Below are 57,671 nucleotides of genomic sequence, written 5' to 3'. Positions count from 1 at the left end.
AATAGATGAAGTGTTAAATGCCATCTCCAAGCAAGTTAGCATCAGGTACCAGATCAATGGTAATACCATTATGATCCAGTCGTTTACCCCGCCAATTGTTGTGGTTGAATTTACGCTAACAGGTAAAGTTACAGATGAAAAGAAGGCGGGGATTCCAGGAGTAACTGTAATTAATGTCACTAAAAATAAGACAGTCGCCACAAATGCACAGGGCAATTTCTCGATACCAGCAGATAAAGGGGATGTGATCAGGTTTAGAATGATGGGATTTCAGCAAGCAGGTATCGTGGTGAGTGATCAGCAAAAAAATGTAACCATAGTTTTGAAAGAAGAGTCGCTTGATCTTGAGGGAACTGTAGTTACCGCATTGGGTATTAAAAGGGAGCAAAGATCTTTAGGTTATTCTGTATCTGAAGTAGATGGAGAGGGACTAAAAAAAGCAAGAGAAACAAATGTCATAAACTCTTTGGCAGGTAAGGTAGCGGGGCTTATTATCAATAGTACCGCAGGTGGACCGGCGGGTTCTTCAAGAGTAATCATTAGGGGAAATACCACTGTAACAGGAAATAATCAACCTTTATATGTGGTGGATGGTGTTCCGATAGATAACTCTAATTATGGTGGCACTGGGTCTGAAATGTATGCGCAAGGGTATGATTTTGGAGATGCAATTTCTGCCATAAACCCGGATGACATAGATAAGATCAGTGTATTGAAAGGCCCGTCAGCATCAGCTTTGTATGGGGCAAGAGCCGCTAACGGAGTTATACTCATCACTACTAAAAGAGGTAAAGCCAATTCAGATCTGGGAATAGAAGTAAATAGCACTGCATCTTTTGAGAATCAGTTAACCTCTTTTGATGGGTATCAGTATTTATATGGTCAGGGACGTAAGCAGACCATTAATGCTACAGCAGCAGAGGCGAGAACATCAATGTTTAATAACTTTGGTGCCAGGTTAGATCCTGATTTAATGGTGATATCTTATGATGATGTTTATCGACCGTATCAAAAGATTGCGGATAACATTGGTGGTTTTTTTAGAACAGGAACAACATTTACAAATAATGTTTCTTTTAGCAATGCAAATGAAAAATCCTCTATTCGGTTTTCTGCAACGGATCTAAGAAACAATGACATCATTCCTGAAAGTGGCATAAGAAGAAATAGTTTTACTTTTAATGGCACTTCAAAATTTGGGTCTAAGGTAACACTTGAAGCGAGAGCCTTTTATATGGATGAACATGTAGATAATCGCCCGGCACTTGCGGATGATCCTGGAAATATTGGAAATGCATTTATAGGATTAGCAAATAATGTAGATCAGGCATGGTTCGCCAATAAATATAAAAATACTGATGGCTCATATATAGATTGGGGAGGCGGCCAATACCGTTTAAATCCTTATTGGGTTATCAATGAGATGAAGAATACAACGGGTAAAAATCGTTTTTTGGGCGCTGTGCAACTCAATTATAACATTACAAACTGGTTAAGTCTACAGGGTAGAGGATCAACGGATCTTACCTATATAAATTTTGAGAAATTTACGCCTAGAACAACCCCAGGCTTTGTAACTGGAGCATTAGATCAGATCAACAGAAAACACGTTACAACAGAAGCGGATGTGTTGCTTACCGCACAAAAGCAAGTTACCCCTTCGCTCTATCTCGCCGCTCGTATAGGAGGAAGTATGTCTAGAGTACATAACAAGGCAGATTTTATGCTGTTCACTAACCTTAACGTTCCTGATGCAATCACTCCGACAAGCTTTAGCGATAAAAGCATTACTCCTGTACCTTATTCAAAAGAATTAAATTCTGTTTATGGATTGCTTAGCGTAGGCTATAAAGGCTACTTATATTTAGATGCAACAGTTAGAAATGATGCTTACTCAACATTAAACAAAGATTATGTTTATCCATCCTTATCTTCAAGCTTTGTCTTTTCTGATGCCTTTAAATTGAGTAATAAGGTATTAACCATGGGTAAAATAAGGGCTGCGATATCAGAAGTAGCGAGCGATACAGATCCCTATTTACTAGATCTGTACTATTCTGTAAATCCGTTGTCTTTTAATGGATTATCATATGGGGGGTTAAACACATCAAGAATGCCAAATGCAGACCTACTGCCTACACGTACCCGTTCATGGGAGGTCGGTACAGAGCTGAAATTTTTTAAGAATAGAATAGGCCTGGATGTTACTTATTACAACCAAAAGTCAAGAGATCAGATCAATAATGTTCCAAGTCCTTTATCATCGGGTTTCCCTACCCGGATGATCAATGCTGGAGTAGTTTTAAATAGGGGAGTGGAGGTTTTACTTACCGCAAGTCCTGTTGCGAAAAAGGATTTTAGATGGGATGTGAGTTTCAATTTTGCAAGGAATGTAAATAAAGTTGAGTCTCTGGCAGAAGGAGTGCCATTTTTAACTTTATCTGAAGCAAGATGGATGGGCGTTGCTGTAATCGCAAAACCCGGACAAAACTATGGGTCGATCTTGTCATTTGATTACCAAAAGGACCCTGCTGGTAATGTAATACTAGATCCCGTAACCCTTTTGCCATTGCAGAGCGATGAAAGACAGGTGGTTGGTAAAGGGATATACGATTGGACAGGGGGTTTTAGTAATGCTATCTATTTCAAGAACTTTAGTTTTAGTGCACTTATTGATGTGAAGTATGGATCTGATCTGTTTTCAATGACTAATCTTTCTGCCGCCAGTCGTGGTAGTTTAAATACCACGCTAGCTGGTCGTGCAGAGTGGATCGCATCTGAAGAAGACAGACAGGCGCAGGGGTATACTGCTGATCAGTGGAAGGATATGGGGAAAGTTAGGGGCTTGGTTCCTGAGGGTGTTGTGAAAGACGGAGCGGGTAATTTTGTTAAAAACACAAAAGCCGTTGATCCATCTGTTTACTGGCCTCAGATTGTGGCAAGCGGAGGAGTAGCAAGACCATATATTTACGATGGTACTTATGTAAAACTGCGTGAAATCACAATTGGATACACCATTCCTGAGAAAATCTCAGCAAAGTGGGGTGTTAGAAATATACAAATCGCATTGGTGAGTCGTAATCCATTTATTCTTTATAGTGATGTTCCAAATGTGGATCCGGATTCCAATTATAACAATGGAAACGGACAGGGTCTGGAATATGGTTCCTTGCCAACAAGACGCAGCTGGGGCTTTAATTTAAACTTTAAGTTTTAAGAGATTCATTAAGAGAGAAACATGAAAACGAATTTAAAAAAATATGCATTCTTACTTGGTATACTGGTACTAATGCTCAATTCTTGTAAGAAATTTGGGGATGTAAATATTGACCCCACAAGATCAAGTAATCTTGATCCTTCCTTGCAGTTGACAAACGTTCAATTGCGCTTTTCTGGAGATTTGGAGGTAAATGAAAAATTTGGGCTTGTATTTACGATGCCCCTGGTGCAACAAATTGGAGGAATCTGGTTGAATAGAAATGGACAGTTTTATATCTACGATAGAAACTATCTTTCTTCCCTATGGAATAATACTTACGATGATGATATTGTAAATATTGTTGACGCGGTTACCAGAACGAATAATGATCCATTAAAAACGAATTTGAATGCCGTTTGTCGCATCATGAAGGTATATGAATTTGCGAGAATGACGGATGTGTATGGAGATATTCCATATTTTGAAGCGGGAAAAGCATTTACAAACGGGATTATACAACCAAAATTTGATAGGCAGGAAGATATTTACAACGACTTTTTCAAGGAGCTTACAGCAGCTTCGAATCAACTTGATGCGGCTAAAGATGCTGTAAAAGGAGATTTGTTTTATAATGGTGGGATTGTTGCCTGGAAAAAATTTGCGAACTCTTTGCGGTTAAGGTATGCCATGCGCCTGGTAAAGATTAACCCTGTAAAAGCAAAAGCAGAAGCGCTGGCAGCGTATACAGCTGGTGTGTTTACAAGTAATGCGGACATGTGTAAAATCGTTCATCAGGATGTACAAAATGGGTATAACGATATCAGGGGAAATGGGGTGTCGGCTGCCTTTTGCCAGGCCGAAGTGATACCTAGGTTGCAGGATCCTTTTATTAATCAATTGAATGGCACCAACGACCCTCGTCTTAAACATATTGCGAGATACTACATTGACATTATGAACAGGCCTTTTGACCGGATAGACATCACCGACCCCGTAAAGGCGGTGAATGGATATAAAGGAGTTGCTGCAAACGAATATGTCTGGGATGGCTGGATAGATCCAATTACCATAAATATACCAGGAGTAGGGCCAAAAGAGGTTGTTAACAACGATCAAAAAGCACAACTTGCTAATTTTCTTATTCGTAATAATGCCCCTTTTCTACACCAGACTTATGCAGAGGTAGAATTTCTTCTTGCCGAAGCTACGGTGAGATGGGGCGTGCTTTTTGGAGGGGCTGCTGCTGAACATTATGCAAAAGGGATTGAGGGCGCAATGGTTCAATTGAGTCTTTTTCCGGGCGGACCGACTATCAGTTCAACAGAAATCAATGCTTTTATAACCAGTAATAGTCTACTTCCGGGACGGGAAATTGAGCTGATCAATACACAGCTTTGGATAGCATTACTTTTAAACGGCCCAGAAGCTTATGCAAACTGGAGAAGGACAGGTTTCCCCGTTTTAGCTTCATCACTCAATGGTGAGTCATCAGTTTTGATTACGCCAAGAAGGTTTGAATATCCAATTTTTGAATTGGAACAAAATGCAGTAAATGCTGCTGCTGCGATCGCAGCTATTGGTCCCGGTGGTAATACCTGGGCCAATAGAGTTTGGTGGGATAAACCATAATTTTTAAACTAATGAAAAATTCAAAGATATTTATACAGGTCATCTGTTTGGTTATCGCACTTACTTCTTGTGCTAAATCAAAGGCATTAGCGCCAGATATTCCCGACAAAAAGGAGGGTAAGGCTTTTTTTGTTGTTGGTTACCTATTTGGGCATGGTAATCTGGATACAGAATCGGCAAAGCTTGATTTTACTAAGATTACACATCTAAATATTGCGTTCCTAAATCCGGATGCTCAGGGGGTAATTGCCCCCTCAACCGGGCTGGCCGCGGCTATAACCAGGGCTCATGAAAATAAAGTAAAGGTGTTGTTTTCTTTTGGTGGAGGAAATGCTCCGGTACATTTAAAAGAACTGATAAAGCCTGGTAAACGGACAGAGCTGATTAAGGAATTGGTTAAATTGACAAATACCTACAATTTTGATGGGGTAGATGTTGATCTGGAAGGGGATTTTATCGACCTAAATTATGAAGGCTTAATTGTTGAGCTTTCCAATGCCTTGAAGCCACATAAAAAATTGTTAACAGCAGCTGTTGCAACCTGGAACGGGAGTGCGATATCAGATAAAGCATTGGCTTTGTTTGATCTGGTCAACATTATGTCCTATGATCAAACGGGACCATGGGGTAAAGACCGACCAGGGCCACATTCAACTTATGAAGCTGCTGAAACTGATTTTTCATATTGGAATAAATCAAGAGCAGTACCCGCAAATAAACTTATACTGGGGCTTCCTTTTTATGGCTATGGCTTTGGTCCTGCTATTCAGGAAAGTTATACTTACGGTGATATTGTAAAAGGTTTCCCTGGTGCCGAGTTGGTTGATTTTGTTGTGGTGCCAAATCAGGGAACAATCTATTATAATGGATTGCCTACCATAAAGAAAAAGGTCGACTTTGCTTTAAAGAAACAGGCGGGAGGAGTAATGATCTGGCAATTGCTGGGCGATGCAACGGGTGATAAATCACTTTTGACTGCTATAAATACCTCAATCCGTTAAGCATAATTAAGAGAAAACTTAAAGATATTCAAATGAAAAAAATAATATACCTTATATTCCCCTTGCTGGTATTTATGCTTGGGTGTAAAAAAGATAAAGTTGAATCTGCAGGAGATTTTCATCCCCGGATTTTTGACGGAGGGCTTGTGTTTCAATCACCTTCAAGAATTATAAAGGAAGGTGAGTCTGCAGTCTATAACAGATTGCAGTATTCGCCAGCACCGGGAGCTAAAATGAAAGTAAGCTGGAAAGTAGATGGAAAAGAGGTGTCTACAGATACTGCTTTCACCTTTACGCCAACTGCAGGTGGAGAGTATGTAATTAAACTGGAAGCCACATTTAATGGACAAACTGCAACGCGCTTATCTAAAGTTTTGGTGTCTCCCACAACGTATACGCCAAAACCTAGTCCTTTTGTGAATATGTCTTACCTCTCAGACGGCGGGGTTGCAGCAAATGTGAATTGGGTAAATGTTACTCATGTAGCTTTTAATGGTGCAAGAGTACTCCCAGAAGGGGGTGTTGATTTCTCCAAAGGGAATCAAAATCAGAATTTGGATGAAATTGTAGCTAGAGGGCACATTGCTGGTGTACCTGTTTTATTGGGCGTTTCGGGAAGATTATCCGGCGTAGATGGATGGTCATTATATGCGAGCTCCGATTTTGGCTCGGTGATTACTGATGTTGCCAAAAGAGCTCAGTTGGTTCAAACATTGGTAACGTATGTTGCAGATAGAAGATTAGATGGTATAGATGTCATGATGACAGATTTAGGTGGTGGGGATGTCTCTGCAAGTCTTGCAGCAGTTGGTCCATTTGTTTCTGAATTAAAAGCTGCATTGCCAGCGGGCAAGCTTGTTACTGCTACTGTAACGGTGAATTACTTACATTGGGACTATACCGATCTTTCGAAAGTGGACTGGGTCAATGTCCATGCTTTTGAAGATGGTAATCACGTGGGCCCAGGTGCTACCCTAGGGCAGCAATCTTCTCTTAATTGGATGATTTCTGGAGCAGGGATATGGCGTAATAAAGGTTTTGCGGCAAACAAAATTGTTCTAGGTATGCCGGCCTTTGGTTTAAGGTATCTTGAATTGGATGGAAATGGTAATAATCTTAGTTGGGGATCTTATAACTACTTGCCATTTAAGGATATCTTAAAGGCTGATCCTACTGCTGTCCAAAAGGAATTTACGGGAGCAATAGCAAAGGGGGTGTATTTTAATGGGATTCCGTTGGTTACACAAAAGGCCAATTACATCAAACAAAATGGCTTTAAAGGAGCATACCTTTGGGCAGGTGATTATGATGGAGAGGGTGACAATTCATTAATGAAAGCCATAAGCCAGATTCTTAAATGACAGTGGCCGCAGTTATTACATTGCCTAGGTTAGTCTCCATAGATGCGTTTAGGGCGGTGATTATGATCTTAATGATCTTTGTGAATGACCTTTGGACATTGATTGATATTCCAAAATGGCTGGACCATGTTTCCGCAGATGCGGATGGTATGGGACTGGCGGATATCGTATTTCCGGCATTTTTGTTTATCGTAGGCCTTTCAGTGCCCTATGCCATTCAAAATCGAAGAAAAAAAGGTGATACAACGTCAAAAATCTTTTTTCATATCTTATCAAGGTCCGTAGCATTATTGGTTATGGGGCTGTTTTTGGTCAATGCTGAGAATTATGCTGAAAGTGCCATCTTGCCCAAAGGGATCTGGACAATACTATTAATTGGTGCTTTCTTTCTGATATGGATGGCCTATAAAAATCCAGAATCACAAATGGTAAAACTATTAAAGATAATAGGGATCTTACTGCTGGTTATATTGGCGATGCTCTATAAAACAAATAGGGGCAGTGGGTTGGCCGCGATGGGTATCCACTGGTGGGGTATTCTTGGCTTGATTGGTTGGGCCTATTTGATAGCTTCCTGTGTTTATCTTTTCTCGGGAGGAAAACCGATAATTCAGGTTGCAGCATTCCTATTCTTTATGCTTTTTAGCTGTGGCTACTTTTTAGGATGGCTTGCTCCGATTGAGAAGATAAAGGATTATGTATGGATTGTTGGCGATGGGGCTATGCCCGCATTGAGTATGGCTGGCATCATAGCTTCAATTACTTACAAAAAACTTACTTCGGCAAATAAAAAGTTCTGGTTGATCATGGTCTTGTTTGCTGTTGGCCTTATGGTATTTGGTCTGGTTACCCGTCCCATTTGGGGGATTTCTAAAATTAAGGCAACTCCATCGTGGACAGCAATTTGTTCCGGTATAAGTGTCATTGGATTTTTAATGTTTGTATACATTACTGATTTAAAGAAGATGGTAACCTGGTATAAGTATATTAAACCTGCTGGAACAAGTACATTAACCTGTTATTTGTTGCCATATATTCATTATGCATTGATTGGTTTATTGGGCCTTGCACAGTTGCCTGAAATCATGAGAACTGGTGTGCCCGGTCTATTCAAATCACTTATTTATGCATTGATTATTGTCAGTATTACAGGACTACTGGAGAAAAGAAATATTCGATTGAAAATTTAGTCCAAATTGATCATTATCCAAATAAAAAGAAGTGTTTCGCGCAAAACGTTAACTGCATTATGAAGGGTGTTATAAACCGTTCTTTCTGTTAATGATGTTTTGTGCGAAATCTCTTTAAAAGACAGACACTCAAAGTATCGCATTTGAATGATTTCCTTCTGCCGGGGACTTAGGCTGGCCATTGCAAATTGAAGCCGTTTTTTTAAATGTTGATCTTCCTGACTCGCAATAAGTATGGCTTCATAAGAGTGAACAGAAATATGTTCCTCATTGATCTCCTCCAAAGGCACTTGATTACTGTTGTCTTTACCAGTTTCTTTTTGATGAGTTTTATAAATAATCCGTTTATAAATGGTAAAAACATATTGCTGGATGTTTTCTACCTCGGCAAGTTTGTCTCTGATTTTCCATAACTCAATAAAAAGGTTTTGGATACTTTCTTTAATCAGTTCATGATTTCTGTATAAAGACATTCCAAACCTATACAAATCGTCGTAGAAGAGAGAAAAACAAGCATATAGGCCTTGTTTTTCGCCTTCTATCAGGAGTTTCCAATTTTTTATGATACCCTGATGGTTATAGTTCATATGCCATGACTTGAGAGAGAGTACATTGAACTAAAGTAGGAAAAAATATTAAATAAATACTGGACATAAAAAAAGTGCCTGATCATAATTTATGATGCAGGCACTTTTTTGAAATATTTGTCTTTAAACTACTTTATTGCGTATTTAAAGTCTTTGCCAATAAATCTGGCAGCAGAACCCAATTCTTCTTCAATACGTAACAACTGATTGTATTTTGCAATCCTGTCAGAACGTGAAGCTGAACCTGTTTTAATTTGACCACAGTTTAATGCTACGGCTAAATCAGCGATGGTAACATCTTCAGTTTCACCCGAACGGTGAGACATTACAGAAGTATAACCATTGGTTTGTGCTAAAGAAACTGCATTGATTGTCTCTGTTAAAGAACCGATTTGGTTTACTTTTACAAGGATAGAGTTTGCAGTGTCGGTATCGATACCAGTTTGTAATCTTTTAACATTCGTTACAAATAAATCATCACCTACTAACTGAACGCGGTCACCGATTTTCTCAGTTAACAATTTCCAGCCAGCCCAGTCATCTTCGCCCATTCCATCCTCAATAGAGATGATAGGATATTTTTCAGTTAAAGATGCAAGGTATTCAGCTTGTTCAGCACTTGTGCGAATCGCTCCTTTATCGCCTTCAAATTTAGTGTAATCGTATTTTCCGTCTTTGTAAAATTCAGAAGCAGCACAGTCAAATGCTAAGGCAATTTGTTTACCTGGCGTATAACCTGCTTTTTCAATCGCTTGCATAATGGTTTCTACAGCATCTTCAGTACCTTCAAAAGTTGGCGCAAAACCACCTTCATCACCTACCGCAGTAGAAAGACCTCTACTGTGTAAAATTGCTTTTAAGTTATGGAATACTTCAGTTCCCCATCTCAGTGCTTCAGAGAAAGAAGAAGCACCAACAGGCATGATCATGAATTCCTGGAAAGCAATAGGAGCATCAGAGTGAGAACCACCGTTTACGATGTTCATCATTGGAATAGGTAAGGTGTTTGCATTAACACCACCAATGTAACGGTATAAAGGCTGACGGCTTTCTTGTGCAGCTGCTTTAGCCACAGCTAAAGAAACACCCAGAATAGCATTTGCACCTAATTTACCTTTGTTTTCAGTTCCGTCTAATTTGATCAGTAAGTTATCGATTGCAACTTGCTCAAATACATCCACACCCCTTAATTCAGCAGCAATCGTGTCATTTACATTGGCTACAGCTTTTAATACGCCTTTACCCATATATACAGCCTTGTCATTGTCGCGAAGCTCAACAGCTTCGTGAATGCCTGTTGAGGCTCCTGATGGTACTGCCGCACGACCAAGAACACCATTTTCTGTCATTACGTCTACTTCAATTGTAGGATTGCCACGGGAGTCAAGTATTTGCCGTGCATGAACATCGATTATTAAACTCATTTTTTTGGTTTTTTATTAGTAAATCTGCCTTAGTGTAAAAAGTACAATTACTAAGACAATATCCAAAGTTATAATAATTTTTAAATTATAGGGATTGTGATCACTTTTTTTTAACGATGACGAATTCACATGAATACAAAAGAGGCGTGTTACGTAAAATGTAGCAGGCCTCTTAATACTGTTTTAATGTTTTTATGAAGTTTTATCTGCCTTCTGGCGGAGAAGCAAAGCAGGTTTTATAAACGATACCAGCTAGAATTGCACCTGCAATTGGGGCAAGCCAGAATAACCAAAGCTGTCCTAAGGCGTCGCTACCAGCAAATAATGCTTGACTGGTACTTCTGGCAGGATTTACTGAAGTATTGGTTACTGGGATACTAATCAAGTGGATTAAGGTTAAGCATAAGCCTATTGCTAATCCTGCAAAGCCGTTTGGTGCTTTGCTATCGGTAGCGCCAAGTATAACCAGTAAAAAGATAAAGGTCATTACGATTTCGCAAACCATGGCTGCCCCCAGACTGTATTTGCCTGGCGAAAGATCACCATAACCATTGCTGGCAAAGCTGCCAATTGAGCTTCCATTGCCGGTCGCAATGAGGTACAGAACACCTGCGGCGGCTATACCCCCAAAAACCTGTGCTACGATATAGCTAACAAGGTCTTTGCCATCTAAACGGCCGGCAACCCAACAACCAACAGACACGGCGGGGTTTAAATGTGCACCAGAAATGTGTCCTATCGCATAAGCCATAGTGACTACAGTTAGTCCAAATGCAAGAGCAACGCCTAAAAAGCCGATGCCGGCACCTGGATAATTACAGGCTAAAACGGCGCTTCCGCAACCGCCTAATACCAACCAAAATGTTCCAATAAATTCTGCAGCAAATTTTTTCATATGTAGGTTGTTTTCAAGGTGTTTGTTTACAATGAAATTAACTACAAATATTTAATATTCCAATAGGGAAATTATAGGCTCAGGCAGGGTTTACTCCCACTTAAACGTTTTGACCGCAACGGCATATATGCCAATTCCCCAAATCACCATGATCAAAATTTGCTGTTTTACATCCCATAATCCAGCACCTTCAAATGCCACCTTTCTCATGGCGTCATTTAGATAGGTTAGGGGTAAAGCACGACTGATTGGTTGAAGCCAGGTAGGGAATACATCAATAGAAAAAAAGGTTCCCGATAATAAGAATTGAGGGAGCGTAATGATGTTTGAAATTGGGGGGATGGTGCTTTCACTTTTAGCGATGCCTGATACGACAAAGCCGAAACCCATAAAGACAATGAGCCCTATGATAGAAAGCAAAAGCATATTTAAGACTGTAATTGCACCATGTATCAAGGTAAAATGAAAAAAGAAATGGCCGATTACAATGATGAAAATTGCCCCCAATAAGGCAAAGCCTATTCTGGCCAAACACTCTCCAAAAACAATGCTTGATCTTTTAACAGGCGTGGCGAAAAAGCGTTTGATCACCAGGTTTTGACGTAAGCTGAAAAACACGAATGCAGTACCAAATACACCAGTACTGAGTAGCGAAAAGCCCAATTGTCCCGGTAAGATAAAATCTATTCTGCGATAAACCCTGCCTTGTACTGTACTTTCGTAAAGTTCGGCAACAGTAGGTTTTACATCTTTAGCATTAAGCGTACTTAGCAAATTGTTTAGGACAGATTTAAGTATGCTGCCTTTATCCATAGATGCTGATGTATATTGAACGTTTGCGAGATAAGCAGGTGTGCCTGCTTCATTCTTTTTAACATTAATGAGGGCATCAATATTCCCCTTTTCCAGCCCGTTTCTGATGTCAGCAGTATCTGTATCTTTAACCAGGCTAACCATTGAATGGTGTTCCAATGCCTGGATCACTGGATTTTGCAGATCAGAACCCGGAGCCACAGCTAGTTTTACTTTGATCTCACTACTTCCTATAAAGCCAAAAACAAGGATAAATATTAAAGGAAAGGCAAGTGTAAAAACAACTGCAGAAGGACTGCGCATGATGGAACGGAAACTTGCTTTGGCAAGTGCGAGGGTAGCTTTGGTATTATTGTAGGGTTTGCCCATGTTTATTTTAATTGTCCTCCCGCCATTCCTTACCGGTCAGGTTAATGAAGACGTCTTCGAGGTTGGCCTTTTTAACTTCTTTTTTTCTTTCGAATCCACTGTTCACCAGGTTATCTATTAGATTATCTGGGGTATCAAGTGCAATGATTTCTCCTCGTTCTACAAAAGCAACGCGGTCGCACAATTGCTCCGCTTCGTCCATATAATGGGTAGTGATCACTACAGTTGTTCCATTATTTCTAATGCTGATGATCAAGTCCCATAAATTGCGACGAGCCTGTGGGTCTAAGCCCGTAGTTGGTTCATCAAGGAAGATTATTTTTGGCGCATTGATTAAGGTCGTTGCAATAGAAAAGCGTTGCTTCTGTCCACCAGAAAGCGCTTTGTATTTTGCTTTGGCCTTATCCTGAAGGTTTACTTTTTCAAGCATCTCCATTGGCTTAATGTCTACTCCATATAAACCTGAGAAAAGCTCCATCAGCTCAACCAAGTTCAAGTTTGGATAATAGCCGGCAGCTTGTAATTGAACGCCAATAATTCTTTTGATCTTATTGGCGTCTTTTTCTACCGAATAGCCATCTACCAGGATTTCTCCTGAAGTTTTCTCACGAAGTGTTTCAATGATCTCTAAGGTGGTGGTTTTTCCAGCACCATTAGGTCCTAAAAGTCCGAAGATTTCGTTTTCATACACTTCAAAGCTAATGCCTTGAACGGCTGTGAGATCATCATATTTTTTTACCAGGTTTTTTACACTGATAATGGCATTTTTAGTTGACATTACCAGGCCAGTTCACCTTTAATCATTTCGATGAAATCATCGAATAAGTAACGTGAATCATGAGGGCCTGGAGAAGATTCTGGGTGATATTGTACCGAGAATGCTTTCTTTCCTTTTACGCGGATCCCTTCAATAGACTGGTCGTTTAAGTTGAGATGCGTGATTTCAACCTTATCAGAGCTTTTTACTTCTTCAGGAATCACACCAAAACCGTGATTCTGAGAAGTTACTTCACAGTGGTTTTTAATGATATTTTTAACCGGGTGATTTAATCCCCTGTGTCCGTTAAACATTTTCATGGTACCGATACCATTGGCTTCTGCCAGTAGCTGATGACCAAGGCAAATACCAAACATAGGTTTGTCTGCTGCTAAAACTTTTTTGACGGTTTCAATAGCATAAGGCATGGCCGAAGGATCGCCGGGACCGTTAGAGATGAAATAACCATCAGCACCCCATTTATCCATTTCTTCGAAAGTGGTTTTTGCAGGGAATACTTGTACATAAGCATCTCTGTGTTCAAAATTGCGAAGGATGTTCTTTTTAATTCCAAGATCTAAAGCGGCTATTTTATAAGTAGCATCCGGAGAACCGTAGAAATATGGTGTTTTAGTCGAAACTTGAGAAGAAAGCTCAAGGCCATCCATAGAAGGTACTTCAGCTAATTTCTTTTTCAATTCTTCTAAATCCGTAATCTCAGAAGAAATAATAGCATTCATGGCACCTTTGTTTCTGATGTGACGTACAAGTGCACGAGTATCAATATCTGAAATACCTACAATGTTCTCATTCTGGAAATAATCCTGAATAGATTCCGAAGCTTCTTTACGACTAAAGCCGATGTTGTAGTTTTTACAAACCAGTCCAGCAATTTTAATGCTTTCAGATTCGATCTCTTCTTTATGAATTCCGTAATTTCCAATGTGCGCATTGGTGGTTACCATGATCTGACCGAAATAAGAAGGATCTGTAAAAATCTCTTGGTATCCTGTCATTCCGGTGTTAAAACAAATCTCGCCAGTGGTAGTGCCTATTTTTCCGGCAGCTTTGCCATAGTATACGGTTCCATCAGCCAATAACAAGATAGCAGGTAACTTGGTGTAGTTAGTCATGGTAATTATAATGAGAAATTATGGGTGTAAAAAAAAGGAAAAATGAGGTCTTCGCTTCGGTTTTTACACCGATTATGTCTTTAACAAATGTGCTGTTAATTAAGCCCTGCATTTCGGGGTACAAAGATAGGGTTTTGCAGGTTTTATTCAAGATTTTTTTTAACATTTCCTAAATCTATCTGTATACTGGCCGGGAATAGCCTTTCGGGATATATTTTTTTCTCGCATTCGTCAAATCTTTTTTTGTTTTCGACCTGAAGAGTGGGGGGATGGGTTTGAGTTTTCATTAATTTAATTCAGTTTTTTGCTACCAAATTAAAGGCAGAATGTCAGAAAAACAATAAATTCCCTTTATTACGAATGTAAAACCTAATTTTGCGCTAACAAAACTATAAAGCATGTCGGTAAATAAAGAAGTAAAAAGAATAACTACTCATATATTACAGGAAATGAAACAACGTGGTGAGAAGATCTCCATGTTAACTGCTTACGATTATTCAATGGCAACCATCCTCGATGATGCGGGGCTAGACGTATTGTTAGTCGGCGATTCGGCTTCCAATGTTATGGCTGGTCACGAAACCACACTTCCTATTACATTAGATCAAATGATCTATCATGCACAATCAGTCGTTAGAGGTGCTGCCCGTGCTTTTGTAGTGGTCGATTTGCCTTTTGGTTCTTACCAAGGTAATTCAAAAGAAGCCTTAAACTCTGCTATCCGCATCATGAAAGAATCAGGCGCACATGGCGTGAAGCTTGAGGGTGGAACTGAAGTTGTAGACTCTATACAGCGTATCATTACAGCCGGTATTCCTGTAATGGGCCATTTGGGACTTACTCCTCAATCTATATATAAATTCGGTACTTACACGGTAAGAGCAAAAGATGAGGCAGAGGCTGAGAAATTAAGAATTGATTCCCTGGCTTTGCAGGAAGCTGGATGTTTTGCTATAGTATTAGAGAAAATTCCAGCCAAATTAGGTAAGGAAGTTTCACAGAACTTACATATACCAACTATTGGTATTGGTGCTGGTGGTGACTGTGACGGACAGGTTTTGGTAGTGAATGACATGATCGGTTTGACGAAAGGTTTCAAACCACGCTTCCTACGTCAATACCTGGATTTATATGAAGGCATTAAAGAAGCTGCTCAATCCTATATCAGAGATGTTAAAGGGAACGATTTTCCAAACGAAAAGGAACAATATTAATGCCTGTAACTGATAAAGACATACTTTACGAAGACAATCACCTTATTGCCGTAATGAAACGTGCAGGGGATATTGTACAAGTTGATGATACCGGCGATGAGCCATTAGACGAACAGGTTAAAAAATACCTGGCAGCAAAGTATAATAAGCCCAATAGTGCATTTTTAGGTGTAGTACACCGTTTGGATAGACCCGTAAGTGGCGTAATCCTTTTTGCTAAAACAAGCAAGGCGTTGGAACGGATCAATGCAATGTTTAAAAACCGGGAGGTTAAAAAGACTTACTGGGCTGTTGTGCGCAATAAACCTGCAAAGCCATCTGGTACGCTGGTTCATTGGCTGATTAAGAATCCACAAAAAAACGTAGTTACCCCTTATAATACGGAAGTGCCGGGTAGCCAACGTTCTGAATTAAGCTATAAGCTTATTGGAGAACTAAATGGTTATTATTTAATTGAAGTAGATCCATTAACGGGGCGTTCGCACCAAATCAGGGTACAGCTGTCTACATTAGGCTGTCCGATTGTGGGCGACAATAAATATGGCTACCCACGTGGTAGTCGCAAAGGCAGTATCTGTCTACATGCGCGCAGACTCCAATTTATTCATCCGGTTAAAAAGGAACCGGTCAATATTTTTGCAAAACTGCCTGTAGATGGCTTCTGGGAAAAATTTGAGGGATTCTAAAGAATCCCTTTTTTTATGCGGTTCGTCATGACGATCGTACTAATCAATGTCAAGATGATTGACAATTAAGCGTATAAAGTACAATTATTTCCTTAGGCGATTACCTAATTTTAGTTTCATTAACACAAGTGTAAATGAAACTAACTTCTGCCAAACAAATGTTATCAGTAGCAGTACTTTTTATGAGCTGCTATTGTCCTTCCGTAATTGCTCAGGAAGTAAGTCCTACCGTTACTTTAACACCTAAGGCTAAGCCAGAACCTCGAATAAATGGACCTAAAGTATTTGGCGTCCGTCCGGGGCATCCTATTTTATTTACCATCCCAGCTTCGGGCAACAGACCAATGATTTTTTCTGCCAGTCAATTACCTAAAGGAGTTAAAGTTGATCCTAAGACAGGGCGGATTTCCGGATCAATAGCTAAAGCTGGTAAATATGTCATCAAGGTTGAGGCTTCCAACGCTCTAGGCAAATCTAATAAGGATTTTAAAATAATCGTTGGAGAAGAAATCGCATTGACTCCACCAATGGGATGGAATCATTATAATATCTATGGTACCCGAATTACACAGGCGCAAGTGTTAACACAAGCGAAAGCGATGGCAGAGACTGGTTTAATTAACTATGGCTGGTCTTATATGAATATTGATGATGGCTGGCAGGGAAAAAGGGGAGGAAAGCACTTTGCTATTCTTCCGGATAGCAGTCGTTTTCCTGATATCCAGAAATTGGTCGATCAGGTACACGGGCTCGGACTTAAAATAGGTACTTACTCAACACCATGGATCGAGTCGTATGGACATCGTATTGGTGGCTCTGCTTTGAATCCTGAAGGAACATTTGAGCGTACAAAGGAAAATGTAGCGCGTAATAAAAAATTATTGCCTTATGCCATAGGAACACACCATTTTTGGGATAATGATGCTAAGCAATTTGCCGATTGGGGCTTTGATTATTTAAAGTACGATTGGAATCCGATAGAACTAACCGAGACAAAGGCGATGTATGACGCCCTCAGAAACAGCGGGCGTGATGTTGTATATAGTTTATCCAACAGCACCCCGTTTGCAACCATTGCCGACTTGTCTAAAGTTTCCAATGCATGGCGCACCGGTGGCGATATTAAGGACAATTGGAAGAGTTTAAAGAGCAGAATCTTTACCCAGGATAAATGGGCGAAATACGCGCGTCCTGGTCATTGGAATGATCCTGATATGATGATTGTGGGGGTTGTAGGTTGGAATGCGCCGGAAAAATGGCCTTCAAAATTAACTCCTGACGAGCAATACACACACATGACCGCCTGGTGTTTAATGTCTGTGCCGCTATTGTTGGGCAATGATATATCGAAATTGGATGATTTTACACTGGGCCTACTCACCAATGATGAAGTAAATGCTGTAAATCAGGACCCGTTGGGTAAACAAGCAACTGTAATTATAAACGAAGGAGATATTGGTGTAATGGCAAAGGATATGGAAGATGGTAGTAAAGCTGCAGGCTTGTTTAATCTTGCAGACAATGGTGTGCAAAAGATGGTGTTAAAGTGGTCAGATCTGGGCATTAAAGGGAAGTATGTGGTGCGCGACTTATGGCGCCAGAAGGATCTTGGGACTTTTGATCAGGAATTTTCTACTGATGTCGCTCAACATGGTGTGGTGATGGTTCAATTATTCCCAGCTAAATAAGCATGAAGATTAGGTTGTTGTTTATCGCATTTATGGCAATAGTTGCTATTGGGTGCAAAAAAGATGGCTCGCAGGTGGCTAAAATCAACGATGACCTGATAGGGAAGTGGTCGGTTCAATCAAATCATATGATTTATTTTGATCAGTCGGGACAAAAAGAATATGAAGAAGTATTGGTTGCTAACAGTCAGGCTACAAATGTCAGTTTTGTAAAGGGTGCAAAGGCTAAAATCGAAACTCAGGATTCCACAGTTGTGAATACGCCATACAATGTGGCAGAAGAGCGGAACTTAATTTACATGAAATTGAACGATGCTGAAATATTTAATGCTAGTCTATGGACTTTGACTGATATAACGGAAAAGGAGATGACCTGGCAAGCGAATTTTACCAATATTAAATATGAAGATAAAGATACCGGAGAAATTTTGGAAGCTCCAAAAGCAGAATTAACCCTTAAATTCTATAAAGAATGATAAATAAAGACGCTTCAGAGCAATTATCCCGCCGTGCCTGGTTGGGTAAAGTTTCCGTTCCTGCCTTAACAGTAGCGGGGGCCGCAATGATTAGTGCCAAAATACCTGGTGTTGAGCCGGGTAAATCCAATGTTTATAATGTAATGGATTATGGCGCAAAGGGCGATGGAAAAACCTTGGACACGCTAGCTATTCAAGCCGCAATTGATGCTTGTAATGTAGCTAAAGGAGGAACAGTATTGCTTCCTACCGGAGTTTTTTTGTCGGGTACACTGCAACTTAAGTCAGATGTAACCTTTCATTTGTCGGCAGGAGGCAGGTTGTTGGGCAGTCCGAAAAGAGAAGATTACACTGCCGGGAAAGGTGTCCCTTCGGGCAACGGCAATATCGTCTTTCTATATGCGGTAAATGCAGAAAGATTAAGTATTGAAGGAAAAGGGACTGTAGATGGCAATGGTTTGGCCTTTTATACTGGTAAAGGAGACAATACCGGGCCCGGACAAAATGGTGTTGGTGGCAATTTCGACCGTCCACATCTTTTCATTTTCCATCAATGTACTGAACTTCGGTTGCATGATGTTTTTTTACAAGCTAGCGCCTATCATTGCATCCGCTTATTGCAGTGTAAACAAGTTTATATTGATGGGGTAAGGATTTATAATCGCGTAAATAAAAATAATGATGGTTTTCATTTTTCTAGTTGTCAGTATGTGCACATTACCAATTGCGATGTGCAGTGTCAGGATGATGCCTGTTCATTGTTTGGGAGCAACCGATTTGTAACCATTACCAATTGTAGCTTTAGCACACGTTGGTCTATATTTCGTTTTGGTGGGGGTGATTCTCAAAATATAGCTATTTCCAATTGCCTGATTTATGATACCTATGGCTGTCCGATAAAGATTAGTTCTGGAAGGGCAAACATAGAGAACTTCTCCTTCTCGAATATCATCATGAAGAATGTGACAGGGCCTATTGGTATTGGTTTTAGTGGGGTAAGTAATAATAAAAATCCAGACAATAATCAACCCACAACCAAATCCTATATCCGAAATATTTCATTTAATGGCATCCGGGCTTCGGTTATTGCTTTGCCAGTTCCGCATCCAGATATTCATTTTGATCTGCATACCTGGGAAGGCGAAAAAAACTCCTGCATTACTTTAAATGCAATGGGTGATCATTATCTTGAAAATATATCTTTTACTGATGTTCATGTGAAATATGCGGGCGGTGGTACTGTTGCGCAAGCGGGTAAAAGGGATGTGCCGAAAGTAGCTGCTGAGTATTTTGGGGTATGGGACACTGCTCCAGGTGGTCCGCCTGCTTATGGACTATATGCAAGAAATGTAAAAGGCTTAACGCTTCAAAATGTACGTTTTGAATTTGCTGCTGAAGATGCCCGTCCTGCCGTAGTTTTGGACAATGTACAAGATGCTGCCATCAACGGTTTAAGTGTACAGGGGAGTATGAGCGCAGAATCATTGTTAAGAGTTGTGAACTCAAAGGATCTGTTGTTTACCGCTGTCCGTGTTTTAACACCTTGTCAGGCATTGTTAAGTCTTGAGGGAACCTCAAACGAAGGTATTACCATTGACGGTGGGGATTTAAGAAAAGCAAAAAAACAAGCGATTTATAGGGCAGGAGCTAATCTGAAGTCGCTCAAAGTAAGAGCGTAGACTTATTTGCAGTCTGTTTTGGTGAATACCATTGAATCATCAAATTTTAAGGCAGAGTGGTTTTTAAAAACCATTTTGCCGTTCTTTTCCATGACTTCTCCGAAGCCTTCATATAGATTACCATCTGCTTTTTTCAGAAAAGCAACTTCTCTTACCGATTTTACGCCTTCAGAGATGAAGGTATATTCAGCAATGATGGTATCGCCTTTTATTTGACCGGCAATTTTACCTTTGTTGCTATCTTTTTCAAATAATTTATAGTCTAGATCTCCAATCAGGTTATTGCCTTCAATATTTATTTTAAGGGTAGCCGTATCCCTGTTTTTGAAGTGGGCATAGCAGTCGTTACTATTTATTTTTGGTTCTGTACCAGTGTCTTTCGCGGTTATTTTCGCTTGGTTGGCGTCATGCTTCTCTTTATTCTCATTGTTGCAGGACACCATGATTAATGAAAAGGCTGCCAGTATTAGGATTGTTGATTTCATGCTAAAATAATTATGAGGTTATAACAAGTCGATGAGGTAGTTGTTTCTTAAATACGCTTTTTTGTAGATAAATGGTGCCAAAAATGCTCGTTATTGTACTTAATCCAGAAATTATATATAATATTGGTAGCATGATCCATTATTTTTTCGGATCTTAACTAAGCTTATCATTAATTATAAAAATGCGAACACAGCAATCAGAAAATGAGAATAAAGAGCAGTTAAAGGCCGACAATGATGGCAAGACTGCTCCGATTCCTTTCTATAAGCAAAGAGCCTTTATTTATCTTTCTATCGCTTGCATTGCTTTAATTGTAACTGGAATAGCCGCAATGTTCCATAAGAATTATCCGAATGTCAATTTTAAGAATCTGGCTGCCGAATTTGTTTCCCATGATATTCCCCCTGGTGGTAATAGAGCAACTTTAACATTAGCCAATGGGAAAACCATTACACTCAATGAGGCTGCTGATGGCGAGTTAGCAAAAGATGCGGGTACTATAGTTCGTAAAACTGGAAATGGACAATTGGTATATGAAGTTGTTGGTGGTGATACTGAAAATAAGGGATATACTTACAACACGATTTCAACGCCTAAAGGTGGAACTTATCAGGTTATATTGCCAGACGGCACTAAAGTATGGCTAAATGCCGCTTCAACCCTTAGATTCCCAACGAGTTTTGTTTCTCTGAGCGAAAGAAAGATTGAATTGAGCGGAGAGGCCTATTTTGAAGTAACGAAGAATGCAAAACATCCTTTTAAAGTAGTGGCTAAAAAACAAGAAGTACAAGTTTTGGGTACACATTTCAATATCAGTAGCTATGCTGATGATTCATTCGTGAAAACTACACTTTTTGAAGGCGCTGTTAAAGTGAATAATCTACAAGCTACAAACGGGAATAAGGTAATCCTTAAGCCTGGCCAGCAATCTGTTATAAATCATCGTGTCATTACCGTAATTAAGGCTGATCTTCAGGAGGTTTTGGCATGGAAGAATGGCCTGTTTATATTCGATGGCGAACCTTTGGAAAGCATCATGAAAAAGGTATCCCGATGGTATGATGTAGATGTTGTATACGAGGGCGTAGATAAAAAGAAGCTATTTGACGGAAGTGTTTCGCGTTTTTCTCATGTTTCCAAGGTGTTAAGTCAGCTTGAATTAACAGGCGATGTACACTTTAAAGTTGAAGAGGGGAGGATCATTGTAATGAAATAATTCGACTTTCTAAAACCAAATGAGCAAGAGTTTATATTACCCTAATAGGTATGTAGAAGTTTATGTGTGTTCCGTGATCGCAAACGATTTCCATTTTTCCGCCGATTTTTTCCATTCGATTTGTCATGCTTTTGATACCAGAACTTTCAACACTACTCTTTTTTACAAAGCCGATACCATTATCCTTCACTACAATGATTAATTGATTTTTTTCAGTATGTATAGTTAAATTCACAAGTGTTGCCGATGAATGTTTGATGATATTCTGGAATGATTCCTTAATAGCAAGATAAATGTGCCTGCGTTTTTCACCACCTATAGTATGCTCGGGAATGAACACAGGTAAATCTACTTTTATAGTGATTCCTGATGTTTGGAAAAAGGAAATTGATTGCTGATGAATATAATAGATAAGGTTTTCGATCGAATCATGGTCGGTGTTTAGTGCCCATATAACTTCCCTCAGCTGAGAAGATAGCTCTTTGATTCCTGAGTTAATCTTTATAATGTCTTGCTGTACAGGTTCTGAGCTAGCTTTTATTTCTGTCAGACTAGTATGTAGACGTAAAGCAGACAGGCCTGCACTAATATCATCATGAATTTCATTGCCTATTCTCTGTCTTTCAATTTCTACTGCAAGCTTCTTTTCATATAATATGCGCTCTTGTTTTAAGCGATTCCGGAAATAGGCCCATACAACAGTAAAAATAATTCCCAATACAAATAGTGAGCTCAGCAAAATAAACCAAGGCTGGATCCACCAGGGTTTGTTAATGATAAAATCAAATTTAATAGGTTTTGAAGCCACTTCGCCGCTGGCCGCAGTCGCCCTTGCTTCAAATGTATAACGGCCAGGAGCAAGTGAAGGGTAATTGATTTTTCTTTCAGCCGGATTTGTTACTAACCACTCCTGATTAGATCCATTAAGCAAACGATATTTAAAATGTATACCCTGAGGGTTACTAAACCATGGTGCAGCTATTTCAAAAAGGATATTGTTTTTATGATATGGAAACTCCTTGTATGCAGAAAAAACAGTGTCTATATTGTTCACCAAAGTATACAGTAGGCTATTGTTTAAAGTTTTTGGCTCTTTTTTCGTTTTAAGGGGGACTTCATAAATACCTTCTGAAGTACATATGTAAGCATTGTTTTTAAATTCATGTACATCATATACAATTCCCTGCTCTAGAGTAGGGAATTGCAAATCGTTTACGATTCTTCTATTTCTGGTGTTAAATAGCTGAATTCCTTTCTTTCCAATTAGCCAAAGGTGATTGTCAAATAATTTAACTTTTAACAGGGTATTTGATAAAAGACCGTCGGCCACGGAAAAGTTTTGAATACTATCGCCCTTAAAAATTATAAGGCCTCTATTAAAATCACCAATAAAAAGACCATCCTTACTATATGCCATTGAGGATGTATTAATGGCTCTATTTTTATAATAAATGGCTTTAATCCCACTTTTATTAATAACATGTAGCCCATTTATAAGTGCAACATACAGGTTCTTTGATAAAGAATCATATTTCAAGGCCCTGCAACGTACATCTTTATATAAAAAAGAGCCCCATTCATCATTTCCTATAGCCATTGAAGGGAAAAGTAATGATCTTGCATTTGTAGCTGTATAATCTCCATCAATAGCTGGTTTGATGATAATACTTTTTGAGGTGGCATTAAAAAATAGATTTTTATGATAGTCTGTGTCTTTGGATATAGTATGATCAATTAATGTCAGTTTTTTTGTCTTTACATCTAAAACAAAATTATCGACTGAAGCCGAAAGCAAGAAGTTGCCATTAAAATATCTGCTTATCCGCTCAATTGACCCAGATTTTTCAGGAATTTCTAGACGATAAAGTTCTTGCTTTTTAATGGCGTTATACATGATCAATTGACCATTTTGGGTTCCCGCTGCAATAATGTTTTCTTGCATGGCCATTGATCTAATAAAATCGCCTTTATTTGGAATCATAAAATTATTCAGCGCAAAGCCCGCCTTACCATACTTTACCATTATTCCATTCTTAAGGCTGCTATACCAGGTATTTCCTTCGTCATCTGTAACCATATCGGTTAAATTCAGTCCGTTAATGCGTAGGTTTCCAGTGGTCGAATAACTATCGGATTTGGTGTTTATCCATAATTTTTGCTGATGGAGAACTACGGTGTTTATAAAATCTCCTTTTTTCTCCGATTTCACTAATTTGATCGAATCCCCACTTAGCATTATTTTTTTTATTTCACCTGAAGACGAGGAGGTGATTAGCATTGTATCCTTATACAGAACCGGATGAAGATAAAAATCCTGTGTATTTATTAATTTGAAATCTGCTTTAAGTGGCTTTAGTCCATTATTTCTGGAATAACAATACCATTGTCCGTTGCCATAGGCAATTACCTGGCGGTTAAAACTAATTAATGAAGTAGTAGCGCTATTTTTCCCTTTCAGGGAAAGGTATTTTGAACTTAGTGTCTTTAAGTCACAAATAAATAGCCCCTTGTTGGTTGTTGCAATTAGCTCATCATCTGTTAACGCTAGTCTCGGAAATCTCAACTCAGACTTGTTATTATAAGCATTTAATAGCTGAAGCCTTTCATTTTTAGTATAAAAGATCTGATTACTAAAATTATGACTCCAGACACGTCCGTATTTATCTTCTGCAAGATCTGTTATGCTGAGCGACATTTGACTGGGGTTCGAAAAATTGGTGATGGAGATTCCATCATATCTGGATAGACCAAGGTCATGACCCACCCATAGAAAACCCTTATTATCAACAAGCAGATCATAAACCTCATTTGTTGGAAATCCTTTGATCGAGCTGAAAGCTGACGCCTGTGCAAACACTTTCGCTGCAAGCAGAATAACAATTGATGTAATTAGTAATATTTTTTTCAGATACTTATGATTAGAATAGAAAATTGGTTATTTTTCGTACTACTTAACCTTTCATTATAAAATTGCAAATAATATTTGGTACATGACAAATGTTTCTATTGTAGAAGATCATATTGAGTTCGGATTGGTATTGAGAGATATTATAAATGCAATTGATGGATTTAATGTTCGTGGTATATACAACTCAGCAGAAGATATGCTTAGTAAAATATATGTTCAGCCGGCTGATATTATGCTAATTGATCTGCGTTTGCCTGGTATGTCGGGTATTGAACTCATTATGAAGCTAAAGGTGATTCTTCCAGATGCCAAACTAATGGTCTGCAGTACCCACAACGATAATGACAGCATTTTTGAGGCGCTAAGAGCAGGCGCATTGGGTTACCTGCTTAAAGATTCTACTACAGTACAGGTTCAGATGGCTATTAAGGAACTTCGTGATGGCGGATCCCCAATGAGTCCCTTTATAGCGAGGAAAGTAGTATGTGCTTTTCATGAATCTGTATTGAAAATTGATAACGGTCTGAGCTTTCGAGAACAGGAAATTATAGCGCTGTTAGCTCAGGGTACTTCCAATAAAGAGATTGCAGATCTGCTTTTTATCAGTACAGGGACAGTTAAAACTCATGTTAGAAATATTTATAAAAAACTTCATGTAACTAACCGGATCTCGGCCATCAACAAAATAAAAAAGAACTAATTACAGCCACTGGCTAATCTATCATTTACCCTATAAAAAGAAAGCGGGAAAGATCCTACCGACCCTTCCCGCTCATCTAAATTAACGCTCTCACATATATAGACGCTTTACAATAGAGAATATTGTGTGGGACATCATATTTTTTAAAAAGCTATTATTTATCATCATAACTCCTGAAATATCCACATTCTTTTATGGCTTCGTCATAGAATTTAGTATCCTCATATTGGGTCTTTAAAACGGAGAAATATTTCCCAAAGAAAACCGGCTCTATATTCACATCCCAATAACCGGAGTTTGCATTCTCTGGTTTATTATAAGACCGATTGTAACTCTCGTTGCGCTCACATTTGCTCGCCATAAAGATACACCTGGCCTTTTGTTCCTTGGTTTTAGCGACATTGGCTGCCATCAGGTAATATTTTTCGGCAATCTTATTGGATAGTAGCATTGTTCTGAATGTGCTAGGGATTTCAAAAGGAGTATTCCCTTCAACCTGCATCACTTTTCCTTGATAAAACGTCCTCGAATTACCGTAAAACGTGATGTTGTAAAAAACATTGGCGAGTAAATACGCATTTTTGTAAACGTTTTTGCCCTGCTTTATTTCAGCTTTTATGCTTTGTATGGTTTTTAAAACGTCGATAGCGTATAAGTCCTTAGCAGGTTTGCGCTCATGATCACAATCATGGCAATCATTTACTCTGATGTTAAAAGGATTGGCCGGCATAATAAAACCGGTGCTTTCGCTTTTATTCATCATTACAATTGCTTCATCAATTTTATCTTGATAGGTAAGCACTTGCGATTGATGATAATAGAGGTCGTGCATATCGAATGGATAATAACGGAGCATAATCTGTTCAAAAGCTGATTTATGCTGTTTTTGTAGCAAAGCTTTCATCTGTTCTATTTTATTGTTATCCGCATAAAATTCGTAGTAACTTTTAAAAGCATTAGCCTTAACTACATCTCCTTGTTTCTTATAGAGCTCTGCCAGGTTACTGATACTTTCATCCAATGCCTTATAAAACCTTAATGAAGGGATAGTATCTTTTCTATCTTTGAGATTCGCAAACCACGTTAAAGGTTCTATCATTTGGGCCTCGACCTTTGCATCAATATTTTTCAATTCCTTGACGTATAAAGTCCAATCTAGTATTTTGTATTGGGCCATAACGAGTTTGTCGTCTTTTGGAAGTTGTTGTTTTGCTGTATTATAGAAAGATCTGGCGGCGGTATAATCCTTGCTCATGAAATTTAAGTAACCAGCTGCCAGGTTCCAGAAATAAGGTTTAGCCGTATTGTTTTTTAAAGCTATGCTGCTGATCAGGGCGGTGTTTTGCTTTAAGGTTTGTAGGGAAGCCGAGTCGGGCGAAGATTGATAAAAGTTGCCAAGGCTGTGTTCTGTAATGTTTACAATTCTGGCCAACAAAAGGTCCAGTTTCTCCGACTTCGAATCTAACTTGATAATCTCCTGAATTGCCCTTTGGGTATCATAATGAATGCCGAGTAAATGCCATAACGTAGCCTTTTCTGCAGTAGTTTTTGCCATTTGTAGTGTCCTGATCCAGTCGGCCTCCTCCTGCGGATGGAAACTCCATTCTGCAGGAATCTTTGCTTCCATGGAATAATTGTAGCATAAGCTATTGAAGTAATTGGACCTGGCATAGTCCTTATTTTTATAATACCAGCCTGCCACATAACCTAAGGTACGATGGTACATCATGTTTTGCGGGAATGCATTTTTATAAATGTTAAATGTATTTAGGGTTTTAGAAGCATCTGCTGATATGGTCTCGTCTCCGCGTTCTATAAAATAATAATAGCGGACCAATTGAAACCATAGTCTTTGCTTTATAAAGGGATCTTTTGCCTTTTTAAAATGCTTTAGTATCTGTTCTTCCAGTTTAGCGGGTACAGTTATTTGTGGCTGCGGTTCCCATGAATGGGTGACATCAGTAGCTGCAAAAAGCTCTGTTGATTTTGCTAGCCGAAGATAATCGAAAAAAGCATTTACTTTCTTTTTGTCAAGCTTTAAAGACTTTAATTGCGGCATCTCATTGGGCAGTACAGCTATTTTGCCCTTCATGTGCTCATATACCGAATCGACGCCTTTAGCCGTGGCTGCTGTTAGCAAATATTGGAGGGACTTTTTATCGAGTTTACCGTCAAAATAACTCTGCCATTCGTTTACAATCACATCGTTGTAACGGGAGGTACTGTTTTCAGAATAGTAGTAATCCCCATAGTAAGAAATGTATTCCGTATAAAAGAAGGGGGTGTATTCTTTGCTTACGAAGGCTTCGGGACTGAAGCTTGAATACTCATAATCAAATCCGTAGTCTGAGCAGGCCCACACTATGCCACCGGCAGAAAGTCCGAAAAGACTAAAAATAAGTAGAAATTTCTTCGAAATCTTTTGCTTTAAATGCTGATAAATTGAGATTGCCCAGTTCATAGTAGATGATTGTTCTTTTTTCGTTTTTCTTTAAATGCGCTGCTAATTGTACTGCAGCCTGTTTTAATAATGCTTTGTCTATTTCTTCGAGTTTAAACAGGTCGCCCGTTTTTATGTAGATGCCACCTGTAAAGAAATTACGTACCGCTCTATATATGTCTTTTTGTGCAGTGGGACTAAAATTTTGGGCATTGCTCAGTTCAGTTCTTCCTATTTTTCCATATACCTGTATCACTTTGTTTGCTCTGATTTGTAAAGCCCAGGAAAATACAGGTAATGCAATATCCAAAGGTAAAAGGTAATTGTTTAAGCTGCCCACATATTTTTCTGCTGTCTGGGTATTATAGATAGAATTGGGCTCTTTTAGATCAGCGGATAACTTGCCTATATTGTAAAACATCAGCACTCCACGATCTACAGGAGGAATACCAGTTTTAAATTGATACTTAACCTGGTGTAACCTGATGGTCACCTCCAGTGTCTTTTTGCTAAGGGCCCTTAATGAGTGTAAAAAATTAAAGTATTTATCCTTTGTACCAACTGTCCAATCACAATCTATCTGGATAGTCTTGCAATTGATTTTTTGTCTAACCGAAAGATTTTTTAGCAGTTCATTACACTTTATAGCCAGGCTGTCTACACCTTGTTGGTCCAGTTTTTCAAAGGTTTGGTTGGTAATGAATACTACAGGAATAATGTCCAGAGATGGCGATTGTTGCCGAAAGTTTATGATGGCTTCTGGGTAAGGTTTTTGAGCTTTCGTATTCCATTTAATATCAAAAAAACGAATGTAAAGCTTCTTGCTATTAGTCTCCGTTAAAATATCAGTCTGTCCTTTGCTTAGCTGAAAGTTTTGTTTCCAGTAATAAAAGGATATTGATGTTTTATGCTCTTTTTTACAGGAGGCACAAAAAAGTGTCAATAAAATCAGACAAGTAGAAGATGGGAAGCGTAAAATAGCACTGGTATTAACCATGGGCAAGCATACTCAATAACTTCGCCAAGATTGATCCCATAGGTAAGAAAATAATGACTAGTAGATGACTAGATATTGTGTTATTTTTGCGGCGAATATAGAAAAGCGATGCCCAGAAGAATTATTAGAAAACAATACCGCAAAGCGCGATACATCCTGTATCGTGAAACACTTATCGATGCCAAGGAACACGTACTCACCTTTATAGGGTCTTTTGTTGGTATAGGTTTAATAGGGTTGTTAAATAGTCAATATTTGGTAGCAAGTGATAATTTATTCCTTATTGGTTCGTTTGGAGCGTCTTCTGTGCTGGTTTACGGCATCATTAATAGCCCACTAGCTCAGCCGCGTAACCTTATTGGTGGCCACGTGATCTGCGCAATTATTGGGGTGACTGTCTTTAAACTCTTTGCCGGCGAGCTATGGTTTGCCTGTGCTTTGGCGGTTTCCCTATCCATAGTAGCTATGCAAATTACCAAAACCTTGCATCCTCCGGGTGGAGCAACAGCGCTAATTGCGGTTACTGGTGGTAAAAAGATAGAGGAGTTGGGTTATTTGTATGTATTATCGCCAGTATTGTCCGGAGTACTGATCCTCTTTGCTGTTGCATTGATATTTAACAATTTAAGGCATCGGAAATATCCTTCAACACCAATATTGAAGCGCGGGCGCCCTGTAAAGGTTAATAATCAAGTATAAGAAAAAGGCTATTGCTCCATTTTCTTTATCCCCATTGCATATTGGATGCCCCCTAGAATGTGTTTTAAAAATAGAGGGTCTGTATAAGATGCTTCTGTATGACCAAGTGCAGTATAAAATGACCTTCCTCCATCAAAATTATGGTACCAGGCAACAGGGTGGTTATCGCCATTCTTACCGCCGGTATAGCTGCCTTCGTCAATCTTTATCAATACATTCAAGTCTGGGCCAATTTCTTTGAAATTATACCATTCATCCTTTCTTTTCCATATTTCAGGTAAATGTTTGGTAGCAATAGTACTTCTGGTGAGTACAATTAAATCTGCCATTTGTTGGGCGGGGTGACTTGTAAAATAAGCACCAGAAAGTTTGCCATACCATGGCCAGCTATATTCTGTATCTGTAGCGGCGTGTATGCCCGCATAGCCACCACCATTTTTAATATATTGCTCAAAAGCGGCTTGTTGCTGCTCATTAAGAACATCCCCTGTTGTGTTTAAAAAAACGACAGCTTCATATTTTTTAAGGTTTTTATAGGTGAATTTTGTGGCATCAATAGTGGTATCTACCTGAAATTTATTTTCCAATCCTAATTTTTGAATTGCAGCGACTCCTACTTTTATAGAGCTGTGATGAAAGCCTGCTGTTTTAGAAAATACGAGGATTTTTTTCTTTGCCGCTACAGGGTTTACAAAAAACAGTACCAGTAGGCTGGTTGCTATAAAGGAGGTGAAAATCTTAGACATAGTTCATTAGTTTGCACCTAAGGTAGTAAATATTTTATTTTAGGACTTCCTTGACCAATAAATATTCGTCGTTGAGTAGCCGTATGTAACCATATTCATAGCAGAAGGTACATATCTTGTTACCCTTATAGTTATCGTAGCTATGTGTATGGTAATTAAAATTGAATCCAGAGGCCATTAACTTGCTTCCACTAACCTTTGTTTCTTTTGCAGGATTCAGTTTTTCCAGTATGTCGCGGTTTCTTTTTAAAATGAGGTTAACCGATTTGATCATACCATTGTTTTCTGCCTTTATCTTATTGTTATAGCTACTTCTACACTGATCATCACAGAACTTCTTATCAATCCGCCCGTGTAGGGGGCTGCCGCAATCCAAACATAAACGTGTTATAGGTGGGGTCATAGCTTTAATTTACAGGGGGCTATACAATAGGTTAATATTTTTTCAGATTAATTATTGTAAATATACAGAGTTGTATTTCAATTATCTTAATTATACGGATGTAACCGGATATACCCGTGTAATGTCATGTTTATTGTATCCATTCTATACACATTTGCTTAATTGGCGATCGCACTAACAGCTGTGAATGAAGTCAATACTAACTAAATATCTAGAAAAATGGAAAAAGTAAGAAACAGTGTGCGGTTAACCGGGTTTGCAGGAACTGATCCGGTTATCATCAATTTTGCAAATGAAAAACGAATGGCGCGGCTAAGTATTGCGGTGAATGAAGTTTATAAAAATAGCCAGGGAGTTTCGGTAAACCAAACACAATGGTTTAGTTTAATTTTCTGGAACAAAAGAGTAGAGTTGGTGGAAAGAGCGGTTAGGAAGGGAACACGATTTAGTATCGAAGGAAAACTAAATATGCAAAGTTATAAAGACAAGGCCGGGGATCTTCGCTATTCTACTGAGGTTGTCGTAACTGCGATTGAATTGGACGTTCTGGAGATTAAAAGGAAGAAGGAAGACAAGATGGAGGAGGATAAGGAAAGGGAGTCTAAAGTGGAAATAGAAAAAAAAGTGGAGGCTTAAGGTTTATTAAACCTTACCGCTAAGCCCCCATAAAAATTACGTTTAGCAGCAGCATTAAAGTAACGACCTCCTAAAGCATTGAGGTCGTTACCCAGGCTGTAGTTTTCGTTTAATAGATTATCAGCCCCTGCAAAAATCTCTACGGGAACACGACCAATGCGCAAGTTTCTATACCCAATTTTGGCCTGCAGGAGATGGTATTTTTTTGCATAAGCTGTATTGGCATCATTTAGTGGAATTCGAGAAGTAAAGTTGTGTTGGAAAAAAGCGTAACAACCTTTAGGCAACTGTACATCAACACTGCTAACTACCGTCGTTTTTGGAACACCTGTAAGGTTATTGCCTGAAAAATCAGCAGTTTTATCCTGGTACTTGTCAAATTTAAAGTGACTTAAGGTATAAGCATTTCGAAACTGCAAGCTTTGTACAAAATTTGACGCATTAGTTGGAATCACCCAAAAAACAAGTGTACTTTCCAATCCCCATTGCTTGGTACCACCGGCATTGATAAAATATTCAGCATTATTTTCGTCTAAACGTCTCACTATTGCACTTTTTAGATTGTAGTAGAAGCCGGCTACATCAATAAACAATCTATTGTTTAATGTTTGATATTTTAACCCGGTTTCGTAATTCCAACCATATTCCGGTTGCAAGTCAATATTGATCACATTGTTCGAGGCTCTGATTTCTGCCAGCGTAGGAGGGGAGTAACCTTTACTCGCTGAGGCTCTTAAAGATAAACGTTGGTCTACAAGGTAAGATAGTGCGGCTCTTGGCATCACCTGAATGTCAAAGCTATTTGTGTTTTTTGCAATAGCTATAGGAGCGATGCTTTCATAACCATATTTATACAAATTGGCACTGGCAGAAAGCTCAAATAGCCATTTATCAAATAGATCAACGGTGAGATGAGCAAAAGCAAAATTAGCTGCGGCCTTTAATTTATCTGAAGCTTGTAATGCAGCTGGAACACCTAGATTGTTTACGTAATTGTCTACATCGGTTGAGGTTTGCATACTTTCCACGCCCAAATCGAATTTCCAGTTCAAATCAGTCTGTTTCCGTTCATATTCAAGATATGACCTCAAGCCAAGTGTAAGTTCTTTTCGTTTCTCATAATTGGTAATAAACGGGTTTTTAAAGTCCGTATAGGAAGCAAAAACAGCTACTACATGCTTTAGCTGCTCATTGATTTGCCAGTTGTTGGCAATCCCTCCGTATAATGTATTGCTATAGATCCCTGCATTTTGTTGTATCGCACTTTTTAAGGCACCCGCTGCAGGTCTTGATGATTTTGGATTTTGCAAATACTGTGCTTCGGTTAACCCACCGGGTGTATTGTAATGGAGATCTGAATAAAATATAAATGCTTTTAGTGTGGCATTCTTTGCATAATCCCATTTGTGGAAAGTCTGGAAGTATTTACGATCCATTCCACTGTGGTCACGGTAGCCATCACTACGTTGATAGGATTGCGTAAGGTTAAAGCTGTATTTGTTAAACTGCTGGTTTAAAATTAAATTTTCCCGGAAGAGACCATAAGAACCGCCTTCAAGTTTCAAACCTAACGTTGTACTATCTGAAACGGTGCCCTGTGGTTGGATTAGTATTACGCCACCAGAGTTTGCGCCAAAGATATTGCCATGTGGTCCTTTTAAAATCTGTAAACTCTGTGCAGCGGATACATCCAGCGCATTGAAATAGGTGTTCCCACCTGCATCTGTTAAGGGGAAGTCATCAAAGTATATTTTAATATTTCTTACTCCGAAGGGCGATCTCAGTAAGCTCCCACGAATAGAAAGGCGGTAACTACCCGGTGAGCGTTCTTCCATGCGGACACCCGGTATGGTATTTATTGTAGAAACAAATGAAGCCGAGGGTTGCTTATCCATGACCGCCTGATCTATTAAACCGATTGAACCTGTTGATCTTAATAGCGGTTGCGCCGAGAAATAAGGGTGAATAACGACCTCATTTAGTTTTTTCGTGGTGTCTTGTTTTGTTTGTGCAATGCTAAAAAAACCAAGCACAATCAAACAGCTTGTAAAAATTGCTTTCATCTAAAGCAAAGCTAAAATTTAGTACGAATAATTCTAACTCACATTTTGGCTATTTACGCTCTTATATGTGCTATTTAAATTTTACACGCTTGTCGCTCATATTTCATCAGTTTATTCTATCTTTAGGCGATTTAATCAAAAGCATGTTTATCATAAACAATCAGCTTTATTTTTCATTCATATAATCGTATTTATAACAATATGTCAAACACATCAAAAATTATCTATACCAAGACAGATGAAGCGCCAATGTTGGCAACCTATTCATTATTACCAATTGTACAAGCTTTTACAGCCTCAGCTGGTATTGACGTAGAAAGCAGGGATATTTCTTTAGCCGGAAGGATTTTAGCGAATTTTCCAGAGTTTTTAAAGGAAGACCAAAAAATTGGAGATGCATTGACGGAACTTGGCCAATTGGCAACTACGCCAGAGGCTAATATTATCAAATTACCTAATATTTCTGCTTCTATTCCACAGTTGGTTGGTGCAATTACTGAATTACAATCACAAGGTTTTGCACTTCCTAATTATCCAGATAATGCACAAACTGAAGAAGAAAAAGCAATCAAAGCAAAATATGCAAAGATTCTAGGTTCTGCTGTTAACCCTGTTTTACGTGAAGGTAATTCAGATCGTAGAGCGCCTAAAGCAGTTAAGAATTATGCAAAAGCAAATCCACATTCGATGGGGGCTTGGTCTGCAGATTCTAAAACTAAAGTAGAAAGCATGACTGAAGGTGATTTCTACGGATCAGAAAAATCTGTTACTGTTGCAGAACCTACTCAGTTTAAAATCGAATTTGTAGATGCAAACGGTGCTGTTGTTGAACTAAAAGGATTATCGCCATTAAAAGCTGGTGAAGTAATTGATAGTTCAGTAATGAATCTTTCTGCATTGAAATCTTTTGTAGCAAAAGCTATTGAAGAAGCAAAAGCAGCTGGTGTTTTACTTTCAGTGCATTTAAAAGCAACCATGATGAAGGTTTCTGACCCAATCATTTTTGGTGCTATTGTAGAAGTTTACTTCGCTGATGTTTTTATTAAATATGCTGATCTGTTCAAAGAATTAAACATTGATACCCGTAATGGTTTAGGCGATGTTTACGCTAAAATTGCTGGAAATGCAAAAGAAGCAGAAGTAAAAGCGGCTATTGATGCTGCAATTGCAAATGGCCCGGCATTGGCCATGGTAAACTCAGATAAAGGAATTACCAACCTGCATGTGCCTTCTGATGTAATTGTGGATGCTTCAATGCCAGCAATGATTCGTACATCAGGTCAGATGTGGAATAAAGACAATAAACAACAAGATACTATTGCTATAATTCCTGATCGTTGCTATGCAGGTGTTTATACTGCTACAATTGAGGATTGTAAAGCTCATGGCGCTTTTGACGTAACCACGATGGGTTCTGTACCAAACGTAGGTTTAATGGCGCAAAAAGCTGAGGAGTATGGCTCTCATGATAAAACTTTCCAAGCTACTGCAGATGGTGCCATCCGTGTAACTGATGCAAACGGTAATGTCTTCTTCGATCAAAAGGTTGAAAAAGGTGACATCTTCCGTATGTGCCAAACCAAGGATGCTCCAATTCAGGATTGGGTTAAATTGACCGTAAATAGAGCTCGCTTATCAGCTACACCAGCAGTTTTCTGGTTAGATGAAAACAGAGCGCATGATAGAGAAATTATTGCGAAAGTGAAAAAATACCTGGCTGATCATGATACTTCAGGTTTAGACATCCGTATTTTATCACCAGTTGAAGCGACTAAATTTACTCTAGACAGAATCCGTAAAGGTGAAGACACGATTTCAGTAACAGGTAACGTACTACGTGATTATTTAACCGATTTGTTCCCAATTTTAGAACTAGGTACATCTGCAAAAATGTTATCTATAGTACCGTTGATGAACGGTGGTGGTTTGTTTGAGACTGGAGCTGGTGGTTCTGCACCTAAACATATTGAACAATTCTTGCATGAAGGTTACTTACGTTGGGATTCCTTAGGTGAGTTTTTGGCTTTAGCTGTTTCTTTAGAGCATTTAGGTCAAACTCAAAACAATGCAAAAGCTTTAGTATTGGCTGAAACATTAGATTTAGCAACAGAGATGTTCTTAGCTAATGATAAATCTCCAGCTCGTAAAGTTGGTCAGATTGACAATAGAGGTTCACATTACTATTTGGCAATGTATTGGGCTCAAGGTTTAGCTGAACAAACTAAGGATGCAGAATTGCAGGCGAAGTTTGCACAACTAGCTAAAGCTTTAACTGAAAATGAAGCTAAGATTGTGGAAGAGTTAATCGGAGCACAAGGTAAGCCACAAAATATTGGTGGTTATTATCATCCAAATGATGATTTAGCTTTTGCAGCAATGCGTCCTAGTAAAACATTAAACACTGCTTTAGAAAGTTTATAAGCTAAGCTAGTGTTTCCCTAAAGGGGTCTGTATCATCATCATGGTACAGACCCCTTTTTTATGTGTTTTTTTATACGATATGTATCAATAATTTATACGATAAGTGTGAATAATTAAAAACATTTAGTTCTTTTTCTACGTTATATCGGTATAAAACCTAACCAATATGATGACGGGCGATAATGATCAGCAAGGAGGTGCTAAACGCGCAAAGGACAAGCTTCATCCAACAGATTTGGGTGAAACCAAGGATTTTAATAATTTATCTTTTGATAAAGAGCGGAATAGTTTCGAGTTTGATGTGAAAGGGAAGGATACGGACTACGACCATCCACTTCCTTATGATACTTCGGCGCCTAATGGCGAGGATAGTATTTCTACTTACGATGAATCGAACCCTTATATTGGATTGGAGTATGACAAGGATGGCGAGTTGAAAGAAAGGTTAGATGGTGCTGGAATGCGTATAGATGATGGTGAAAGTGTAGTGGTGAGTCCTGAGGATGAAATACTGGCCCGTACGCCTGAGGATGACCGGGATGATCTGGATGAAGAGGGTTATCCGATTAATGATATGCCAGGTAAGTGAGGGTTAAGGATTGACGTCGAGATTAAACCTACGACGCATCTCATCCAGCTTGGGGTTTTTCTCAACCAGATACTGATATTTTTCAACACTGGTGTACAGACGGTTCACTACCTCTTTTACGACTTGCTTAGTCTTTATGATAATACTAAAGTTTTTAAGTCTTGGCCTTAAAAAATTAAGTAGATCTATCATTTCCTCCTGAAGTATGCCTTCTTGTAGCTTATGCTCAATATGTACCAAAATTTCTTCCTGACTTACCAATATCGGTGCTGAAGTACTCATTAAGGTATACACATTGATTCTGTTAGCCACTTTTACGATGTTTACATACTCTTCCCAGTAAAATAGAAGCTGCTCATGTGTAAAGGGCTCACGGTCACTACCAGAAATATATTGTGGTTCGTCATCAACAGCACCTTCTCCTTTTTTTTCTATGCCGTTTAAAGATGGAATTAGCATTGCCGCGTTATTTTGCTGGGTAGGAGAAGATGGCTTAAGTACAATTTTTGCAGATGGTGCAGGTGCTTTTTTAGGAAGCGGAATGCTTGCAGACGGTGTAGTCACAGGTTTTGCCTCCATAACTGGTATAGCCGGCGTAGCGTTTGCAGCTGGATTTAGCGGAGCTATAGGAATTGCAGTTGTAGGCGCTGTATTAACTACTTGATTTGTCGCCGGCGCAGGTGCTGCAACAGGACTTACATTAGTTTTTTTTTTAATCTGATCGTTGTCAGTTGCGTTGGTAAGCGGTTGGCTGGCTAGTTGAAGTACCGATGGTATGTGGCACATTTTTATTAAAGCCATCTCCACTTGTAGCCGCTGATTTTTACTGTTTTTGTAATTCAGATCGCACTGGTTGGCCAGATTTAAAGCAGTAAGGATAAATGATACCGGTGTTTGCTGACTCTGACTGATGTATTTTTGTTTGATGTTTTCGCTAACCTCTAAAAGTTTAGTGGTTTGCGGATCTTTGGCTACCAATAGATTGCGCAGGTGACTGGCCAATCCGTTGATGAAGTTGTTACCATCAAAACCATTGTTTAATATTTCATCAAACAAGATTAGGGTATTACTTACATCGGTAGCAGTAAGGTATTGGGTAAGTTTAAAGTAGTAGTCGTAATCAAGTATGTTAAGATTGTCGATTACCGATTTATAAGTTAGATTTTTGTTGGTATAACTTACAATCTGATCAAACATAGATAGTGCATCCCTTAGTCCGCCATCCGCTTTTTGAGCAATGATGTGTAGACCGTCGGCTTCTACGGCTATGTTTTCACGTTCTGCGATTTTATTTAAATGACTTGAAATATCATCTACCTGGATCCTGTTGAAATCAAAGATCTGGCATCGTGACAATATCGTAGGCAGTATTTTATGTTTTTCTGTGGTGGCTAATATAAAAATAGCATAAGAAGGTGGCTCTTCAAGTGTTTTTAGGAACGCATTGAAGGCATTTGCGGAAAGCATGTGCACCTCATCAATGATATAGATTTTATATTTTCCGGCTTGTGGCGGTATGCGTACTTGCTCAATCAAACTTCTGATGTCATCAACAGAGTTGTTCGATGCAGCATCAAGCTCATGGAAGTTGAAAGAATGACCGGTTTGAAAAGAAACACAAGAATCACAGGTGCCACAGGCTTCTTGTTCTGGAGTTAGATTGGTACAGTTAATTGTTTTTGCAAGGATACGTGCGCAAGTGGTTTTACCTACACCCCTTGGCCCACAAAATAGAAAAGCCTGTGCCAGTTGGTTGTTTTTTATAGCATTTTTTAGCGTACCTGTAATGTGCTGCTGTCCAACAACCGTTTCAAACGTTGCCGGGCGGTATTTACGGGCTGATACTATAAAATTCTCCATTCGTCCACGAAAATAGGCATTTTTAATTTATTTAAAAACAGCCGTTAATTCTTTTCTGTATTGTGAGGCGCTTTTTCCAGTAAATTCTTTAAATACCTTATTAAAGTGACTGAAATTATTAAAGCCGCTTTCATAGCTAATATTTGCAACGCTGGTTTGTTTTTCTGCCAAAAGTTTAGAGGCGTGTACAATTCGATATTCGTTTACGAATTGAGTAAATGTTTTTTTTGTGATTTTCTTAAAATATCGGCAGAAGGAGGGGACGGTCATGCTAGACATTTCTGCAATAGCGATTAAATTAATCTCTTCCTGGAAATGATCTTTAACATAGTTAAATACCATATTAATTCTGTCATTGTCCTGGATTTGCATTTCCATTGAAAATCCAGCTGCATTTAAAATTTTATAATCACTGGCGTGTTCCAGTTCTTTTAATACACTTAATAAGGTTAATAATCTTTCAAAAGGCTCTTGCTCATCCATGAGCTCAATTTTATGGCCTACGGCGTCTTTTGTTCTTTGTCCAAAAGCAATACCGCCTTTTGCTTTATTAAATAGGTCAGATATGGATTTTGTTTCCTGGAGACCTAAAAAGTCTTTTCCAAGAAAATCATCTTTCATTTGAATAACAGTCTCATTTTTATTCCCAGTATTGGTGTCGGTGAAGCCGCAATGGGGTAAATTACTACCAATCAAGATTAAATCACCTTCGGTATAATAAGATATATGACTTCCGATTTGTCGTTTCCCCGATCCTCCGTTTACAAAAACCATTTCAATTTCGGGGTGGTAATGCCAAACGTGTGCTTTGTTGTTGTGGTTCTCTATATATTTTGAATAATAAAAAGAACTTCCAAAAGTGGGTTCAATAACTTCAAAGCCGGGCTTAATATTCTTCTTGTTTTGCACGATCAAAAATACTTAAAAAATCATATTTATTGTTTTTTGTCCTAAAGATACTGATGTGCGGGTAATTTAGCATAGATATCAGTGAATATGCAATAAATTTTCCATCAAAATGAGTAGTAATTTTGGAGTATAAAATAATTGTTAACCTTTTAAACAATTTTATCATGAAAAATTTATTAAAAATCAGTCTAATAGCAGTTTCCCTATTCTTTTCTGCTAGCTTATATGCAAGTGAAGGCTCATTTGTGTTGAAAGTTAAAGGGATAAATGAAAAATCAGTTACTTTTTATATTGATGAGGCTCAAATTGTTGATGTTTCTATTTATGGAACAGAAAATGAGCTCTTATATGAGAAAAGAATAAAGGCAAAACGTGGATCTTCTAAAACTTATGACTTGAGTTCTTTCCCGGATGGAAGTTATACATTTAAAATAACAACAGAATCGAAATCAACGGAGTACCAACTTTCGATTGTGAATGGTAAAACGATTGTGTCTAATCCATTGATTACCGAAACGATTAAGCCGGTTTTGACTAAGGAAGATGAAATGATCACATTGAATCTTGAAAATGCGTCTAAAGGACCAGTAGAGGTTAGAATTATAAACGAATATAATGATGAATTATATAAAGAAGTTTTTGAAGGTGAGTTAGCCCTTACCAAAAAGTTTAATGTATCCAGGGTAGGTTTAGGTGAGCTGACTTTTTTGATCAAGTCTGAAAATCAGGAATTTACCAAAGTGGTTCAAATGCGTTAATAGATTAGTTTTTTATGTTTAGAAGAGGTTGTCCCGTAAGGATAGTCTCTTTTTTTTGTATAAGGAATTCGGGTTGGACTGGGGGATTGCAGGGTGTCAATATTTCTCAATAAACCCTTTGTTTTTAAGATATTAATCAGTACTTTTGCATCCCGCATTAAGAGCGGATTAATTAAAAAATAAACAAAATAACAATGAATCAGTACGAAACTGTTATCGTTCTAACCCCGTTGTTGTCAGAAGAAGTTGCGAAAGAGGCATTAGCCAAATTCAGCAAAATCATCACTGATAGCGGAGCCGAAATTGTTCAAGAGGACAATTGGGGTTTGAGAAAATTAGCGTATCCGATTGAGAAAAAAGCAAGCGGATTCTTCCACCTTACAGAGTACAAATCTTCTGGTGAATTAATTAGTAAATTGGAATTGGAGCTTAAGCGTGATGAGCGTGTGCTACGTTTCCTTACCATTAGATTAGACCGTCATGCGGTTGCTTATAATGATAAGAAACGCAGTGGAGCTTTTAACAAAAAACCAAAACAGGAGGTTGCAGGATAATGGCTAAAGATCAAATACAATATGTTACTGCTCCAAAAGTGGACGATAACAGAAAAAAATATTGCCGTTTCAGAAAGAACGGTATTAAATATATTGATTACAAAGACGCAAACTTCTTGTTAAAATTCATCAATGATCAAGGTAAATTATTACCTCGCCGTTTAACTGGTACTTCATTGAAATTTCAACGTAAAGTGGCTCAAGCGGTAAAACGTGCACGTCACATTGGTTTGTTACCTTTTGTTGCTGACCAATTAAAATAGGAGCTGAGAGATGGAAATCATTTTAAAACAAGATATCAAATCCCTAGGGGAAAAAGATGATATCGTTAATGTAAAGCCAGGATATGGTCGTAACTACTTAATCCCTCAAGGATTTGGTGCTTTGGCTACTCCTTCAGCTAAAAAAGTATTAGCGGAAAACTTAAAGCAAGCTGCTTTTAAACAAGATAAAATTAAGAAAGATGCTGAAGGTATCGCAGAACGTTTAACTGATGTTAAATTGTCTATCGGTGCTAAAGCTGGTGAGACAGGTAAGATTTTTGGTGCTGTAAATACCATTATGATTGCTGAAGCATTAAAACAAAAAGGTTTTGATGTTGATCGTCGCCGCATCACTTTCGAAACTGAGCCTAAATTTGTAGGTGAATATGTTGCAAACTTAAACTTACACAAAGAAGTGAAAGTTAAAGTTGCTTTCGAAGTTGTAGCTGAGTAATCTTAATATTAGATACAAAAAAAGCTTCCTGATTTTCAGGAAGCTTTTTTTATGCCTTATAATTTTAGAGATACGTTATTCTGAGTTTATCCCAAGATCTCGCTCTTATTAGCTTTTTCTTCTCTTGTTCTTAGCTTCTTCAATGATCTGACGGATCTGTTTGATGTCGCTCTTAGAAAAGCCGCTGATTTCAACTTTATTTCCGGTTAAAAATAACCTTAACGTAGAGAAGCCAATCATCGGAGAGTCTACCTCAATCGACGTAATGTCTTCGTAGTTCAGATATTTCGAATCTCCGCTGAATAAACCCGGTGATTTGATTTCTATGCTGTTTTCTTCCAGGTGAATTTCCGTAGGGAAAACCTTGTTTCCTTCTGATAGTCGGGATGCTGTAAATTTCATGTTGAGGTAAATTTAAGTAATTTATTTAATTCTTTCATTTGGCAGCTTTGCTTATGAGTTGAAATTAATGTTTTTATTACCTTTGGGCGATGGCACAAAAAAAACGTTCGAACAGTAAATCAAAACAATCCTTTACTAAAAAAGCAACCTCAATACTTACCCGACTTTTTGTCTGGTTTTTACTGGTCAGTGTGCTGTGGGTATTGATTTACCGCTTCCTTAACCCACCTATCACCCTATTGATGGTATTGCGGAATATAGAACGCAAGAGCGAAGGAAAGGTGTTAAAAATGGAAAAGGAATGGGTAGATTTTAAGGATATATCTGACAACATGAAGCGTGCTGCTGTTTCGGCGGAGGATCAGTTGTTTTTAAAGCATATTGGTTTTGATGTTAATGCTATAGAAAAGGCCTTTAAGACGAACAAGAAGGGCGAAAAAGTTAAAGGGGGCAGTACCATTTCTCAACAAACTGCAAAGAATGTGTTTTTATGGCCTGGGCGTTCATGGATTAGAAAAGGTTTTGAGGCTTATTTCACGCTCCTGATAGAAATGCTATGGAGTAAGGAGCGGATACTGGAGGTTTACCTGAATGTGATTGAAATGGGGGATGGTATTTATGGTGCAGAAGCAGCGGCACAAGCCTATTTTGGTAAATCTTCTACTAAGTTAACCCGTTCTCAGGCTGCATTGATTGCCGCTTGTTTCCCTAATCCAAGAAGGTGGACACCAAAGAAACCAACGCGCTATATCAAACACCGCCAATATCTGATCATGAAAAACATGAGAAGGCTGGGCCCTTTAGATTTCTAATATAATAAATAGGTTCGTAGTTTAAGGCCAGCTTACAGCAAGTGTGCAAACACTTTGCTGTGCCAGCTTTGCTCGAAAGGAGTTTCCCATTTAGTCTCAAACTCTTCTAAATTTTGTACAAGGTTGTTGAAGACGATAGTTTTTGGTCCAACAGTTTTGATGTTTACCAAGGTTTCAAAATCTTCTTTATTGGTTACAATCACCTTGCCATCTATTTTATAGGCAATGTTAAACCTATCAAATAGGTCAACATTGTAAGTTTGCTCAATATCTTTGATGATTCGTACGGAGGCGTCTATTGAACATCCGGTAACACCTGCTGAAGCCTCGTCAACAATAAAGACAATAAAAAACTGATGCCGTATTTGTGCAGTTGCTTTTAATTGATGCCCATGGGCTTTCCATTGCGAAGTAAAGTCATCCAGTTTTTGCTGTATAGCGGATACCTCGTCATTAGTAAATGCACGGTTACTTTGGTAGATCCAAACTTTAGATTGTGGAGAAAAACTCATAGTTCAAATTTAATAAATTATTTAATTTGTTGGAGCTAAAATATTAACGTGATGAATAAGTTTACATTGAGCTTAAGAATGTCCCTCTTTTTGTCGCTGAGCCTAATATTAATGGCTTTTACTGCACATTCCCTTCTGGATGAGCAGCTTGTCTATATTCAGAAAAAGCTCTCAGAACATCACGATAATGAACATAGTGGCGAGCAAATTAAGCGTTATGAATTAAATGTTACCAACAATGGGTTTTGTAGATACAAGCGTTATTATTTAAGTGGTAAAATTGAATATTTCTCTTTTAACCTGGTTAAATTTAAGGACCTGGACTATTATGGGACCGATAAGAATGGACAACTTTATTTGCGTACCAAGGGTGAAGATGTAATTGTGCAAACTTACAACGATAAAAAGGGAGGGGATGTGGATAGTATGGCAACCTATATGGCTATTCCGTTGAAAAATATTGAACCTCAAGATCTTTCGGACCTTTTGGATCGTCTCGTTAAAACAAATGCGCAGCTGCTAGCTCAAAAATAGTCATCTTAGTTCAGGTATAATTTCTCTATGAAAAATTACTATATTGAGATCATGGAATTAAGTTGCTACGATCAATTGCCTAATGGAAGACACGCTTACTGAACCTGAGCTTTTAGGTAAAATTGCTGCCGGTGACCGGATTGCCTTTTCTACTTTATATCAACTGCATCTCTCCGAGATCTATCATTATCTCTATCTATTTACGAAATCGACTGATGCCGCGGAAGAAATTGTGCAGGATGTTTTTGTGAAAATTTGGGAAAAAAGAGAAAACCTGATTCATATTAAAGCCTTTAAACCTTATTTGTACAAATGTGCTAAGAATATGCTGTTGGATGAGTTCAGAAGAAATGCAGTAAAGAGCAAGGTATATAATGCCCTAAAGCCAGATACAGAAGAGAGTCATGGTAAAACGGATGACCGAATCATATATAATGAATACCATAAAATTGCGGAAATGGCCATTGATCTGCTCCCTGAAAAGCGGAAGGCTATATTTCTGATGCGTACGCGGGAAGAATTATCTCTCGATGAAATTGCAGAAAGATTGGGCATTTCAAAATCTGTAGTTAAAAAGCAACTGTATGCCGGAATTGGCTTTGTACGTCAGTATTTGCATAATCATGATGCCTATTTTATGCTAATCGCCATCAATTTATATTTAAATACTTTATAGAGGGGGTCTTTCGACCTACTCATTCGTCTACTCTATTATGGAAGAAAAAGAACTTTCGGAATTTCTGAAAAAGTTTTCAAGAAATCAGTACACGGCACAAGAGCATGATGCATTCATGAACTGGTTCCAGCGTTTAAGTAGAGATAAGATGGGGCAGGTGATGGATATGTACCAGGAGATGATTGATGAACGGGATGAAAGGACTTATCCTGAGCTTACAGAAAAGATTGAAGCGAGGTTAAATGCATTGGATGTTCATAAGGAGGCTCGTATAGTTACCCTATGGCCTAAACTTAAATATATTGCTGTTGCATGTGCGGCTTTCCTGTGTATAGGAGTTGGGCTTTATTATTTTAATACTGGTCGAAAAAATAGTGCTCTTGTTGAAAATAAGGTATTTGAAAATAAAATTTTACAAGGGAGTAATAAAGCTGTATTAAAGCTGGCAGATGGATCAGAAATTATTCTGGATGCTGCAAAAGTTGGCAAACTTGCCGAACAGCAGCAGACCTCTATTTATAAGGAAAAAGACGGACAGCTTGTTTTTGATGCCTCAGCATTAAACGGCAAGGACCAGAGTGGGGTAATAGCGTATAACTCGTTAGCTACTCCTCGGGGCGGACAGTATATGCTCAAATTACCAGACGGAACTAGGGTGTGGTTAAATTCTGCTTCCTCTTTGAGATTTCCAACCACATTTTCCGGCAAAGAACGTATGGTGGAGTTGACTGGAGAAGGATACTTTGAAGTAGTTAAAGATAAAACAAAACCTTTCAAGGTAAAAACGACTAACCAAACTGTAGAAGTATTGGGTACACATTTTAATATTAATGCCTATGCGGAAGAGCCTGCGGTGGTAACAACGCTTCTGGAAGGAAGTGTAAAACTTGCCAAATCAGGTACGGATAAAGTACAACTGCTAAAACCCGGTCAGCAAGCTAAACTAACCAATGTTTTTACCGTTTACGAGGTAGATCCTGATGCATTTGTGGATTGGAAGGATGGTTATTTTAAGTTTTCAAGAGAAGATATTCAGTCAATTATGCGCAAGGTGTCTAGATGGTACGATGTGGATGTAGTTTATGAAGGCACACTTACTAAGGAGGGCTTTGTTGGAACTGTTCCCCGTTCAAAAAATATCAAAGAGCTTCTTGATGCTTTGAAATTAACGGGACTGATGAACTATAGAATTGAAGGAGACCGGGTAGTCATCACACCATAAATAAATATTCATATATTTTTTTTGAAGGAGGGGGCTTTTACTTCAAGTAATGCGTCTTCTTTATAACAACCAAATATTTACTTAAGAAAGGAGGGATACTGATGCCTTAGAATTCTACATTGTAAGCGCTTAAAACAAAAAACCAGAAGTGCTTCGAACACCTCTGGCAAATATGAGTTTCTAGCAAGCTTAATATTGACTTATCAACCAAAATAAACCATTTAAAACCCAAATATTTCCAAATATAATGAAATTTTACACTCAATCGGGATGTAGACTTCCAGTCTGCATTCATAAAATTACGCGGGTTATGAAACTTACATTGGGTCTGCTCTTGACTGCCTTTCTCCAGGTCTCCCTGGCAGGTTATGCTCAAAAGATTACCTTTTCTAAAAAAAATGTACCTCTAGAACAAGTGTTCAGTGAGATTCGTAATCAAACCGGCTATACTTTCCTGTATACTGATAAAATGTTGGAGGGAACGAAACTGTTAGATCTCAATGTTACTGATGCTACTTTGATAGATGTGTTAAATGCAGCTTTTAAAGAGCAGCCTTTAACCTATACTATCAACAATAAAATCATCGTGGTTAAACGAAAGTCAGCCACTTATAATATCTATAAAGCCGTAATACCAATCAAAGGAAAAGTGACTGATGAAAAAAATCAGCCTTTACCTGGGGTAAGTGTCCGGTTAATGGGGACAAATAAAGGAACCATTACTGATTTAAACGGCTATTATACCATTGAAGTGCCCGATGCAAACGCTACACTTTCTTTTTCTATTGTAGGCTTTGCTACAAAGGATGTCAAAGTCGGTACTAAAGGAACGCTGGATGTTACCCTAACAGTAAAGGCTACTGGCTTGGATGAGATTGTGGTGATTGGTTATGGTACTCAAAGACGGGAAGATATCAATGGTGCCATTTCTTCCGTAAAAGCAGCTGATATAGCGGCTATTCCACAGGCAAGTGTAGATCAATTGCTGCAGGGTAAGGCAGCAGGGATTACCGTGACCCAAAATACAGGTGCGCCAGGTAGCCAGACTTCAGTTCATATCCGTGGGATCGCAAGCTTTGGCTCTGCAGAGCCGTTATACGTTATTGATGGGGTTGAGGTTGCTGGCGCCGCAAATGCAAATGGAAATCTCTCCTTCAGTGCCAATACCGGAGCATATTCGCCAAGTCCATTGGCGTTGTTGAATCCCAACGACGTAGAAAGTATTGATATCTTGAAAGATGCTTCAGCTGCTGCGATCTATGGTAACAGGGCGGCAAATGGTGTGATCATCATTACCACAAAAAAAGGTAAAATGGGAAGTGCGCGGATCAATTACGATGGATATGCGGGTTTACAACAGGCGCAAAAATTCCTCGATATGATGAACCTGAAGCAATACGCAAAAATGGAGAATTACCTGGCAGATTCGTATGGGATGATCAGGAGGGAAGAGCTGGCCAACATTGATCTGCTTGGCGAAGGGACTGACTGGCAGCGAGCGATCTTTCGTACTGCACCTATGCAAAGTCATCAATTGTCGATCTCCGGTGGTAAGGATGGTTTATCCTATTACATTTCTGGTGGTTATTTTGATCAGGATGGTATTGCTATTGGCTCAGCCTTTAAACGATATTCTTTCCGCTCTAACCTGGAAGCTCAGGTAAAACCATGGGCAAAAGTTGGTTTAATTGTGTCTGGTAGCCGGACAGCAGAAAATATTGTATACTCGGACCAGGGCGGTATTATTTATAATGCGCTCTTACAGGCACCTGAGATTCCGATCTATAATTCTGATGGTACTTATGCGGGACCGCCAGATACACCGGATGCTATTTCGGGGATCATAAATCCAGTACAACAGGCGCTGAGTATTTATAACAGGTTAAACAGAAATAATTTAAATGTCAACCTGTTTAATGAAATCAAATTCTTTAAAGATCTGACGTTAAGGTCAGAAGTTGGAGGAGATTTTGGCTTCTCGGACAGTAAGGTTTTTAATCCTAGTTATTCCTATGGACGTTTTCGGAATCCAATTGCCGTTTTACGAGAACAAAGTGGAAAAAGTAATTACCTGAACTGGAAAGAATACCTGACTTACAGACATGTTTTTGCTAAAAAACACGACTTAACGGCCTTGCTGGGATACCAGGTGAGTTCGAATAATTACAACAATGTCCAAACGACAATTTCAGACTTTCTTGTCAACGAATTAGGAGAAGAGGTGCCAACGTTAAACCTTGGAAATGCAGCCACAGCAATTGTAAATGAGCAAAAAACAGCGCCGCATAATATGGAGTCTATGTTTGCGCGCGCTATTTACACTTACAATAGAAAGTATAGTGTTACGGCAACACTCCGTAGTGATGTATCTTCAAACTTTGCAAAAGGAAACCGAAGAGGCTATTTCCCTTCATTTGCAGCTTCATGGAAAGTGTCGGAAGAATCCTTTATGGAGCACATTAAACACATAGCGAATGATGTGAAGTTCAGGGTAGGTTTCGGACATGTGGGAAATGAAGCAATCCCGGCTTATGCTTTTGGTTCAAAATTGAATTCAAGCGTGACAGGTTTGGGGACAGGATTCCTGTTAGACCGTATTGCAAATCCAGATCTGGAATGGGAGCACCATGAAGAATACAACGTAGGTATTGATTTCGGATTGTTTAAAGACCGATTTAGGGCAACATTTGATTATTTTGAACGCAAATCCAATAAGTTTCTTTTCCAGTTGCCTTTACCTGCTTATGTTGTGGGGGCACAAGGATACCTCGGTGGAATTAACCCACCTTTTGTAAATGCAGGGGGGATTACGAATAACGGGTTTGACTTTACGTTAACTTCCAGGAACATTGCCACTGCTGATTTTAAGTGGAACAGTACTTTAGTGTTTTCCAAGTATAATAACAAAGTTACCTCTCTGGCCAATGGCTTGCCTTACATATTGCAAACGTATGGCTCTACCGCTATCCCAATCAGTCGTACTGTAGTAGGTGGCCCGCTGGGAGAGTTTTATGGTTACCGGGTAAAAGGTATTTTTAAAACTGATGAACAGTTAAGAACCGCACCGATACAATTTGGTAACCCTATATCTAATGATCCTAATAAGGGCGCTAAACGTACCTGGTTGGGCGATATTCAATATGTTGATCTGAATGGTGACAATATTATTGATGCCGCTGACCAGGAGAGTCTGGGAAGTCCACAACCCGATTTTACTTTTGGCTTTACCAATAACTTTAGCTACAAGGCATTCGACCTGAGTATTTTTCTGCAAGGTTCTTATGGTGGCCGTATTTTAAGTATGGCAGATAGGATATTAACTGCAATGACCTCTATTTATCAGAACCAACTTGCTTCCCAGGCTGATTTCTGGACAATGCAGAATCCCGGATCCAATATTCCTGCACCAAGGGCGGGTTCTGATAACAGCAATATCCTTATTTCAGATAGGTATATTTTTGATGGCTCGTATGTCAGAATCCAGAACATCAATCTTGGTTATACCTTCTCATCTGGTATTATTAAAAAGATGAAGCTGAATAAGTTAAAAGTATATACGAGTATCCAGAATTTATATACGTTCACAAAATACGAAGGATACGATCCTGAAATTGGGTTGCAAAATCAAAATCCATTGTACTCTGGTGTAGATATAGGTCGATATCCCTCTGCAAGGGTATTTACTTTCGGGATTAACGCAGAATTTTAACATAAAAAGTCATGATACACTATAAAAAATATCTTATGTTATTCGGATTGGTAAGTTGCCTGGCCATATCCGCTTGTAAGGACTCATTTTTTGATCAGGCCCCGCAAGATGCCATTACGGTTGATAATTATTATACAACTGCCGATCAGGTAAAAGCAAGTACAAATGTGCTATACAATAAAGTTTGGTTCCTCTGGAACAATAAGGCTGCATATTGTATCGGCGAGGTGGCCAGTGGCAATGGTCGCAGTTATGCCGCTGATGTGGTAAACTTTGTGACTATCTCTGCGACAGCCAATAATACTGAAGTTATTAATGCCTGGACGGGGATGTATACTGTTGTTGCACAAGCAAATGCCTTAATCAATACACTTCCTTTAAAAGTGCCGGCATCAGTGCCATCGGCAGTACTCAACAACGCTTTGGGAGAAGCCCATTTTATGCGTGGATTGGCCTATTTTTACCTGGTACGGATGTTTGGTAATGTGCCTATCGTCGAGAATAGCCTTGATCTGGCTACAAACTTTAAGGTAAATACCAATCCGGTTCCAGATGTATACAGGTTCATCATTAACGATCTGAAATTTGCTGAAGAAAATTGTACAAAAATGGTAAGAGGAGCACCTTCAACCGCACAGGGGCGCGTTTCGAGTGGTTCGGCTGCAGCAATGCTGGCGAAAGTATACCTGAATATGGAGGATTATCCGAATGCACGTTTGTATGCCGAAAAAGTGATCAACAGTGGAGAGTTTAAACTTTATGGAATAGATCTTCCGGATAAAACTTACCATGATCTTTTTTTAACCGCAAATAATAACAATGAAGAGTCTGTTGCAGCTTTGCAATGGGTAGCTGGTGGTCCGTACGCAACGGGCAATAGTTTACAAGCCTCATTGGCAACAAACTCTATTATAACCGGTACTGGTGATGGATGGAGCGTGGTAAGCGGAACTTACAGTTTATTGGAGACTTACGAAGCGGGTGATAAACGCAAACGAAGTACAGTTATGATGAAAGGAGATGTTTATCCTGAGATCAACCAAGTTACCGGAGGCTTAACCATTCCCACAAACTGGCCTTTTGGAAATACTGGGATAGGTGTTAAGAAATATGTGGTAGGTACCCCTGCCGATAATGGTGGAAAAGGCGCAACACAATCCACAGGAAATAATACTTACCTGATGCGTTATGCGGAAGTTTTATTGATTGAAGCAGAGGCTGTTCTTGGCTCGGCATCTGTCACTAGCGATGCAGCAGCATTAGGACCGTTCAATAAAATCAGGTCAAGAGCGGGTTTGGGGCTGAAAACGGAAATTACTAAAATCGACATTTTTAAGGAAAGAAGAATCGAATTTGCTATTGAGTTTGATTACTGGTTTGACCTCTGCCGTATGGATGGTTTTAATGTAAAATCCCATCCAATTGCCAAGGCTATTGTTAATGCACAGAATAGAGGGGTTGCTGGAACGCCAATGTATTTAAATGTGACAGACGACCAGTTTTTGTTTGCCTATCCGGAGATAGAAGTTTCCGCCAATCCAAAGCTAAAAGAAGCACCCGTGCCTTATGTATTTAAATAAAAACGCAATGAAGAATTTGATTAACAATCGGCTTTCACGTACAATAGTTATACTTGTTGCCTTCATTTTAGTGTGCTCCTCATGCAAAAAGAATAATGAGGAAGGTGTTAAAGCCGCTCCACAAATAGAACGGGTTAGGACGCTAACTAAAAACGATACCACCTATACAGAAACACGTGTTAACCTTGACTCTAATAAATTCGGGAACGTGATCACCAAGGTTCCATATGATGCCAATGTGCCTGCAGCAAGATGGAACGGACAGTATATTCTAATGGGACAAAATTTACGAACCACAATTTCGATTAAAATAAACGGTGTGGCTGTATTTTTTAATCCGGTCTTTGTGACCGAAAATAGCCTGATCTTTGTCGTGGGAACTGATGTTCCATATGGACCAACTCAAAGTAATAAACTTACGTTAACCACTAAATACGGTACTGTAGAATATGATTTTGGACTGTTACAACCTTATCCTGTAATTACGAAAGTTGCTCCACTGTTGGGTGAAGTTGGGGGAGTAATAACCGTTACAGGGACTTATTTTGAGAACCTGACCAGCGTTAAATTTGGAACGGTAGACGCCGAAATTGTTGGTGTACCCACAAAAACAGAGATAAAAGTTAAAATACCAGCAGGTGTTTCTCAGGCCAGTATTACTGTAACTACTGCAGGTGGATCAGCCGTATCGACAAATTCTTTTTTTGCATTTAAAAAGCTTTTATATGACGATGCCTGGACAACGGGTATGACATCATATGGAGGTTGGGGTGGTACTGGTGATATTGCCAATGCCACCGGTGGAGTAAGGGGTACTAAATCGATTAAATTCAATTATACAGGATACGATTGTCCCTTACAATTTGCCTATACCGGGCCAACGTTAAGTCTGAGTAATTATACCGCATTAAAACTTTCTATTTATGGTGGGACAGGCTCTGCGGGGAAAACGGTTAAAGTGGAACTTAACGGTGTAGCTACCGTTTGGGCGATACTCACATTGACAGAAGGCACCTTTACAGATTATGTCATCCCACTCAGCACTTTCCCTGCCGCGGTTAACTTCACTAAAATATGGGTTGTAGAGAACAGCAATAGTAAAGCGCCAATCTATATTGATGAAATAGGTTTTTTATAAGTATCAGTTAATTCGCAGATATGAAATGTATTTTAAAGTCAAGCTCCTTATTGTGGAGCTTGCTCCTGTGCCTGTTTTGCTTATATGCCGAAATGATTTCAGCCCAACCACCCAGAACGCTAATTACGGTCGTGGTGGCACCAGATCATGCCGATTGGACCTATAAGACAGGAGAGAAGGCCATGTTTTCTATTACCGTGCTTAAAGACGGTAATACACTTAAAAACTGTAAGGTTGATGTCCAGGTAGGCCCTGAGAAAATGGATGCCACATGGACTGAAAAGTTAAGCATGGCTGATGGAAAAGCAACTATAGATGGGGGTACAATGAAAAGCCCGGGGTTTTTACGCTGCATCGCTACCATTAATTTCGAAGGTAAATTATACCGTGGTTTGGCAACCGTAGGATTTGATCCTTACCAGATTAAACCTACAACGGATATGCCATCGGATTTTACGGCTTTCTGGGATAAAGCAAAAAGCGAGCTTTCGAAGCTACCGCTAGAAACTAAGTTAACCCTGATGCCCGAAAGATGTACCGAAAAAGTCAACACCTACCAGTTTAGTGTACAGAATTTTAGGCCTGGATCAAGATTGTATGGTATGATCTGTATTCCGAAAAGGCCTGGGAAATATCCTGCTGAGCTCATTGTTCCTGGAGCAGGTATCAGGCCACTAAATGGGTATGTTACGCTGGCTGAAAAGGGTATAATTACAGTGGAAATGGCGATTCATGGTATCCCTGTAACGATGGACCCAATGGTCTATAATAATCTTTACGATGGTGCACTTAATGAGTATTATTCCGCTAACCTAGACAATAAAGATCACTATTATTACAAGAGGGTGTACATGGGCTGTGTTAGGGCGGTAGACCTGATTTGTAGTTTGCCTGAATTTGATGGTGAAAATATTGGCGTTTTTGGTGGCAGTCAGGGCGGTGCACTTTCTGTCGTTACAGCAGCGTTGGATAGTCGGGTGAAATACCTGGTATGCCTTTTTCCTGCTTTGTCCGATTTAACGGGATACCTGCACAATAGGGCAGGTGGCTGGCCACATCTATTTAATAAAGAAAATGGGGTCTTTAACAATACCGAAGCGCGGATTCAAACCTCAAAATATTATGATGTCGTGAATTTCGCTAAACTATTAAAGGTTCCTGGGATATACTCCTGGGGTTTTAATGATGAAACCTGTCCGCCAACGACCACTTACGCCGTCTACAATGCCGTTACTGCCAAAAAGGAGTTATTACTTGCCAGAGATAGTGGGCATTTTGGATATCCCGAACAATGGGATGTGCTGAACAAATGGATGATAGAAAAATTATTGCCGAACTCAATTAAAAAATAAAATTATGACACCATATATTTTAAAAAAAGGAATGATACAATTTGTTATTGTCCTGGTCGTAACCGTTTTACCGGTATTTATGGCTTGTAAAAAAAATACGATTACGACTGCTGAAGAAGTAGTTGTTACACCACCCGTACCAGAAGTTAAATACGTACTAGACTGGGCTGATGAATTTGAGGGGACGACCTTAAATGCCGCAAACTGGACACCGGAAATCGGTTATAACATAGGGGGGAATGCGGAGCAAGAAAATTACCAGGCCGCCAATATTGCTGTCGCAGATGGACACCTTCAGATTACAGCAAAAAAGCAACAGATCGGTGTCAGCGGTTATACTTCGGGAAGAATCAATTCTTTAAATAAGAAGGATTTCACTTATGGAAAAATAGAAGCTAGGATGAAACTTCCACGTGGACAAGGTTTATGGCCTGCATTTTGGATGCTGGGCTCAAATATGAGGGCCAGAGGAGGCGAACCAGGAGTCGGCTGGCCGGCATGTGGAGAAATCGATATCCTGGAAGCGATTAACACCGAAATTTGGGCCTCAGCAGCTGCACACTGGGCAAAACCAGATGGGACCCACATTTCCTCAGGAAATAAAATTAATACCACACCGGGTGAGTACCATGTTTACAGTGTGATTTGGACGAAAGAGACCATTAAATGGTATATCGACGATAAATTTTACAATGGCCTCTGGATTAAAGATGGAAAAGGTAGTACAAGTGAATTTCATCTGCCTTTTAATATCATTTTCAATCTTGCTGTTGGTGGCACTTGGCCGGGGCAGGTTATCGATGATACCAAACTACCTGCAGTAATGCTGGTAGATTACGTACGTGTGTATAAAGAGGTTAAATAGGATTTTTTAAGCGCGTAAAAAACCGGCAATGTTCAAATTGAATTTGCCGGTTTTTTATGTGTAATGTACAGTGGCTGGTTCGAAAATAGTATAAACCTTTGTTTCCTCATACCTGGAGGCTACGATGATCTCCGTGCCATCTGCATGTTGCGTAAATAAGTCGGCAACGAGTTCTGGGCAGTTGTTGTCCTTAGACAGGTGAGATAACAAGAGGTGAGTCATGAAGGCGGGTTTATGGGCTGTAAAGAGCTCCAGCGCCTGTTTGTTAGATAAGTGACCTCTTCCTCCGCTGATGCGTTTTTTTAAAAAGTAAGGGTATGCACTTTTCTGAAGTAGCTCATCGTCATAATTGGCTTCCAGAAATGCGGCATGGCATTGTTGGAAGTGGAAGGTAAGCTGTTCGCATGCAGCGCCTAAATCTGTAAATACGCCAACTTTAGTCTCTCCACAAGAAACCACAAAACTATAAGGTTCAGAAGCATCATGTATTTTTGGGAAGCCAGTAATCAAAAGGTTACCTACTTGTACCTGGGTGTCATAATGCAAAGGTCTGATGAGGTCCTCCCTTAAGTTAAATCTACAGCCTGCTAGGGTACCTGGGTTGATATAGGTTGGTAAATTGTATTTAGCAGCGAGGGTTTGCAAGCCTTTAATGTGGTCTGTATGTTCGTGAGAAATAAATATGGCCTTTACTTTTTGCATGGAAAGGCCAAGTCTCAGCATTCTTTTCTCAGTCTCCCTACATGATATCCCGGCATCAACAAGTATGGCTTCTTCGCTGTTGCCAACGTAGTAGCAGTTTCCGTTGCTGCCGGAGTTTAAGGAGGCTATGAAAAGATGATTACAATCCATTGGCTCTGACTGTGATTTCAGCAATATCTAAAACCTTTACGTTCTGATCCTGATCTTTCATTTTCACCCCATCGCTTAGCATAGTCATACAAAAAGGGCATGATGCTGCGATGATTTGTGGTTGAGTTTCTAAGGCTTCTTCGATTCTTTCGATGTTGATGTCTTTATTCCCTTTTTCAGGTTCTTTAAACATCTGAGCGCCACCTGCACCACAGCATAGGCCATTGGTTTTACAGCGTTTCATTTCAACAAGTTGGGCATCTAGTGCTTCTAAAGCTTTTCTCGGGGCTTCATATACATCATTTCCACGGCCTAAATAACATGGATCATGGTAGGTAATCTTTTTACCTTTAAAACTCTCACCCCCTTCAGCTTTAAGCTTGCCTTCGTCAATGAGTTGTTGTATCAGTTGGGTGTGGTGTATCACTTCGTAATTGCCACCTAGTCCTGGATATTCGTTTTTTATGGTGTTGAAGCAGTGTGGACAACCGGTAACAATCTTTTTAATATTATACCCGTTTAGGACTTCTATGTTGGTCATGGCTTGCATTTGAAACAGGAATTCATTTCCTGCACGCTTAGCCGGATCACCAGTACAACTTTCTTCGGTACCAAGTACTGCATATTTTAAACCAACATGATGCAATATTTTGCAGATGTCGCGAGTCGTTTTTTGTGCTCTTTCATCATAACTTCCGGCGCAGCCTACCCAAAATAGAATTTCAGGTTCTTCGCCTTTGGCTATCATTTCTGCCATTGTTGGCACTTCAAAATTTAGTTGTGCGCTCATATATTGATGTTTAAGCTATTTCTTTAAATCTTTAATCTTTGCTCCTTGATCTTTAATCTCGGTTCTTTATTCCTTAATCTTCCTTAGCCCAGTTAAATCTGTCGGCCGGAGAATATTTCCATGGTGCTCCGTTGTTTTCAATGTTACCCAACATGGTACCGATACTTGCAGGAGATTGTGATTCTTCCATTACCGCGTATCTTCTCAGGTCGGTAATGATCGCTAAAGGATCTATGTTGATTGGACAAGCTTGTGTGCAGGCATTACAGCTGGTACAAGCCCATATCTCTTCTCTGCTGATGTAGTCGTCAATTAAAGATTTGCCATCGTCAAATCCTTTGCCTGCTTTATCCAGGCTTCGACCTACTTCTTCCATTCTGTCACGGGTATCCATCATGATTTTACGCGGCGACAATAGTTTCCCGGTAATATTGGCTGGACAAACAGATGTACACCTTCCGCACTCAGTGCAGGTATAGGCATTCATTAGATTAACCCAGGTCAAGTCGTTTACATCTTTTGCTCCAAAACGACCTGCTGCGGCTTCTGGTGGTGTAAATGAAGGATCAAGCATGGCTTTTACCTCATTGGTTACACTTTGCATATTTGTAAACTCACCTTTAGGCTCCAGGTTAGAGAAGTAAGTATTTGGGAAAGCGAATATGATGTGGAAGTGCTTAGAATAGGGTAGGTAGTTTAAGAAAGCAAAAATGCCTATAATATGAAACCACCAGCAACCTCTTTCTATCGCAATAAGGCCAGCTTCTGTATTTGGTAAAAGATTATGCAAGAATTGGCTTATCGGAAAAGCTCCTGCAGTGGTGTAATGACCTACGCCCATAGCCTGCAATTTGGAGTCTGCCGCATTTAAAAGCAAAAAGGCAGTCATTAACAGGATCTCTGTGATCAGGATGTAATTGGCATCTGATCGTGGCCAGCTTTTCATTTCAACGCCACTAAATCTCTTTAGTTTGAGGATGTTTCTTCTGATTAGGAAGATGACACAGGCTAGCCATACGCCCAGGGCAAGGAATTCAAATGAGCCTATCAAGACATCATAAAAAATACCTAAGCCTCCAAATACACGGTGTGTACCAAAGATGCCATCGATCATGATCTCCAATACTTCAATATTGATGATTACGAAGCCTGCATACACGATGAGGTGTAGGAGGGCTGGAATCGGTCTGAAAAACATTTTCGTTTGTCCGAATGCAACTTTGAGCATGGTCATCAGCCTTTTATGAGGCTGGTCTGACCGGTCTACAGCTCTTCCGAAGCGAATATTGCGGATTACTTTCTTTACGTTATAGCTAAATAGGGCTATTGCGGCTAGCGTGATGGCTATGAATAGGATTTGTGACACCATTTGAAATATCTCTTATCGTAAGGCGAAGTTAAAGTATTTCGTTTAAAACCGATTATTATGCATGCATAAAATTGAAAATTTAGAGCCGATTTAAATAAAATCACATTATTTTCAAAAAAGATTTTGCTTTTCAAAAAAAGACACTACATTTGCACTCCCAACCGAGGGGGACATGATTACGAAATCATGTTTAAATAAGATGGTACGGTAGCTCAGTCGGTAGAGCAATGGACTGAAAATCCATGTGTCGCCGGTTCGATCCCGGCCCATACCACTGCAAGAAGCTTCAGAGAAATCTGGAGCTTTTCTGTTTTAAAGCGGAATTTATAAATCTTATCTGGCTTGTAGCTTCCTTTGGATCAATCCCAAAAGTTGTGGAGCAATCGATAAAATTATAGATTTGTATTTCTATACCGTTTTATATTTATGCCATCAGCTACTGCATCCTTGCTCAGATTATTTCTGCCAGATTTTATACTAGAGAATTTTGAATTCAAAGGGGTTATTGAGGATAGTGAAACCTTCCATATCGAACTCGAAGAATTGAATAATCCCCCCTCAGAATGGGATGGGATCAAAGTTTTGTCCAAAGGCTTTTTCCCTCAGATTGTAATTCAAGACTTTCCTATCCGTGGTCATAAAGTGTTTTTTCATA

At 39.1% G+C, this 57,671-nt stretch carries 50 protein-coding genes and 1 tRNA gene (1 of these 51 running past the window's edge); 31 read left to right on the top strand and 20 right to left on the bottom strand.

The window, feature by feature from the left end:
- The 5 genes in view from EZ444_RS23060 to EZ444_RS23040 are tightly spaced (at most 32 nt apart) and all read left to right on the top strand, a layout consistent with a single transcriptional unit that may run on beyond the window.
- Positions 1–3,217, top strand: partial view of a SusC/RagA family TonB-linked outer membrane protein gene (locus EZ444_RS23060; RefSeq protein WP_131611795.1) — the 3' portion only. 251 nt of this gene lie to the left of the window's left edge; 3,217 of the gene's 3,468 nt are visible here — the last part of the coding sequence; its start codon lies off the left edge, out of view; the stop codon is at positions 3,215–3,217.
- Between the two features lie 21 nt (positions 3,218–3,238).
- The gene (locus EZ444_RS23055) at positions 3,239–4,828 is read left to right on the top strand and encodes a SusD/RagB family nutrient-binding outer membrane lipoprotein (RefSeq protein ID WP_131611793.1); all 1,590 of its coding nucleotides are present in this window, start codon (positions 3,239–3,241) and stop codon (positions 4,826–4,828) included.
- 11 nt (positions 4,829–4,839) lie between these two features.
- Positions 4,840–5,829, top strand: a complete 990-nt coding sequence (locus tag EZ444_RS23050) for a glycosyl hydrolase family 18 protein (protein ID WP_131611791.1) — start codon at positions 4,840–4,842, stop codon at positions 5,827–5,829.
- Positions 5,830–5,861: 32 nt separating this feature from the next.
- Complete coding sequence (locus EZ444_RS23045; protein ID WP_131611789.1) at positions 5,862–7,190, top strand: glycosyl hydrolase family 18 protein; 1,329 nt, start codon at positions 5,862–5,864, stop codon at positions 7,188–7,190.
- Positions 7,187–8,380, top strand: a complete 1,194-nt coding sequence (locus EZ444_RS23040; protein WP_131611787.1) for a DUF5009 domain-containing protein — start codon at positions 7,187–7,189, stop codon at positions 8,378–8,380. The genes EZ444_RS23045 and EZ444_RS23040 overlap by 4 nt, the downstream gene beginning before the upstream one ends.
- Here EZ444_RS23040 and EZ444_RS23035 read toward each other — a convergent pair.
- The 6 genes from EZ444_RS23035 to carA form a co-directional block, all read right to left on the bottom strand.
- Positions 8,377–8,967: an RNA polymerase sigma factor gene (locus EZ444_RS23035; protein ID WP_131611785.1), complete on the bottom strand. Its 591-nt coding sequence runs from the start codon at positions 8,965–8,967 to the stop codon at positions 8,377–8,379. The genes EZ444_RS23040 and EZ444_RS23035 overlap by 4 nt on opposite strands.
- Before the next feature lie 128 nt (positions 8,968–9,095).
- On the bottom strand, positions 9,096–10,391 hold the full coding sequence (eno, locus tag EZ444_RS23030) for a phosphopyruvate hydratase (RefSeq protein WP_131611783.1): 1,296 nt from the start codon (positions 10,389–10,391) through the stop codon (positions 9,096–9,098).
- Positions 10,392–10,593: 202 nt separating this feature from the next.
- Complete coding sequence (gene aqpZ, locus EZ444_RS23025; RefSeq protein ID WP_131611781.1) at positions 10,594–11,286, bottom strand: aquaporin Z; 693 nt, start codon at positions 11,284–11,286, stop codon at positions 10,594–10,596.
- Positions 11,287–11,376: 90 nt separating this feature from the next.
- Positions 11,377–12,468 (bottom strand): ABC transporter permease, encoded by a 1,092-nt coding sequence (locus EZ444_RS23020; RefSeq protein WP_131611779.1) that lies wholly within the window; start codon positions 12,466–12,468, stop codon positions 11,377–11,379.
- Between the two features lie 7 nt (positions 12,469–12,475).
- The gene (locus EZ444_RS23015) at positions 12,476–13,246 is read right to left on the bottom strand and encodes an ABC transporter ATP-binding protein (RefSeq protein WP_131611777.1); all 771 of its coding nucleotides are present in this window, start codon (positions 13,244–13,246) and stop codon (positions 12,476–12,478) included.
- The gene (gene carA, locus EZ444_RS23010; protein WP_131611774.1) at positions 13,246–14,358 is read right to left on the bottom strand and encodes a glutamine-hydrolyzing carbamoyl-phosphate synthase small subunit; all 1,113 of its coding nucleotides are present in this window, start codon (positions 14,356–14,358) and stop codon (positions 13,246–13,248) included. The genes EZ444_RS23015 and carA overlap by 1 nt, the downstream gene beginning before the upstream one ends.
- A gap of 398 nt (positions 14,359–14,756) precedes the next feature.
- Here carA and panB point away from each other — a divergent pair, with 398 nt between their 5' ends.
- From panB to EZ444_RS22985, 5 genes are all read left to right on the top strand, one after another.
- On the top strand, positions 14,757–15,572 hold the full coding sequence (panB, locus tag EZ444_RS23005; protein ID WP_131611772.1) for a 3-methyl-2-oxobutanoate hydroxymethyltransferase: 816 nt from the start codon (positions 14,757–14,759) through the stop codon (positions 15,570–15,572).
- The gene (locus EZ444_RS23000; protein ID WP_131611770.1) at positions 15,572–16,258 is read left to right on the top strand and encodes an RluA family pseudouridine synthase; all 687 of its coding nucleotides are present in this window, start codon (positions 15,572–15,574) and stop codon (positions 16,256–16,258) included. The genes panB and EZ444_RS23000 overlap by 1 nt, the downstream gene beginning before the upstream one ends.
- Positions 16,259–16,392: 134 nt before the next feature.
- Positions 16,393–17,946: a putative Ig domain-containing protein gene (locus EZ444_RS22995; protein WP_131611768.1), complete on the top strand. Its 1,554-nt coding sequence runs from the start codon at positions 16,393–16,395 to the stop codon at positions 17,944–17,946.
- A 2-nt stretch (positions 17,947–17,948) separates the two neighbouring features.
- Positions 17,949–18,422 carry a hypothetical protein gene (locus EZ444_RS22990; RefSeq protein WP_131611766.1) on the top strand — a complete coding sequence of 158 codons (474 nt, stop codon included), beginning with the start codon at positions 17,949–17,951 and terminating at the stop codon, positions 18,420–18,422.
- Entirely contained in the window at positions 18,419–20,101 is a 1,683-nt protein-coding gene (locus EZ444_RS22985) for a glycoside hydrolase family 28 protein (RefSeq protein ID WP_131611764.1), read from the top strand. The genes EZ444_RS22990 and EZ444_RS22985 overlap by 4 nt, the downstream gene beginning before the upstream one ends.
- 2 nt (positions 20,102–20,103) lie before the next feature.
- Here EZ444_RS22985 and EZ444_RS22980 read toward each other — a convergent pair whose 3' ends face one another.
- Complete coding sequence (locus EZ444_RS22980; protein ID WP_131611762.1) at positions 20,104–20,586, bottom strand: hypothetical protein; 483 nt, start codon at positions 20,584–20,586, stop codon at positions 20,104–20,106.
- Between the two features lie 182 nt (positions 20,587–20,768).
- On the opposite strand from EZ444_RS22980, the gene EZ444_RS22975 reads away from it, so the two are divergent.
- The gene (locus tag EZ444_RS22975) at positions 20,769–21,803 is read left to right on the top strand and encodes a FecR family protein (protein WP_131611760.1); all 1,035 of its coding nucleotides are present in this window, start codon (positions 20,769–20,771) and stop codon (positions 21,801–21,803) included.
- A 31-nt stretch (positions 21,804–21,834) separates the two neighbouring features.
- On the opposite strand, the gene EZ444_RS22970 is transcribed toward EZ444_RS22975, so the two are convergent.
- Complete coding sequence (locus EZ444_RS22970) at positions 21,835–24,660, bottom strand: sensor histidine kinase (protein WP_131611757.1); 2,826 nt, start codon at positions 24,658–24,660, stop codon at positions 21,835–21,837.
- A gap of 133 nt (positions 24,661–24,793) precedes the next feature.
- Here EZ444_RS22970 and EZ444_RS22965 point away from each other — a divergent pair, with 133 nt between their 5' ends.
- Positions 24,794–25,411, top strand: coding sequence for a LuxR C-terminal-related transcriptional regulator (locus tag EZ444_RS22965; protein WP_131611755.1), 618 nt, complete (start codon positions 24,794–24,796; stop codon positions 25,409–25,411).
- 154 nt (positions 25,412–25,565) lie between these two features.
- Here EZ444_RS22965 and EZ444_RS22960 read toward each other — a convergent pair whose 3' ends face one another.
- Complete coding sequence (locus tag EZ444_RS22960; protein WP_131611753.1) at positions 25,566–27,872, bottom strand: hypothetical protein; 2,307 nt, start codon at positions 27,870–27,872, stop codon at positions 25,566–25,568.
- Positions 27,802–28,848: a hypothetical protein gene (locus tag EZ444_RS22955; protein ID WP_225874825.1), complete on the bottom strand. Its 1,047-nt coding sequence runs from the start codon at positions 28,846–28,848 to the stop codon at positions 27,802–27,804. Before EZ444_RS22955 ends, EZ444_RS22960 begins: the two co-directional genes overlap by 71 nt.
- 108 nt (positions 28,849–28,956) lie before the next feature.
- Between EZ444_RS22955 and EZ444_RS22950 the strand changes: the two genes are divergently transcribed.
- Positions 28,957–29,547 (top strand): HPP family protein, encoded by a 591-nt coding sequence (locus EZ444_RS22950; protein WP_131611751.1) that lies wholly within the window; start codon positions 28,957–28,959, stop codon positions 29,545–29,547.
- Between the two features lie 8 nt (positions 29,548–29,555).
- Here EZ444_RS22950 and EZ444_RS22945 read toward each other — a convergent pair whose 3' ends face one another.
- Positions 29,556–30,293: a ThuA domain-containing protein gene (locus EZ444_RS22945; RefSeq protein WP_131611749.1), complete on the bottom strand. Its 738-nt coding sequence runs from the start codon at positions 30,291–30,293 to the stop codon at positions 29,556–29,558.
- 34 nt (positions 30,294–30,327) lie between these two features.
- On the bottom strand, positions 30,328–30,696 hold the full coding sequence (locus EZ444_RS22940) for a hypothetical protein (RefSeq protein ID WP_225874824.1): 369 nt from the start codon (positions 30,694–30,696) through the stop codon (positions 30,328–30,330).
- Between the two features lie 219 nt (positions 30,697–30,915).
- Here EZ444_RS22940 and EZ444_RS22935 point away from each other — a divergent pair, with 219 nt between their 5' ends.
- Positions 30,916–31,332, top strand: coding sequence for a single-stranded DNA-binding protein (locus tag EZ444_RS22935; RefSeq protein ID WP_131611747.1), 417 nt, complete (start codon positions 30,916–30,918; stop codon positions 31,330–31,332).
- Here the strand turns inward: EZ444_RS22935 and EZ444_RS22930 are convergent.
- Positions 31,329–33,395 (bottom strand): TonB-dependent receptor, encoded by a 2,067-nt coding sequence (locus EZ444_RS22930; RefSeq protein ID WP_131611745.1) that lies wholly within the window; start codon positions 33,393–33,395, stop codon positions 31,329–31,331. The two genes, EZ444_RS22935 and EZ444_RS22930, sit on opposite strands and share 4 nt — an antisense overlap.
- 201 nt (positions 33,396–33,596) lie before the next feature.
- Here EZ444_RS22930 and EZ444_RS22925 point away from each other — a divergent pair, with 201 nt between their 5' ends.
- Both EZ444_RS22925 and EZ444_RS22920 read left to right on the top strand, forming a co-directional pair.
- A complete protein-coding gene (locus EZ444_RS22925; protein ID WP_131611743.1) occupies positions 33,597–35,816 on the top strand; it encodes an NADP-dependent isocitrate dehydrogenase in 2,220 nt (739 codons plus the stop codon).
- A gap of 166 nt (positions 35,817–35,982) precedes the next feature.
- Positions 35,983–36,405, top strand: coding sequence for a hypothetical protein (locus EZ444_RS22920; RefSeq protein WP_131611741.1), 423 nt, complete (start codon positions 35,983–35,985; stop codon positions 36,403–36,405).
- Between the two features lie 3 nt (positions 36,406–36,408).
- On the opposite strand, the gene EZ444_RS22915 is transcribed toward EZ444_RS22920, so the two are convergent.
- Together EZ444_RS22915 and EZ444_RS22910 are read right to left on the bottom strand one after the other, a co-directional pair.
- The gene (locus EZ444_RS22915; protein ID WP_131611739.1) at positions 36,409–38,265 is read right to left on the bottom strand and encodes a DNA polymerase III subunit gamma/tau; all 1,857 of its coding nucleotides are present in this window, start codon (positions 38,263–38,265) and stop codon (positions 36,409–36,411) included.
- A gap of 27 nt (positions 38,266–38,292) precedes the next feature.
- Entirely contained in the window at positions 38,293–39,174 is an 882-nt protein-coding gene (locus EZ444_RS22910) for an AraC family transcriptional regulator (RefSeq protein ID WP_205945337.1), read from the bottom strand.
- A 164-nt stretch (positions 39,175–39,338) separates the two neighbouring features.
- Between EZ444_RS22910 and EZ444_RS22905 the strand changes: the two genes are divergently transcribed.
- The 4 genes from EZ444_RS22905 to rplI all read left to right on the top strand — a co-directional run bounded on the left by EZ444_RS22905 (position 39,339) and on the right by rplI (position 41,203).
- The gene (locus EZ444_RS22905; RefSeq protein ID WP_131611737.1) at positions 39,339–39,932 is read left to right on the top strand and encodes a hypothetical protein; all 594 of its coding nucleotides are present in this window, start codon (positions 39,339–39,341) and stop codon (positions 39,930–39,932) included.
- Positions 39,933–40,126: 194 nt separating this feature from the next.
- A complete protein-coding gene (gene rpsF / locus EZ444_RS22900; RefSeq protein WP_131611735.1) occupies positions 40,127–40,486 on the top strand; it encodes a 30S ribosomal protein S6 in 360 nt (119 codons plus the stop codon).
- Positions 40,486–40,749 carry a 30S ribosomal protein S18 gene (rpsR, locus tag EZ444_RS22895; RefSeq protein WP_084291565.1) on the top strand — a complete coding sequence of 88 codons (264 nt, stop codon included), beginning with the start codon at positions 40,486–40,488 and terminating at the stop codon, positions 40,747–40,749. The genes rpsF and rpsR overlap by 1 nt, the downstream gene beginning before the upstream one ends.
- A gap of 10 nt (positions 40,750–40,759) precedes the next feature.
- A complete protein-coding gene (gene rplI, locus EZ444_RS22890) occupies positions 40,760–41,203 on the top strand; it encodes a 50S ribosomal protein L9 (RefSeq protein WP_090784932.1) in 444 nt (147 codons plus the stop codon).
- 108 nt (positions 41,204–41,311) lie between these two features.
- Here rplI and EZ444_RS22885 read toward each other — a convergent pair whose 3' ends face one another.
- Positions 41,312–41,605, bottom strand: a complete 294-nt coding sequence (locus EZ444_RS22885; RefSeq protein WP_131611733.1) for a PH domain-containing protein — start codon at positions 41,603–41,605, stop codon at positions 41,312–41,314.
- An 89-nt stretch (positions 41,606–41,694) separates the two neighbouring features.
- Here EZ444_RS22885 and mtgA point away from each other — a divergent pair, with 89 nt between their 5' ends.
- Complete coding sequence (gene mtgA, locus EZ444_RS22880) at positions 41,695–42,417, top strand: monofunctional biosynthetic peptidoglycan transglycosylase (protein ID WP_131611731.1); 723 nt, start codon at positions 41,695–41,697, stop codon at positions 42,415–42,417.
- Between the two features lie 32 nt (positions 42,418–42,449).
- Here mtgA and EZ444_RS22875 read toward each other — a convergent pair whose 3' ends face one another.
- Entirely contained in the window at positions 42,450–42,929 is a 480-nt protein-coding gene (locus EZ444_RS22875) for an ABC transporter ATPase (protein ID WP_131611729.1), read from the bottom strand.
- Between the two features lie 51 nt (positions 42,930–42,980).
- Here EZ444_RS22875 and EZ444_RS22870 point away from each other — a divergent pair, with 51 nt between their 5' ends.
- The 8 genes from EZ444_RS22870 (at position 42,981) to EZ444_RS22835 (ending at position 54,005) form a co-directional block, all read left to right on the top strand.
- A complete protein-coding gene (locus tag EZ444_RS22870) occupies positions 42,981–43,463 on the top strand; it encodes a hypothetical protein (protein ID WP_131611727.1) in 483 nt (160 codons plus the stop codon).
- Between the two features lie 82 nt (positions 43,464–43,545).
- A complete protein-coding gene (locus tag EZ444_RS22865; protein WP_131611725.1) occupies positions 43,546–44,139 on the top strand; it encodes an RNA polymerase sigma factor in 594 nt (197 codons plus the stop codon).
- A 37-nt stretch (positions 44,140–44,176) separates the two neighbouring features.
- Positions 44,177–45,361: a FecR family protein gene (locus EZ444_RS22860; RefSeq protein ID WP_131611723.1), complete on the top strand. Its 1,185-nt coding sequence runs from the start codon at positions 44,177–44,179 to the stop codon at positions 45,359–45,361.
- A 310-nt stretch (positions 45,362–45,671) separates the two neighbouring features.
- The gene (locus tag EZ444_RS22855) at positions 45,672–49,070 is read left to right on the top strand and encodes a TonB-dependent receptor (protein ID WP_205945336.1); all 3,399 of its coding nucleotides are present in this window, start codon (positions 45,672–45,674) and stop codon (positions 49,068–49,070) included.
- Between the two features lie 11 nt (positions 49,071–49,081).
- The gene (locus EZ444_RS22850) at positions 49,082–50,650 is read left to right on the top strand and encodes a RagB/SusD family nutrient uptake outer membrane protein (RefSeq protein WP_131611719.1); all 1,569 of its coding nucleotides are present in this window, start codon (positions 49,082–49,084) and stop codon (positions 50,648–50,650) included.
- A gap of 7 nt (positions 50,651–50,657) precedes the next feature.
- Complete coding sequence (locus EZ444_RS22845; RefSeq protein WP_165503705.1) at positions 50,658–51,788, top strand: IPT/TIG domain-containing protein; 1,131 nt, start codon at positions 50,658–50,660, stop codon at positions 51,786–51,788.
- Positions 51,789–51,808: 20 nt separating this feature from the next.
- Positions 51,809–53,140 carry an acetylxylan esterase gene (locus EZ444_RS22840; RefSeq protein ID WP_131611715.1) on the top strand — a complete coding sequence of 444 codons (1,332 nt, stop codon included), beginning with the start codon at positions 51,809–51,811 and terminating at the stop codon, positions 53,138–53,140.
- Between the two features lie 4 nt (positions 53,141–53,144).
- Positions 53,145–54,005, top strand: a complete 861-nt coding sequence (locus EZ444_RS22835) for a glycoside hydrolase family 16 protein (protein WP_131611714.1) — start codon at positions 53,145–53,147, stop codon at positions 54,003–54,005.
- A gap of 54 nt (positions 54,006–54,059) precedes the next feature.
- Here EZ444_RS22835 and EZ444_RS22830 read toward each other — a convergent pair whose 3' ends face one another.
- The 3 genes from EZ444_RS22830 to EZ444_RS22820 form a co-directional block, all read right to left on the bottom strand.
- On the bottom strand, positions 54,060–54,857 hold the full coding sequence (locus EZ444_RS22830; RefSeq protein WP_131611712.1) for an MBL fold metallo-hydrolase: 798 nt from the start codon (positions 54,855–54,857) through the stop codon (positions 54,060–54,062).
- Complete coding sequence (locus tag EZ444_RS22825) at positions 54,847–55,647, bottom strand: (Fe-S)-binding protein (protein ID WP_090784948.1); 801 nt, start codon at positions 55,645–55,647, stop codon at positions 54,847–54,849. Before EZ444_RS22825 ends, EZ444_RS22830 begins: the two co-directional genes overlap by 11 nt.
- A gap of 73 nt (positions 55,648–55,720) precedes the next feature.
- Positions 55,721–57,016 (bottom strand): 4Fe-4S dicluster domain-containing protein, encoded by a 1,296-nt coding sequence (locus tag EZ444_RS22820; RefSeq protein WP_131611710.1) that lies wholly within the window; start codon positions 57,014–57,016, stop codon positions 55,721–55,723.
- Positions 57,017–57,217: 201 nt separating this feature from the next.
- Here EZ444_RS22820 and EZ444_RS22815 point away from each other — a divergent pair.
- Positions 57,218–57,290 (top strand) — tRNA-Phe (locus EZ444_RS22815).
- A 152-nt stretch (positions 57,291–57,442) separates the two neighbouring features.
- The coding region (locus EZ444_RS27480; protein WP_455430282.1) for an ISAon1 family transposase N-terminal region protein at positions 57,443–57,671 on the top strand (229 nt) is incomplete at its 3' end.

It is taken from the genome of Pedobacter hiemivivus, assembly GCF_004331685.1.
GTDB classification, from domain to species: Bacteria; Bacteroidota; Bacteroidia; order Sphingobacteriales; family Sphingobacteriaceae; genus Pedobacter; species Pedobacter hiemivivus.
This window is presented reverse-complemented; position numbering and strand designations above follow the sequence as displayed.

Bases quoted from the DNA above. Each gene is read 5' to 3' on its own strand.
- EZ444_RS23055 (WP_131611793.1), top strand. From the start codon at position 3,239: ATGAAAACGAATTTAAAAAAATATGCATTCTTACTTGGTATACTGGTA.
- EZ444_RS23050 (WP_131611791.1), top strand. From the start codon at position 4,840: ATGAAAAATTCAAAGATATTTATACAGGTCATCTGTTTGGTTATCGCA.
- EZ444_RS23045 (WP_131611789.1), top strand. From the start codon at position 5,862: ATGAAAAAAATAATATACCTTATATTCCCCTTGCTGGTATTTATGCTT.
- EZ444_RS23040 (WP_131611787.1), top strand. From the start codon at position 7,187: ATGACAGTGGCCGCAGTTATTACATTGCCTAGGTTAGTCTCCATAGAT.
- EZ444_RS23035 (WP_131611785.1), bottom strand. From the start codon at position 8,967: ATGAACTATAACCATCAGGGTATCATAAAAAATTGGAAACTCCTGATA.
- eno (WP_131611783.1), bottom strand. From the start codon at position 10,391: ATGAGTTTAATAATCGATGTTCATGCACGGCAAATACTTGACTCCCGT.
- aqpZ (WP_131611781.1), bottom strand. From the start codon at position 11,286: ATGAAAAAATTTGCTGCAGAATTTATTGGAACATTTTGGTTGGTATTA.
- EZ444_RS23020 (WP_131611779.1), bottom strand. From the start codon at position 12,468: ATGGGCAAACCCTACAATAATACCAAAGCTACCCTCGCACTTGCCAAA.
- EZ444_RS23015 (WP_131611777.1), bottom strand. From the start codon at position 13,246: ATGTCAACTAAAAATGCCATTATCAGTGTAAAAAACCTGGTAAAAAAA.
- carA (WP_131611774.1), bottom strand. From the start codon at position 14,358: ATGACTAACTACACCAAGTTACCTGCTATCTTGTTATTGGCTGATGGA.
- panB (WP_131611772.1), top strand. From the start codon at position 14,757: ATGTCGGTAAATAAAGAAGTAAAAAGAATAACTACTCATATATTACAG.
- EZ444_RS23000 (WP_131611770.1), top strand. From the start codon at position 15,572: ATGCCTGTAACTGATAAAGACATACTTTACGAAGACAATCACCTTATT.
- EZ444_RS22995 (WP_131611768.1), top strand. From the start codon at position 16,393: ATGAAACTAACTTCTGCCAAACAAATGTTATCAGTAGCAGTACTTTTT.
- EZ444_RS22990 (WP_131611766.1), top strand. From the start codon at position 17,949: ATGAAGATTAGGTTGTTGTTTATCGCATTTATGGCAATAGTTGCTATT.
- EZ444_RS22985 (WP_131611764.1), top strand. From the start codon at position 18,419: ATGATAAATAAAGACGCTTCAGAGCAATTATCCCGCCGTGCCTGGTTG.
- EZ444_RS22980 (WP_131611762.1), bottom strand. From the start codon at position 20,586: ATGAAATCAACAATCCTAATACTGGCAGCCTTTTCATTAATCATGGTG.
- EZ444_RS22975 (WP_131611760.1), top strand. From the start codon at position 20,769: ATGCGAACACAGCAATCAGAAAATGAGAATAAAGAGCAGTTAAAGGCC.
- EZ444_RS22965 (WP_131611755.1), top strand. From the start codon at position 24,794: ATGACAAATGTTTCTATTGTAGAAGATCATATTGAGTTCGGATTGGTA.
- EZ444_RS22960 (WP_131611753.1), bottom strand. From the start codon at position 27,872: ATGAACTGGGCAATCTCAATTTATCAGCATTTAAAGCAAAAGATTTCG.
- EZ444_RS22955 (WP_225874825.1), bottom strand. From the start codon at position 28,848: ATGGTTAATACCAGTGCTATTTTACGCTTCCCATCTTCTACTTGTCTG.
- EZ444_RS22950 (WP_131611751.1), top strand. From the start codon at position 28,957: ATGCCCAGAAGAATTATTAGAAAACAATACCGCAAAGCGCGATACATC.
- EZ444_RS22945 (WP_131611749.1), bottom strand. From the start codon at position 30,293: ATGTCTAAGATTTTCACCTCCTTTATAGCAACCAGCCTACTGGTACTG.
- EZ444_RS22940 (WP_225874824.1), bottom strand. From the start codon at position 30,696: ATGACCCCACCTATAACACGTTTATGTTTGGATTGCGGCAGCCCCCTA.
- EZ444_RS22935 (WP_131611747.1), top strand. From the start codon at position 30,916: ATGGAAAAAGTAAGAAACAGTGTGCGGTTAACCGGGTTTGCAGGAACT.
- EZ444_RS22930 (WP_131611745.1), bottom strand. From the start codon at position 33,395: ATGAAAGCAATTTTTACAAGCTGTTTGATTGTGCTTGGTTTTTTTAGC.
- EZ444_RS22925 (WP_131611743.1), top strand. From the start codon at position 33,597: ATGTCAAACACATCAAAAATTATCTATACCAAGACAGATGAAGCGCCA.
- EZ444_RS22920 (WP_131611741.1), top strand. From the start codon at position 35,983: ATGATGACGGGCGATAATGATCAGCAAGGAGGTGCTAAACGCGCAAAG.
- EZ444_RS22915 (WP_131611739.1), bottom strand. From the start codon at position 38,265: ATGGAGAATTTTATAGTATCAGCCCGTAAATACCGCCCGGCAACGTTT.
- EZ444_RS22905 (WP_131611737.1), top strand. From the start codon at position 39,339: ATGAAAAATTTATTAAAAATCAGTCTAATAGCAGTTTCCCTATTCTTT.
- rpsF (WP_131611735.1), top strand. From the start codon at position 40,127: ATGAATCAGTACGAAACTGTTATCGTTCTAACCCCGTTGTTGTCAGAA.
- rpsR (WP_084291565.1), top strand. From the start codon at position 40,486: ATGGCTAAAGATCAAATACAATATGTTACTGCTCCAAAAGTGGACGAT.
- rplI (WP_090784932.1), top strand. From the start codon at position 40,760: ATGGAAATCATTTTAAAACAAGATATCAAATCCCTAGGGGAAAAAGAT.
- EZ444_RS22885 (WP_131611733.1), bottom strand. From the start codon at position 41,605: ATGAAATTTACAGCATCCCGACTATCAGAAGGAAACAAGGTTTTCCCT.
- mtgA (WP_131611731.1), top strand. From the start codon at position 41,695: ATGGCACAAAAAAAACGTTCGAACAGTAAATCAAAACAATCCTTTACT.
- EZ444_RS22875 (WP_131611729.1), bottom strand. From the start codon at position 42,929: ATGAGTTTTTCTCCACAATCTAAAGTTTGGATCTACCAAAGTAACCGT.
- EZ444_RS22870 (WP_131611727.1), top strand. From the start codon at position 42,981: ATGAATAAGTTTACATTGAGCTTAAGAATGTCCCTCTTTTTGTCGCTG.
- EZ444_RS22865 (WP_131611725.1), top strand. From the start codon at position 43,546: ATGGAAGACACGCTTACTGAACCTGAGCTTTTAGGTAAAATTGCTGCC.
- EZ444_RS22860 (WP_131611723.1), top strand. From the start codon at position 44,177: ATGGAAGAAAAAGAACTTTCGGAATTTCTGAAAAAGTTTTCAAGAAAT.
- EZ444_RS22855 (WP_205945336.1), top strand. From the start codon at position 45,672: ATGAAACTTACATTGGGTCTGCTCTTGACTGCCTTTCTCCAGGTCTCC.
- EZ444_RS22850 (WP_131611719.1), top strand. From the start codon at position 49,082: ATGATACACTATAAAAAATATCTTATGTTATTCGGATTGGTAAGTTGC.
- EZ444_RS22845 (WP_165503705.1), top strand. From the start codon at position 50,658: ATGAAGAATTTGATTAACAATCGGCTTTCACGTACAATAGTTATACTT.
- EZ444_RS22840 (WP_131611715.1), top strand. From the start codon at position 51,809: ATGAAATGTATTTTAAAGTCAAGCTCCTTATTGTGGAGCTTGCTCCTG.
- EZ444_RS22835 (WP_131611714.1), top strand. From the start codon at position 53,145: ATGACACCATATATTTTAAAAAAAGGAATGATACAATTTGTTATTGTC.
- EZ444_RS22830 (WP_131611712.1), bottom strand. From the start codon at position 54,857: ATGGATTGTAATCATCTTTTCATAGCCTCCTTAAACTCCGGCAGCAAC.
- EZ444_RS22825 (WP_090784948.1), bottom strand. From the start codon at position 55,647: ATGAGCGCACAACTAAATTTTGAAGTGCCAACAATGGCAGAAATGATA.
- EZ444_RS22820 (WP_131611710.1), bottom strand. From the start codon at position 57,016: ATGGTGTCACAAATCCTATTCATAGCCATCACGCTAGCCGCAATAGCC.